Source organism: Streptomyces agglomeratus (assembly GCF_001746415.1).
Lineage (GTDB): Bacteria > Actinomycetota > Actinomycetes > Streptomycetales > Streptomycetaceae > Streptomyces > Streptomyces agglomeratus.
In genome coordinates this window covers 631495-689165 of record NZ_MEHJ01000001.1, presented here as the reverse complement: position 1 = coordinate 689165, position 57671 = coordinate 631495, and the positions used below count along the sequence as shown (strand labels likewise).

General features: G+C 70.8%; 45 protein-coding genes and 3 pseudogenes. 23 read left to right on the top strand and 25 right to left on the bottom strand.

The window, feature by feature from the left end; genetic code table 11:
* Positions 1-119 precede the first annotated feature (119 nt).
* On the top strand, positions 120-1181 hold the full coding sequence (locus AS594_RS02700; protein WP_069933509.1) for a PP2C family protein-serine/threonine phosphatase: 1062 nt from the start codon (positions 120-122) through the stop codon (positions 1179-1181).
* A gap of 241 nt (positions 1182-1422) precedes the next feature.
* Here the strand turns inward: AS594_RS02700 and AS594_RS02695 are convergent, their stop codons facing one another.
* Complete coding sequence (locus AS594_RS02695; protein WP_069933510.1) at positions 1423-2229, bottom strand: alpha/beta fold hydrolase; 807 nt, start codon at positions 2227-2229, stop codon at positions 1423-1425.
* Between the two features lie 32 nt (positions 2230-2261).
* Between AS594_RS02695 and AS594_RS44445 the strand changes: the two genes are divergently transcribed.
* Positions 2262-2495 (top strand): hypothetical protein, encoded by a 234-nt coding sequence (locus tag AS594_RS44445; protein ID WP_069925475.1) that lies wholly within the window; start codon positions 2262-2264, stop codon positions 2493-2495.
* 104 nt (positions 2496-2599) lie between these two features.
* Here AS594_RS44445 and AS594_RS02685 read toward each other — a convergent pair whose 3' ends face one another.
* The 6 genes from AS594_RS02685 to AS594_RS02660 all read right to left on the bottom strand — a co-directional run bounded on the left by AS594_RS02685 (position 2600) and on the right by AS594_RS02660 (position 15591).
* The gene (locus AS594_RS02685; protein WP_069933511.1) at positions 2600-5545 is read right to left on the bottom strand and encodes a condensation domain-containing protein; all 2946 of its coding nucleotides are present in this window, start codon (positions 5543-5545) and stop codon (positions 2600-2602) included.
* A complete protein-coding gene (locus tag AS594_RS02680; protein WP_069934001.1) occupies positions 5535-7418 on the bottom strand; it encodes a non-ribosomal peptide synthetase in 1884 nt (627 codons plus the stop codon). The genes AS594_RS02685 and AS594_RS02680 overlap by 11 nt, the downstream gene beginning before the upstream one ends.
* Position 7419: 1 nt before the next feature.
* Complete coding sequence (locus tag AS594_RS02675) at positions 7420-9354, bottom strand: non-ribosomal peptide synthetase (RefSeq protein WP_079148329.1); 1935 nt, start codon at positions 9352-9354, stop codon at positions 7420-7422.
* A gap of 2 nt (positions 9355-9356) precedes the next feature.
* Positions 9357-12641 carry a non-ribosomal peptide synthetase gene (locus tag AS594_RS02670; RefSeq protein ID WP_069933512.1) on the bottom strand — a complete coding sequence of 1095 codons (3285 nt, stop codon included), beginning with the start codon at positions 12639-12641 and terminating at the stop codon, positions 9357-9359.
* 225 nt (positions 12642-12866) lie between these two features.
* Positions 12867-14234: a condensation domain-containing protein gene (locus tag AS594_RS02665; protein ID WP_069933513.1), complete on the bottom strand. Its 1368-nt coding sequence runs from the start codon at positions 14232-14234 to the stop codon at positions 12867-12869.
* A gap of 46 nt (positions 14235-14280) precedes the next feature.
* On the bottom strand, positions 14281-15591 hold the full coding sequence (locus tag AS594_RS02660; RefSeq protein WP_079148494.1) for an MFS transporter: 1311 nt from the start codon (positions 15589-15591) through the stop codon (positions 14281-14283).
* 605 nt (positions 15592-16196) lie between these two features.
* Between AS594_RS02660 and AS594_RS02655 the strand changes: the two genes are divergently transcribed.
* The 5 genes from AS594_RS02655 (at position 16197) to AS594_RS43830 (ending at position 20785) form a co-directional block, all read left to right on the top strand.
* Complete coding sequence (locus AS594_RS02655) at positions 16197-16796, top strand: hypothetical protein (RefSeq protein WP_141746871.1); 600 nt, start codon at positions 16197-16199, stop codon at positions 16794-16796.
* A gap of 213 nt (positions 16797-17009) precedes the next feature.
* Positions 17010-18569: a hypothetical protein gene (locus AS594_RS45370; RefSeq protein ID WP_206281704.1), complete on the top strand. Its 1560-nt coding sequence runs from the start codon at positions 17010-17012 to the stop codon at positions 18567-18569.
* Between the two features lie 603 nt (positions 18570-19172).
* Positions 19173-19838 carry a hypothetical protein gene (locus tag AS594_RS02645; RefSeq protein ID WP_141746872.1) on the top strand — a complete coding sequence of 222 codons (666 nt, stop codon included), beginning with the start codon at positions 19173-19175 and terminating at the stop codon, positions 19836-19838.
* A gap of 106 nt (positions 19839-19944) precedes the next feature.
* A complete protein-coding gene (locus AS594_RS43835; protein WP_141747145.1) occupies positions 19945-20412 on the top strand; it encodes a hypothetical protein in 468 nt (155 codons plus the stop codon).
* A complete protein-coding gene (locus AS594_RS43830) occupies positions 20399-20785 on the top strand; it encodes a hypothetical protein (RefSeq protein WP_141754282.1) in 387 nt (128 codons plus the stop codon). The genes AS594_RS43835 and AS594_RS43830 overlap by 14 nt, the downstream gene beginning before the upstream one ends.
* Before the next feature lie 371 nt (positions 20786-21156).
* Here AS594_RS43830 and AS594_RS02640 read toward each other — a convergent pair whose 3' ends face one another.
* Positions 21157-21423 carry a hypothetical protein gene (locus AS594_RS02640; RefSeq protein WP_069925468.1) on the bottom strand — a complete coding sequence of 89 codons (267 nt, stop codon included), beginning with the start codon at positions 21421-21423 and terminating at the stop codon, positions 21157-21159.
* Between the two features lie 320 nt (positions 21424-21743).
* Positions 21744-22016, bottom strand: coding sequence for an SH3 domain-containing protein (locus AS594_RS02635; protein WP_069925467.1), 273 nt, complete (start codon positions 22014-22016; stop codon positions 21744-21746).
* 469 nt (positions 22017-22485) lie between these two features.
* Between AS594_RS02635 and AS594_RS02630 the strand changes: the two genes are divergently transcribed.
* Together AS594_RS02630 and AS594_RS02625 are read left to right on the top strand one after the other, a co-directional pair.
* Positions 22486-23640: a hypothetical protein gene (locus AS594_RS02630; RefSeq protein ID WP_069933515.1), complete on the top strand. Its 1155-nt coding sequence runs from the start codon at positions 22486-22488 to the stop codon at positions 23638-23640.
* A gap of 315 nt (positions 23641-23955) precedes the next feature.
* Positions 23956-24390 carry a VOC family protein gene (locus tag AS594_RS02625; RefSeq protein ID WP_069935931.1) on the top strand — a complete coding sequence of 145 codons (435 nt, stop codon included), beginning with the start codon at positions 23956-23958 and terminating at the stop codon, positions 24388-24390.
* Positions 24391-25008: 618 nt separating this feature from the next.
* On the opposite strand, the gene AS594_RS02620 is transcribed toward AS594_RS02625, so the two are convergent.
* The 3 genes from AS594_RS02620 to AS594_RS02610 form a co-directional block, all read right to left on the bottom strand.
* Positions 25009-25314: a cupin domain-containing protein gene (locus AS594_RS02620; protein WP_069925465.1), complete on the bottom strand. Its 306-nt coding sequence runs from the start codon at positions 25312-25314 to the stop codon at positions 25009-25011.
* Positions 25315-25549: 235 nt separating this feature from the next.
* Positions 25550-27091 carry an IS1634 family transposase gene (locus AS594_RS40775; protein ID WP_167367976.1) on the bottom strand — a complete coding sequence of 514 codons (1542 nt, stop codon included), beginning with the start codon at positions 27089-27091 and terminating at the stop codon, positions 25550-25552.
* A 211-nt stretch (positions 27092-27302) separates the two neighbouring features.
* A complete protein-coding gene (locus AS594_RS02610) occupies positions 27303-28349 on the bottom strand; it encodes a GlxA family transcriptional regulator (protein ID WP_069933516.1) in 1047 nt (348 codons plus the stop codon).
* Positions 28350-28523: 174 nt separating this feature from the next.
* On the opposite strand from AS594_RS02610, the gene AS594_RS02605 reads away from it, so the two are divergent.
* The 4 genes from AS594_RS02605 (at position 28524) to AS594_RS02590 (ending at position 33112) form a co-directional block, all read left to right on the top strand.
* Positions 28524-29354: a dienelactone hydrolase family protein gene (locus tag AS594_RS02605; RefSeq protein ID WP_069925462.1), complete on the top strand. Its 831-nt coding sequence runs from the start codon at positions 28524-28526 to the stop codon at positions 29352-29354.
* Between the two features lie 153 nt (positions 29355-29507).
* On the top strand, positions 29508-30116 hold the full coding sequence (locus AS594_RS02600) for a hypothetical protein (protein WP_079148495.1): 609 nt from the start codon (positions 29508-29510) through the stop codon (positions 30114-30116).
* 205 nt (positions 30117-30321) lie between these two features.
* Complete coding sequence (locus tag AS594_RS02595; protein ID WP_240508913.1) at positions 30322-31614, top strand: hypothetical protein; 1293 nt, start codon at positions 30322-30324, stop codon at positions 31612-31614.
* A 328-nt stretch (positions 31615-31942) separates the two neighbouring features.
* Positions 31943-33112 (top strand): PP2C family protein-serine/threonine phosphatase, encoded by a 1170-nt coding sequence (locus AS594_RS02590; RefSeq protein WP_069925460.1) that lies wholly within the window; start codon positions 31943-31945, stop codon positions 33110-33112.
* Between the two features lie 198 nt (positions 33113-33310).
* On the opposite strand, the gene AS594_RS02585 is transcribed toward AS594_RS02590, so the two are convergent.
* Positions 33311-33919: a CGNR zinc finger domain-containing protein gene (locus tag AS594_RS02585; protein WP_069925459.1), complete on the bottom strand. Its 609-nt coding sequence runs from the start codon at positions 33917-33919 to the stop codon at positions 33311-33313.
* A gap of 90 nt (positions 33920-34009) precedes the next feature.
* Here AS594_RS02585 and AS594_RS02580 point away from each other — a divergent pair, with 90 nt between their 5' ends.
* Positions 34010-34798: an MBL fold metallo-hydrolase gene (locus AS594_RS02580; protein WP_420877765.1), complete on the top strand. Its 789-nt coding sequence runs from the start codon at positions 34010-34012 to the stop codon at positions 34796-34798.
* Between the two features lie 272 nt (positions 34799-35070).
* Here the strand turns inward: AS594_RS02580 and AS594_RS02575 are convergent, their stop codons facing one another.
* Complete coding sequence (locus AS594_RS02575; RefSeq protein ID WP_167367975.1) at positions 35071-36015, bottom strand: pentapeptide repeat-containing protein; 945 nt, start codon at positions 36013-36015, stop codon at positions 35071-35073.
* 265 nt (positions 36016-36280) lie between these two features.
* Here AS594_RS02575 and AS594_RS02570 point away from each other — a divergent pair, with 265 nt between their 5' ends.
* The 4 genes from AS594_RS02570 to AS594_RS47505 all read left to right on the top strand — a co-directional run bounded on the left by AS594_RS02570 (position 36281) and on the right by AS594_RS47505 (position 40876).
* On the top strand, positions 36281-37447 hold the full coding sequence (locus AS594_RS02570) for a pentapeptide repeat-containing protein (protein WP_240508912.1): 1167 nt from the start codon (positions 36281-36283) through the stop codon (positions 37445-37447).
* Positions 37448-37818: 371 nt separating this feature from the next.
* Positions 37819-39084 (top strand): alpha/beta hydrolase family protein, encoded by a 1266-nt coding sequence (locus AS594_RS02565; RefSeq protein WP_069925456.1) that lies wholly within the window; start codon positions 37819-37821, stop codon positions 39082-39084.
* 414 nt (positions 39085-39498) lie between these two features.
* Positions 39499-40596, top strand: a complete 1098-nt coding sequence (locus AS594_RS02560; protein ID WP_240508911.1) for an FG-GAP-like repeat-containing protein — start codon at positions 39499-39501, stop codon at positions 40594-40596.
* A 52-nt stretch (positions 40597-40648) separates the two neighbouring features.
* A complete protein-coding gene (locus AS594_RS47505) occupies positions 40649-40876 on the top strand; it encodes a hypothetical protein (RefSeq protein WP_338120209.1) in 228 nt (75 codons plus the stop codon).
* Positions 40877-41034: 158 nt separating this feature from the next.
* Here the strand turns inward: AS594_RS47505 and AS594_RS02555 are convergent, their stop codons facing one another.
* The 9 genes and pseudogenes from AS594_RS02555 to tnpA form a co-directional block, all read right to left on the bottom strand.
* Entirely contained in the window at positions 41035-41382 is a 348-nt protein-coding gene (locus tag AS594_RS02555; protein ID WP_069925455.1) for a hypothetical protein, read from the bottom strand.
* A 319-nt stretch (positions 41383-41701) separates the two neighbouring features.
* Entirely contained in the window at positions 41702-44473 is a 2772-nt protein-coding gene (locus AS594_RS02550) for a fumarate reductase/succinate dehydrogenase flavoprotein subunit (RefSeq protein WP_069933520.1), read from the bottom strand.
* 32 nt (positions 44474-44505) lie between these two features.
* Positions 44506-45261 (bottom strand): ABC transporter ATP-binding protein, encoded by a 756-nt coding sequence (locus AS594_RS02545; RefSeq protein ID WP_069925453.1) that lies wholly within the window; start codon positions 45259-45261, stop codon positions 44506-44508.
* Positions 45258-46145, bottom strand: coding sequence for an ABC transporter permease (locus AS594_RS02540; protein WP_069925452.1), 888 nt, complete (start codon positions 46143-46145; stop codon positions 45258-45260). Before AS594_RS02540 ends, AS594_RS02545 begins: the two co-directional genes overlap by 4 nt.
* Positions 46142-47494 (bottom strand): ABC transporter substrate-binding protein, encoded by a 1353-nt coding sequence (locus tag AS594_RS02535; RefSeq protein ID WP_069933522.1) that lies wholly within the window; start codon positions 47492-47494, stop codon positions 46142-46144. Before AS594_RS02535 ends, AS594_RS02540 begins: the two co-directional genes overlap by 4 nt.
* A 14-nt stretch (positions 47495-47508) precedes the next feature.
* The gene (locus tag AS594_RS02530) at positions 47509-47736 is read right to left on the bottom strand and encodes a 4Fe-4S dicluster domain-containing protein (RefSeq protein WP_069925450.1); all 228 of its coding nucleotides are present in this window, start codon (positions 47734-47736) and stop codon (positions 47509-47511) included.
* Positions 47737-47804: 68 nt separating this feature from the next.
* Entirely contained in the window at positions 47805-48572 is a 768-nt protein-coding gene (locus AS594_RS02525; protein WP_069925449.1) for a GntR family transcriptional regulator, read from the bottom strand.
* Between the two features lie 227 nt (positions 48573-48799).
* Positions 48800-49603, bottom strand: coding sequence for a HEAT repeat domain-containing protein (locus AS594_RS02520; RefSeq protein ID WP_176742726.1), 804 nt, complete (start codon positions 49601-49603; stop codon positions 48800-48802).
* 246 nt (positions 49604-49849) lie between these two features.
* A pseudogene (tnpA, locus tag AS594_RS40770) lies at positions 49850-50056 on the bottom strand (IS200/IS605 family transposase); the annotation flags it as partial.
* An 81-nt stretch (positions 50057-50137) separates the two neighbouring features.
* On the opposite strand from tnpA, the pseudogene AS594_RS40765 reads away from it, so the two are divergent.
* Positions 50138-50656, top strand: a pseudogene (locus AS594_RS40765) (RNA-guided endonuclease InsQ/TnpB family protein); the annotation flags it as partial.
* A 182-nt stretch (positions 50657-50838) separates the two neighbouring features.
* Here AS594_RS40765 and AS594_RS02515 read toward each other — a convergent pair.
* The gene (locus AS594_RS02515; protein WP_069930212.1) at positions 50839-51411 is read right to left on the bottom strand and encodes a TetR/AcrR family transcriptional regulator; all 573 of its coding nucleotides are present in this window, start codon (positions 51409-51411) and stop codon (positions 50839-50841) included.
* Positions 51412-51579: 168 nt separating this feature from the next.
* Here AS594_RS02515 and AS594_RS02510 point away from each other — a divergent pair, with 168 nt between their 5' ends.
* From AS594_RS02510 to AS594_RS02495, 4 genes are all read left to right on the top strand, one after another.
* Complete coding sequence (locus AS594_RS02510) at positions 51580-52371, top strand: SDR family NAD(P)-dependent oxidoreductase (RefSeq protein WP_069925448.1); 792 nt, start codon at positions 51580-51582, stop codon at positions 52369-52371.
* A 149-nt stretch (positions 52372-52520) separates the two neighbouring features.
* Entirely contained in the window at positions 52521-54980 is a 2460-nt protein-coding gene (locus AS594_RS02505; RefSeq protein WP_141747143.1) for a CehA/McbA family metallohydrolase, read from the top strand.
* 469 nt (positions 54981-55449) lie between these two features.
* Positions 55450-55881 (top strand): cupin domain-containing protein, encoded by a 432-nt coding sequence (locus tag AS594_RS02500; RefSeq protein WP_069925446.1) that lies wholly within the window; start codon positions 55450-55452, stop codon positions 55879-55881.
* A gap of 218 nt (positions 55882-56099) precedes the next feature.
* Positions 56100-56900 (top strand): methyltransferase domain-containing protein, encoded by an 801-nt coding sequence (locus tag AS594_RS02495; protein ID WP_069925445.1) that lies wholly within the window; start codon positions 56100-56102, stop codon positions 56898-56900.
* A gap of 164 nt (positions 56901-57064) precedes the next feature.
* Here the strand turns inward: AS594_RS02495 and AS594_RS45915 are convergent.
* A pseudogene (locus tag AS594_RS45915) lies at positions 57065-57283 on the bottom strand (PPOX class F420-dependent oxidoreductase); the annotation flags it as partial.
* Between the last annotated feature and the right edge of the window lie 388 nt (positions 57284-57671).

The window sequence follows — 57671 nt, the reverse complement described above, 5'->3', positions numbered from 1 at the left end:
GATTCCGGCCAGGGGCGACCTACTCATTGCCGGGATGCGCGCCGGACAAAGCAGGTGTAGAGAGGAGAGGTGTTGCAGCGCCTCGTCGGTCTTCGCCGGTCGGCGCGAGGGGTCACGCCATGGCGGCCATCCCCATCGCGCTGATAGCGGCGATTGTCGTGATCGACGTTCTGGCGCCGCCCGACATCCACCTGGGCCCCTTGCTGGTCGCCGCCCCGGCGATCACCGCGTCGTTCGCCGGCCCCCGGATGACGGGACTGATCGCCGCCCTCGCGGTGGTGGCGCAGGCGGTGATCGCGGTGCTGCGTGATCCGGACGAGCTCTTCTCGGCGAATCATCAGGCGCAGATCGCCGCCCTGGTCCTGGTCGGATCGAGCCTTGTGATCTTCTGCGTGGTGCGGGAGCGCCGTGCCAGAGAACTCACGCAAGTGAGGTACGTGTCCGAGACGGCCCAGCGCGTCGTCCTGCGTCCACTGCCCAAGTGGATCGGGCCGCTGCGAGTCGCCTCGCTCTATCTCGCTGCCGAGGCCGAGGCGCAGATTGGCGGCGACCTGTACGCCGCCTCACGCACCCGCTCCGGCACCCGGCTGATCGTCGGCGACGTGCGAGGCAAAGGCATGACCGCCGTCGGTGACGCCGCCCTGCTGCTCGGCGCGTTCCGGGCCGCCGCCCACCGCCAGGCGAGTCTGCCCGAACTGGCGGCCTATCTCGATGGAAGCGTGTGCTGGAACCTGACCGAACCCGGGGAGACGGACCAGTCCGGAGAGACCTTCATCACCGCCACCATTGTGGACATCCCCGACCACGGCAGCATGATCGACATGATCGACTGCGGGCACCCACCGCCGATTGTTGTGCGGAACGGCCGTGCCACGCTGATCGACGCATACCAGGCCGCGCCTCCACTGGGCCTCGGCGAATTGGCGCACCCCCGCTACCACGTCGACACCTTCACGTTCGAGGCTGGAGACCTCCTCCTGCTCTACACGGACGGGGTCGTCGAGGCCCGCGACTCCACCGGCACCTTCTATCCACTGACTGAGCGCATCACCGGCTGGACCGAAAGCGACCCCGACGCATTTCTGCGTCGCCTCCGGCGCGATCTGCTCCAGTACGTCGGCGGACGGCTGGGAGACGATGCCGTCATGATTGCGATCGAGCGCCCCCGCACCCCCACGTGATGCAGACACGACCCGAAGTGCCCTCTCCCCAGCCGCAGGAACGGGCGAAGAGCAAGTGGTGACGGATCGCGGCGACTCGCAAGATCACCTCGCGCAGAGCGAACGCCGGATGTCATTGGACCGCCCTTCATCCCCGACACCGCACCCGCCACCCGCGCATCCCACAGTGTGGCTGAGCGTCTCCATTGGCTACTGTGCGTGCGGGGTAGCCGTGGAGGAATTCGTCAGAGGTGGAGTGCGGTCAGGCCGGACCGGTCCCCGCGGCCGTGGCCGCGGAGCGCCGGGTGGGAAACACCGTGGGGACTGGATCATTGGCGAGGAAGTCGAGGATGAGCCGGTTGACCTCCCCGGGCTTCTCCAGCGGCACCGCGTGCGACGTTCCCGGCACGACGGCCAGCTCGGATGCGGGGATCGCGCGGTACAGGGCAATCGTGTGCTCGAGTGTGACCAGGTCGTTGTCTCCGACGAGGACGAGCGTGGGCCGACCGATGCGAGCCAGGTCCTCGGTGGGAATAGTGGGCTCAGTGCGGTACATGTCGGCCAGCTTGCCCACGACGACCGGCAAGTGGGCGGCGCCGTCGGGCGACACGGCTTCGTACGCCTGACGGACCATGGCCAGGTCAGGGGCGTCGGGCGTCATCTGATCGAGCATCTCCGGCGCCACGACACTCTGCGGACCGGGGAGGAAGTTGGCCCCCATGGCCACCACCTTCCGGACCAGGTCGGGACGGGCGATGGCGACGAGCAGGGCGACGACCCCTCCGTCGCTCCATCCGACGAGGTGAGCGGGACCGTCGACGAGCGACTCCATGAAGGCGATGGTGTCGTCGGCCATGTCCTGGTACGAAAGCGGCCCTTCGACGTCGGGCGTGTGCCCATGCCCACGTCGTTCGGGAAGGAACACACGAAATCGCGCCGCGAAATCGGCTCGCTGAGCCCTCCATGTCTCATTCGTGCAGAAGCCGCCATGGAGAAGGACCAACGGGACGCCGGCACCATCGGTCTCGTACCACGTCCGGACGCCGGGGAGCTCCACATAGTCGCCCATCGCTCCAGGTCTTTCTGGGATGCAGCCGCTCAATGTCAGTCTCCTCCGCGAGCGAGGTGACCTGCAACGCGAGCGTCATGCCACGTGACCACGATCTTCCATCCGGGGCCGGCGCCACCTACGCGTCCTCGACAAGGTTCTGGACGACCCTCCCGCGCCCCAGCAGCCTCCACGACGAGCTGCTCGCACCGCTGGGTCCGGCCGAACGCGACCAGTTCGTTCAGTTGTTCACCCGCTTGCTGGACCACCACGCCCGGACCTCCTGACCGGGCGTAGTGGCATCCGGCATCAGCCGAGGCGGTCCTTGTCCGGCTCAGGCGGTTCCCGCTCACGGGCAACCGCAGACGGCCCACGCCCCGCGGCGCTCCCGTCAGGCGCCCAAGGCGCCGACCATCTCTCCCAGTACGGTGCGCCAGCTCTCGCCCGGCTGCTCTCGCAGGGACGGGCCCAGACGGTCGGCGCGGTATCGCCAGTGGTGGTCCAGATCGGGGTGCACATCGTCTGTTTCAAGGATCGCCCGGACAACATCGCCGCCGGCTCCGGGGGCGTCGCCGTGCAACAGTTCGATGAGGCCCGTCGTGAGGTCGTACCAGGAGACGTGGCCGCCAACGGCGTTCGCGACCCCGTGCACAGGCGTGTCCAGACACGACGTCACGGCACGCGCCAGTGCTGACGCGTGCACCCATGGCGCGCCGTACCAGGCGTGACCATGGGCGCCCGGCTTCGGCAGCGAGACCGGGCGGCGCTCCTGCACGGCCTGGTAGAGCACCCCAGTGGCCCCCCAGCGCAGTTGGTCGCGCAGCCGGTCGTGCGGGCCCCACACCAGAGGGGAGCGTACGGCGCTCGCGCCACCCCTACCCCCGGTGCCCGCCGCGTCCAGCAGCAGCCGCTCACAGTCCAGCTTGGCCCGGCCGTAGGGGCTCAGCGGCTCCTGCGCGGGGGACTCCTCCTCCACAAGGTCGTCGACGGGCTGCCCGTACGCGTCGACGCTGCTGACGAAGACGAACGGACCGCGCTGCCAGGCATCAACCATCGCCCTCATGGCCGCCACGTCCACCTCTGGGCGGGTGAAGGTACACGCCGCGTGGATCACCGCGTCGGCGCGCGCGACCGCCGCACCCAGGCCGTCCAGATCGGTGAGGTCGCCCTCGACGACATCCACCCCCTCCCCGGCCACCAGGTGTGCGGACTCCGGCCGGGCCAGAGCGAGCACGGGACGCCCGCGGGCGGCGAGTTCCCGCAGGACGTACGACCCGACTCCGCCGCTGCCGCCGGTGACCAGGACGGTCCCCTCGCGGGTGCCTCGGGGACGCGCCCGGCGGGTGGGCGCGGCCGCGGCAGCGGCGCGTTCCTCCGCGCGTCCGTCCAGCAGGGCGACGACAGCCCGGGGGGTGCGGGCCTGCATGACGTCCAGCCCAGTCACCGGGAGCCTCAGCGCGGCGCGCAGTCGTTCCGCGAGCCGGACCGCGCTCAAGGAGTGGCCGCCGAGGACGAAGAAGTCGTCGTCGGGCCCCGGCGACGGGCACCCGAGCACCGCGCCGAACGCCTCGGTCACCGCCTCGGCGTGCGGCCCCGCCAGTGCGGGGGCGGCCGGCAGACCCGGCAGCCGCGAGAGGTCGGGTGCCCCATGGGCCGTACGCGGCATGACGTCCAGGAGGGTGACGGTCACGGGCACGAGTTCGGGTGCCAGTGACGCCCGTACGTGGGAACGCAGTTGGGCGCGTGACGGCCCACCGATGTCACGCGGCACGGCGTACGCCAGCAGCGGCCCGCCGACGGGCTCGACGACGACGGCGTCGGCGACCTGGGGGTGTGCCCGCAGCAGCGCCTCCGCCGGATGCCCTACCGGGCCGGCGTCGCGGCCGTCCCGGGTGTCCCCGGCCGGCCGGCCGGCGTCGTGCGCCGGAGCCGTCGCGGGCAGCTGGGACAGCCGCAGCCCGGGGTCGGCGGCGACCGCGGTGAGGAGCGCGGCGAATCCGTCGGCCAGCGTGACGGCCGCCGACTCGTCCAGCGCGGTGCGGCTGTACTGGACGAGAGCGGCGGGGCTGTCGGTGTCGAGCAGCCCGAACGACAGGTCGAACTTCGCCTCGCCGACGCTGACGTCCACGTACTCGCCCTCCGTGCCGGGCAGCCGCAGCGCCGTGGGCTGCGCCACGACGTCGGCGGTCACCCGCACCAGGGCCGTTCCATCGGCGTCACGGGCCGCGGCGCCGAGGCGTTCCACCATGAGGTCGAACGGCACGTCGCGGTGGCGCTGGGCCTCCAGCAGCGTGTCCCGTACCCGCTCGACGAGGACGGTGAAGGACGGGTCCCCCGACGTGTCGACCCGGACCGGCAGGGTGTTGACGCACAGCCCGACCAACGCGCGCATGTCCGTACCCCTGCGGTGCGTGCTCGCGACGCCGATGAGCAGGTCGTCCTCGCCGGTGAGGCGGTGCAGGGCCGCGAAGGCCGCGGCGAGGGCCACGGTGAACAGGGTGGCCCGGTGGGACGCGCCGAGTTCCCGCAGGGCCCCCGGGACGTGCGGGCCGAGTGGCAGGGAGTGGGCGTGGGCGGGCCGGCCGGCCGCGTCGGCCGGCGGCCGCACGGGGCGGGGGAGAGGCGGCGGCGCGGCTCCTTGAAGGCGGCCGGTCCAGTGGCGCAGCCCTTCTTCGAAGTGTTCGGCCGCTTCGTACTCGCGACGGGCGAAGTCCGCGTGCCGGGGCGGCGCCGGGGACAGCTCAGGCTGCGTCCCGCGGCGGACGGCCGTGTAGAGCTGGGTGAGCTCGCGGGCGATGATCTCCAGTGAGGCGCCGTCGACAGCGATGTGGTGGAAGGTCAGCAGGACTGTATGGTCCTCCGCGCCGTGCCGGACGACCAGCAGTCGCGGCAGGGGCCCGGCGGACAGGTCGAACGGCCGGCGGGCCTCCTCGGTCAGCAGGCCCTCGGCACGGCCGGGGTCTGCCTCCACCATGCGAACCTCGATCGCGTCGGGCGCCGGAAGGGCTTCCTGGAAGGGCTCCCCGTCCCGCTGCCCGTACCGGGTGCGCAGGATCTCGTGGCGGCGTACGAGGGCGGTCAGCGCGGTGCGCAGGGCGTCGATGTCCAGGCGGCCGCGCAGCCGGGTGGCGAAGGGCACGCTGTACGAGGCGTCGGCGTGGCCGAGCCGGTCCATGAGCCACATGCGGCGCTGGGCGTGGGACAGCGGCGCGGGGCCCTGGCTCCGGTGGCCCGTCGGCCAGGGCGCGGTGGAACGGCCCGCGGCGCGTGCCCGCGCCCGGCGCAGCAGTTCCTCCTGGAGGTCCGGGGCCGTGGCCCGCGGGGTGTCACTGGTCATCGGTGTCCTCCTGGGCGCTCGGGCGCAGATCGCTGTGGGCGTCGAGCAGGGCCTGCTCGACCAGGGCGGCCTGGCCGGCCACCGTCGGGGCGGCGAAGAAGCCGGCGAGTGGCACGTCGACGCCCAGCTCCTCGCGCAGGTCGTCGGTGACGACGAGAGCCAGCAGGGAGTGACCGCCCAGGGCCAGGAAGTCGGCGTCCGGCTGGGTGACCTCGCGCCCCAGTGCGCGGCTCCATATGTCCGCGACCGCCTGCTGCAACGGCGTCAGCGGCGCGGCCGGGGTCGCGTCCCCGTCCCCGGTTCCGAGAGCGGCCAGAGCCCGGCGGTCGACCTTCCCGGAAGGGGTCAGCGGCAGCCGGCCGACGATCGTCACCTCGTCGGGGACCAGGTGCGCGGGCAGGGTCGCGGCGAGACGGTCACGCAGCACGCCGGACCGGGGCACGGGACCGGGGGCCGCCACGACGTAGGCGACGAGCCGGGCGTCGTCGGGGGTGGGCCGGAGCACCGTGACGGCGGCGTCGTCCACGTCGGGCTGCCGGCGCAGGGCGTGCTCTACTTCCCCCGGTTCGACGCGGAAGCCCCGCACCTTCACCTGGTCGTCGGTCCGGCCGTGGAAGTCCAGGTTGCCGTCCGGACGGACGGAGACGAGGTCGCCGGTGCGGTACAGACGGCCCAGCTCGGGGTGGTCGACGAAGCGTTCGGCGGTGAGCTCGGGGAGGCCGGTGTAGCCGTGTGCCAACCGGCTGCCCCCGATCCACAGCTCGCCCCGCCCGCCGTCGGGGACGGGCCGCCGCCCGGTGCCGTCCAGGACGTGCGCGGTCGCGCCCGCGATGGGCCGGCCGATCGGCACGTGGCCGTCGCAGTCCGCATCGGTGACCCGGTGCGCGGTGGCGAACGTGGTCGTCTCCGTGGGGCCGTAGCCATTGACCAGTTCCAGCCAGGGGAACGCGCGCAGAACCCGCCGGGCGTGCTCGGCGGACAGCGCTTCCCCGCCCACCACGACTGTGCGGAGCAGGGAGAACACCCGGGAGCGGCGGGCGGCGAGCCGGTGGAAGAGGGCGGTGGTGAAGAAGGCGACGGTCGCGCCGTGGCGTTCCACCTGCTGGGCCAGGTCCTCGAAAGAGGGCCGTTCGACGGTGCACACCACCACGGCGGCGCCGTTGGCGAGGGCTGCCCACACCTCGAACGTCGACGCGTCGAAGGTCATGGGGGAGTGGAAGAGCACCCGGTCCCGCGTGGTGAGGGTGACGTACGCCGGCTCGGACAACAGCTCGGCGACGGCCCGGTGCGGCACACAGACACCCTTGGGGCGTCCGGTCGAGCCGGAGGTGAACATGATGAACGCCGCCGCGCCGGGCCCCGGTTCGGGTGCGGCCGCCCGGGAGCCGGACAGCGGCTCCTCCGCGGGGAGCGCGAGGGACGGGCCGGTGAGGGCCACCGATTCGAGGAGCTTGCCGTCACCGACGGTCAGCGTCACGCCTGCGTCGGCGGCCATCGCCTCGGAACGCGGGCGGGGGTGCGCCGGATCGAGCGGTACGCAGGTGGCGCCCGCCCACCACAGGGCGAGCGTCGCGACGACGGTGCGCGCGGAGCGCGGCATGAGCAGCGCCACGCGGTCACCCGGCCGGACACCGTGCTCGTGCAGATGGGCGGCGAGAGCCCGGGCCCAGGAGACGAGGCCGGCGTAGGTGAGGGTGGTGTCTCCATCGGCCACGGCCAGGGCGTGCGGGGTGCGTTCGGCGTGCCACGCCACGAGGGCGGGCAGCCCGGCAGCGAACGGCGGCCGGGGACTGTCGGGGGCGGCCTGGGTGCGTTCGGTCGGCACAGGTTCTTCCTTCGAGGCGGTGTCGGTGCGGGTGGTGAGGGCGGTCATCTCAGGCACCCGCTCCCTGTGCCGCCTCGCGGCGGCGGTCGACGAGGGCGGCGACGGCCCGCAGGTCCGGCTGGCGCAGGAGTTCCGGCGCACGCAGACGTACGCCGCCTTCCCGTTCGATGACGGTCAGCAGCCGGGCCGCGACAATCGAAGTGCCGCCCACCTCCGTGAAGTTGTCGGACAGTACGGTCGTGGGCCGCGCGAGAAGGTCGCGTACGGCGGCGAGCACGAGCCGCTCGCCGGGGGTCGCGGAGGCCGGTGCACCGGCATCCGGTGCGCCGGCCGCGCCCGGGGCGGTCGCTTCCTGTGTCAGTTCTGCCCGGTCGACCTTGCCGTTGGCGTCCAGCGGGAAGGAGTCGACGAGCCGTACGGCCGACGGCACGGCCTGTTCGGGCAGCCACGCCCGCACCGCTGTCAGCAGCGCTTCGCCGGAGGCCGCGGCACCGGGTACGAGTCGTACGTACGCCACCAGGCGCGTCCGGCCGTCGGGGGTGCGCGGCGCGGTGACGACGGCGCCGCGGACGGCCGGGTCCCGCTCCAGTGCGGCCTCGACCTCGGCGGGCTCGATCCGTACGCCACTGATCTTCACCTGGTCGTCGAGACGGCCGAGGAACTCCAGCGGCCCGTCCTGCCGCATCCGTACCCGGTCGCCGGTGCGGTACAGCCGGCCCACTCCTGGAAGTACGACGCCGGGCGCGGGGTCGGTGAAGCGGGAAGCGGTCAGCTCCGGGTCCAGGTACCCGAGCGCCAGGGCGCTGCCGCCGATACGGAGTTCGCCCTCCTCGCCCCGTGCCACGGGCCGGCCGTCGGCGCCGGTGACGACCACGGTCACCCCCGGCAGGGGGACTCCGATCGGCGGAGCGCCGGGGCCCTCCGCGTCGGCGTCCGCAGCGCGCATGGCGTGGGTGGTGGTGACGACGGTGGCTTCCGCGGGGCCGTAGGCGTTGTGGACGGTCGCGGTCACGTCGGCGCCCGGACGGCGGCGCATGCGGTCGCCGCCGACGACGAGATGGCGCAGAACCAGGTCCTGCGGCCAGGGCTGCTCCAGCATCGGCTCGACCGTGGGAGTGGCGGCGACCGCCACGGATATGGCGGCCTCGCGCCACCACGAGGTGAGCAGTCCGGTGTCCCAGCGGACGTCGTCCGGCGCGGGCACGAGGGCAGCGCCCGAGGTCAGCCCGGCCCACAGCTCCAGCAAGTGCGGGTCGAAAGCGACGCCGATGAGCAGGGACTGTCGGTCACCGGGCGCGAGTCCCGTTTCCGCGCGGTACCAGTCGAGCACCGTGCCGAGGGCCGGCTCGGCGACGACGACCGCCTTGGGCCGGCCCGTGGAGCCGGACGTCAGCACGGCGTAGAACGCTTCGCGAGGTGCGCGCAGAGCGCCGGGGGGCGGTGGGGCGAAGGCCGCCACCACGGCGTCGGCCGCGTTGGCGCCTTCGCCCGGCAGTGGCAGGCGGATGTGCTCGGCGGCCCGGTGCCGGGGAGGGAGCACAGCGGCGTCACCGATCAGGCAGACGACGTCCAGGTCCTCCGTGACGGCGCCGAGGCGGCGCTCACCGGGGCGCGGCCCCAGCGGCAGGTACACCGCGCCGATCCTGGCGATCGCCACGGCCGTCACGACGAGCGCGGCGGAGCGGTCCAGGCAGACACCGACCAGGTCGCCCGCCCCCACCCGGTCGCGCAGGACGGTCACGACCTGGTCGGCGGCGGCATCGAGCTGCCGGTACGTGCAGGTGTGATCGCCGTCGATCACGGCGGGTGCGGCCGGGGTGCGGCGTACCCAGGTCTCGAACAGGGCGAGCACCCCGGCCGTCCCGTCACCGGGGGTCGCGGCGCCCTGGACGACACTCAGCGGAGCGCCGTCCGGAAGGCCGTCCGGAACCCTTCGGGCGGGACCGGTGGTCGGCGTGTCGGACGGGAAGGTTGTCGGCTGCATGGTCACGACTCCGTCGAAGTGGCGGTGGCGGTGGCATTGGCGGTGGCGGCGAGTGCTCCGGCCTGGTCGGCGAGAACGGGGTTACGGAAGAAGAGCCGCATCGGCGGACGGTGTCCGAGCCGGGGCTCCAGCCAGGCCGCCAACTGCGCGGCGAGCAGGGAGTGGCCGCCGGCCCCGAAGAAGTCGGTGGTCCCGTCGAAGCGGTCGTGCCCCAGGACTTCACGCCAGCCGTCGGCCAGCAGCACGGTCATCGGGTCGGCCGGCGTCCCAACTGTGCGGTCCTCGCCGCTTCGCGCCACCCTGTCGCCCGAGCCGGGCAGACGCGCGCAGCCGCCCGCGTCCTCATGGCCCGACGGGTGCGCGGCGCCTGCCGGGCCGGGCTCCGCCGCCCTGCGTGCGAGTGCCGTGCGGTCCGGCTTACCGCCCGCCAGCGTGGGCATCGCGTCGAGGCGCACCCAACGCCCCGGTACGAGGGCGGCCGGCAACCGTCGGCCGAGCTCCGCGTGCAACGCCCGTTCGTCCCACGCCCCGCCCTCGTCGGGACACTCCAGGAACCCGACCAGCCGGGGTCCGCCCGTGGCGTCGGTGTTCAGGACGACGGCACAGGAACGGCCGCCGAGCGCGGCCGAGGCGGCCGCCTCGACCTCCTCCAGCTCGATCCGGTAACCGCGCAGCTTGACCTGGTTGTCCCGGCGGCCGAGGAAGTACAGCAGCCCGTCCAGGCCCCGGTAGCCCACGTCGCCGGTCAGGTAGACCCGTTCACCGCCGAGCGCGTCAAGGTGCACGAACCGCGCGGCCGTGGCCTCCGGGTTGCCGACGTAACCCTCGGCAAGCCCCGCCCCGGCGATCGCGAGCTCACCCACCGCGCCGTCCGGCAGGGGGCGGCGGTGCTCGTCGAGGATGTGGACTCGCTCACCGGGCAGTTCGGTCCCGAGCGGGACCTCCGCCCCGTCGGCCAGGTCGCCGGCGGTGATGCGGTGGACGGTGGAGCTGATGGCGGCTTCGGTGACGCCGTAGGCGTTGAGCACCACGGCGCCGGTGTCCACCAGGAAGGCGCGCAGCACGTCGGCCGGGAGGCGCTCACCACCGAGCACCACCAGCCGCGGCGCCCACCGGCCGTCCCGGAGGGCGGGCCGCAACTCCTCCCGGGTGGCGAGGAAGTAGCTGGTCGGGAGGTTGACCACGGTGACACGGGCTTCGGTCAGCAGCTCGGTCAGTTCGCTGCCGGTGAGGACCTCGCGCTCGGGTACGACGAGGCACGCCCCCGCGTACAGGGAGGGCAGCACCTCTTCCAGGGCCACGTCGAACGACGGCTGGGCGAACAGCAGCACCCGGTCGCCGTGACGCAAGCCGAACCGGTCGGCCACCCCGGTCAGATGGTTCGCCAGTGCCGTGCGGCCGACGGCGACGGGCTTGGGCGTGCCGGTCGATCCGGAGGTGTGGATGATGTACGCGGCGCCCGGGACCGCGTGGGCGGCGTGCGCCTTCGGCAGCTCCGGTGCGTCCACCGTGGCGGTCGGCATACCGTCGGGGACCGCCACGGGGTGCTCGGCCGAGGTGAGGACGAGGGCCGGTTCCAGACGGCGCAGCAGCAGGTCAAGCCGGGCCGGCGGATCCGATGGCGACAGCGGGCAGTGGACCGCCCCGGTGCGGAGGCAGGCGAGCAGTGTGACGACCGCGTCGGCGCCGCGCGGCAGGACGGCCGCCACGGGCTGACCGGCGGTCACCCCGGCCGCGAGCAGTCGCTCGGCGAGGGCGGTGACCCTGGCCTCCAGATCGCCGTACGTGAGGCGCCGGGCGCCGATGAGCATCGCCGGGAGGGACGCGTCGTGCGCGGTGAGCGAGTCGAGCGGGCCGGCCCCGGGGGCGTGGGTGAGAAGGGCCGGTTCGGCGGCGGGCGCGCCGGGGGTCTGCCCGGCGACGGGCTCGGGGGACCGCTGTGCGACTGGCCCGGGGAGCGCCAGGTCGGCCAGGGTGGTGCCCGGGGCGTCGAGGTAGGCCCGCAGGAGGTCCAGGAACCGGCCGGCGAGCAGCCGCACCACTTCCTCGCCGAACATGTCGGCGTCGTAGTCCCAGACCAGGGTCATGCCGGCGGCGCCGTGCCGCGGGCCGACGCCGCGACGGTCGTCGGGCAGCAACACGACGTCCAGATCGAACCTGGTGGTACCGGTGTTGAACCCCTCGAACAGGGTGATGTCCAGACCGGGTACGTCGATCTCGGGCAGCGCGGCGTCATGAGCGCTGAACATCACGTCGAACAGCGGGTTGTCGGCCCCCGACGTGTGCAGCCCGAGGGCGCGGGTCAGCTCCTGGACCGGCACGTCCTGATGCGGCAGCGCGCGGATGAGGACGTCGGTCACCTCGTCCATCGTCTCCTCGGCCGGGGCGGCCGGGTCCAGCCGCAGCGGCAGAGGGATGGTGTTGACGAACATGCCGACGGTCTCCTCGTGCCCGCGGGGCCGGTTGCCGACCGCGGTGCCGACGACCAGCTGCGAGCGGCCGCCGTGGCGGCGCAGCAGTTCGGCGAAGAGGCCGAGGAGGGTGGAGAACGGCGTCAGGCCGCGCAGGCGTGCGTGTTCGCGCAGGCGTTCCGCCAGATCCGCGCCGACCGTCTGCCGCATCTGGCCGCCGTGGTGGCGGCGCCGGGCACCGGGCCGGGACAGGCCCGGCAGTGGCATGTCGTAGGACAGCCCGGCCAGTTCGGCGGTCCAGAAGTCCAGGCCGGAACGCCGCGCCCCGTCGTCCCCGCCGCGCGCCTGCGCGTCGACGTGGTCGGCGTAGGAGGACGCCGGCGGCAGTACGGCCGGCTCGCCCAGGACGTGACCCCGGTAGACGGTGAACACGTCGTTGAGCAGGATCGCGAACGAGTGGCCGTCGTGGATCAGGTGGTGCTCGACGTGGACGAGCCGGTGGTGCTGGTCCGCGAGCCGCACCAGTGTCCAGCGCAGCAACGGTGCTTCGTACGTGTCGAGCGGGGTCTCCGCCTCCGTACGCAGCAGCTCCTGGAAAGCGGCCTCGGGGTGCGGCTCCGTGGTGAGGTCGACCGTGCGCAGCCGGGGCGCGCAGCCCTCGGCCACCTGCTGGCCGGGCATCGCGCCGCTGACGGCGACCAGTTCCAGGCGGAGGCCCGCGTGCCGGTCGAGCGTGGCCGCGAGGCCGTGGCCGAGGGCGTCGATGTCCAGCGGGCCCCACAGGTCGAGCGCCGCGGTGAAGTTGTAGGCACGGCTGCCGGGTTGCACTTGTTCGTGCAGCCAGACGATCTCCTGCGAGGAGGAGAGCGGAAGCATGATGATCCCTGGGGTTGTCGGGTCGGGTGATGGTGTGCCGGGCACGGTCGTGCCCGGGCGTGGTGCGGTCCGGCCGCGGATCGCGCGGACGGGCCGGGCCGATGGGTTGGTGGGGACGGGCCGGTCGTTGGGGTGGTGCGGACGAGCCGGGCCGATGGGTGGCACGGACGGGCAAGGCCGATGGGTGGCACGGACGGTCCGGGCCGTTGGGGTGGTGCGGGACGGTCAGGCGGAGGGGCACCGGTCGGCAGCCGGCGCCGTCCGGGCCGCGGCCCCGAGTGCGCCGGCGAGCGCGTCGAAGGCGTCCCGGGCGGTGTGGTCGTCCAGCACGGCGCGGTCCCACCCCATGCGCACGTGCAGTTCGCGTCCCTGGGTGACGGAGACCGCGAAGGGTCCGCGCACGGGTCTGCCGTCGACGTACACCTCCAGGCCCTCGACACCGGCCAGGCGGAGCACGGGCCGCAGCCTGCTGTCGTCGACGGTCAAAAGCCCGTCGAGTCGGCCGGACCAGCCGGACCCGGCCTCCCGGGCCGCGTGCGCGACGGCGTCGAAGGGGACGTCGGCCCGGTCCAGGTCGTCCCACCAGGCATCGGCGGTAACCTCCGCGCCCAAAGGGGCGGGCCCGGTGGCGGCCGGGAAGACCACCGTGTTGAGGAAGCAGCCCAGCACCCGCTCCGCGCCGGGCGGACGGCCGCCCCACGGGTAGCCGAGCGGCACCACGTGACCGGGTCCGTACAGGACGCGCGCGGCCGCGCGGCAGGCGTCGAGCAGTTCCGGGAAGGGCACGCCGGCGGCGGGGGAGGGCAGGATCGCGGAAGCCGAACCGCTCGGCAGCGTTCCGGCCACCGGGGCACCCGGCCGCGGCGCGGGGGCCCGGTCGCGGACGGCTCGCAGCCGGGCGCCCCAGTACGCCAGTGCCTCGGGTGAGGCAGCCCGTTCCTCGGCATCGAGCTGGAGCAGCACGGCGTCGCGGTAGGCGGCCAGTTCGGCGGCTGTGTCGGCGGGCGCGGGTAACTCCGCCCGGTGCCCCTCCGCGTAAGCGGCGCCCAGTTCCCCGACGATCCGGGCCAGTGACCCGCCGTCGCACGCGGTGTGGTCGAGGACGATCGCGAGCACCTCCCGGGCGTCGCCGCGACCGTGCGGGGCGGACTCCCCGTACCGGGCGGGCCCGCGCTCCGACGCGTCATCGGTGAGGAACAGCCGCAGGGGCGGCCCGTCGGGGGCCCAGGCTCCCAGGGCGCGGCGCAGGGCCGCGCCGGCGTCCTCGTCGGGCGCTCGGGGTACGCGCACGACCGGCACCTCCGGCTGCTCCAGGCACAGCACAGGGGTGCCGCGCACCACGCCGGGCCGGCCACGGAGCACCGGGTGCAGTGCCGCCAGGCGATTCGCCGCAGCGGCGAGGCGTACGACGTCCACCGTGCCGCGCGGGAAGGCGAAGAACATCGGCACGAGGTCCGGCCGCCCGGTGGGGTCGAGGGACCGCACCAGGATGAAGCGGCGCTGGGCTCCGGTGACGGGCAGCGGGGCAGAGGCTCCGGCCCCGGTGACGAGATTCCGGTAGCGAGCCAGGTACTGGCTCGTGATGCTGAGCACGGGGTCCTTCCTGTCGGGTGTCTACGGCGGCGGACGCGGGCCGGGGTCAGGCGAGAGGGGTGGCCGGAGCCCGTTCGTCAGTGCCCGCGGCGGTGGACTCGGGGTGCACGGGCACATTGGGCAGGTCCCGCATCCCGCGCAGTGGGGAGAGCAGCAGCGGCAGAGGTACGGCGAGGAAACCGGCCGCGCAGCACACCAGCGCGGTGCGGGCGCCGAAGCCGTCGGCGAGCGCCCCGCCGGCCAGTGCCCCGAGCGGGAGCGTGCCCCACATCAGGAAGCGCAAGGTGGCGTTCATGCGGCCGAGCAGGCCGGGCGGACACAGGGACTGGCGGAAGCTCACCTGGGCGACGTTGTAGACCACGGCACCGAAGAAGACGATGCCCGAGCCGAGCGCGAACACCACTGCTCCTCCCGCCTGCTCGGACAGCGGCCACAGCAGGGCGAACGGGCCTGTCACCAGTGCGGAGAGCCAGATGATCCGGGCGTGGCCCAGTTGTGCGGCCAGGGTGCCCGCGACCAGTGCGCCCAAGAGCCCGCCGACGGCCGCGGCCGACAGGACGAGGCCGACCGCCCCCGGTTGCAGGCCCAGGTCACGGACGAGGAAAACCGTCTGAGTGGCCAGCAACAGCGCGGTGAAGAAGTTGCCGAGGGCTGTGGCGGCGGCGATCACCCGCAGCAGCGGCTGACCCAGAACGAAGCGCAGCCCTTCCGCGATGTCCGCGCGCAGCGACGCGCCGGGGACAGCCTCGGGGCGGGGCTCCGGCCGCTTGATGCGCCAGAGGAAGAGCGCGGAGAGGACGTAACCGATGGCGTCGGCGACCACGGCGAGATGGGCACCGAGGAGCTGCACCAGACCGCCACCGAGCCCGGGGCCGGTCACCTGCGCGGACGAGCGTACGGTCTCCAGCGCCCCGTTCCCCTTGACCAGTTGGTCCCGGGGCAGCAACTGGGGCAGAAAGCTCTGGTGGGCCACGTCGAAGAAGACGGTGGCGACGCCGGTGACCAGAGCGACAACGTACAGCTGCACCATCGTCAGGACACCGGCCACGCCCGCTGCCGGGACGCTTGCCATGGCCACGGCTCGTACGACATCGGCCCGGATCATCAGCGGCAACTTCCGCATGCGGTCGACCCATGCTCCGGCCGGCAGGCCGATGACCAGGAACGCGGCGGTCTCTGCAGCCGTGAGCAGCCCCACCTGGAAGGCGGTCGCTTCCAGTTCGAGCACGGCCACAAGGGGCAGGGCGACCAGGGTGACGTGGGCGCCGAACTGTCCGGCCGCCGCTCCGGCGAGCAGCAGGCGGAAGTCGCGCATACGCAGGGGGCCGCTGTTCACGGCTCGGGATGTGGCGGGCATGTGAAGGACCTTCACCGGACATCCGCTCATGAGTCAAAAGCAGATGAGCGCTTTCGGTCATTTCCTTCGGTGTTCCGGCATCGGATCAGGAAATTTTTCGACAGGTTCGGCTGGCCGGCGCATGAATCGCGGGTGTTGTGCTGCAAGCCGGGGCAGGGATCCAGGCGCCGGTCACTGAACGGGACCGGCCGATCACGTGTGCGAACACTCACCTTGTGTTCTGTCCGAAAGTGCCATCCGAGGCCATCTGTGGTCGGAACTACTCCTTCCGCCCGCTATGGCCCCCGTTGCGTCAGCGCCTCGCCATGGGCATGGACCCCCGATGTGTCGTCGACGGTGTCCGGCCACGAACGGGTAGGGACTGATTAAGGAACCGGCTTCGGGTCGTTGAAATCTCACGCAGTTGAACAACCTCATGTGTTGCTCAATAACGTTGCGGTGACCAGATCACGACGGACATACTCGGATCCAAGGTCGCCCACCGCGAACTGCCCCCTGACCAGGGGCGATTGTTGGGTGACCGCCAGCGGCAGACGCCGTCAGGGGAATCTCCACACCTTCCTGACCGATCTGTCGACTTTCGTTACGGGTGGAGCGGCCTTCGCATGCCTGCGCCCGGGCGACGAAAAATAAATGGGGGAATTTCCGTGAGGAATAATCAGGGACGGACCGCTGCACGCGCTGTCGTGCTCGGGGCCGTTGCCTCGGCGGTGTTCGCGGCGAGTGTGTTGCCGGCGGCAGCCATCGAGAACAGCAAGTCGAACACCCGCCGGGTGAGTATCGGCACGCTGAAGGTGGGCTTCAAGGACACCTGGCGTGGCGCGGGGCAGAGGACGTGGACGCTTGACTCGTCCAAGATCTCCGCCTCGTGGAAGAGGAACGCCGCCGGGCCGGTGTCCAATTACACCATCAAGCTCAGCGACGGTATCTGCTTCAACAAGTACGGCATAGGCAGCGTGAGCGTCGGTGGCGGCGGCTTGTCGCCGGGCGGCATCGGCGGCGAGGACGACTGCGGCGGCGGGGTCTACGCAGGCGACAGAAACTCCAGCGTGGTCGCGGACCATGGGAGGGTCATCGGCCGAGGCAACCCCTACGGGCGATGGATCTGGGTGTCCCACACGGTCACCGCCAGCATGAAGTACGGCAACACTCACTACGACGTGAGTGCCTTCCGGCGCTCCAGCCCAGTAGGCGGGACTGTCTGACGCATGTCGTCTTCGACCACCGGGGGGCGGAGGTCCGCCTCCGCCCCCCGGCGCCGCATCTACGTCGCTTTGCTGGCCACAGCCCTCGGCCTGGTGGGCTGTCAGGCACCACCCTCTTCAGAGGACGAAGGTCTGCGCATCGGGCCCCGTGTGCGGGCTCCCGCAGCGGTGGAGGCCCGGCTGGCAGCGACTTTCACCGACAGCCCGTCCGGCATGACCACTGTTCCGCTGACCGGCGAAGACCCGCACCGGACAGCGGCAGCGTTGGCGGTACTTCGCGACACCGGCGAGTCCGCCGCGGACGCCCACCTCGCCGAGCACGCCGGCTGGTGGTCGGACCGGGTTCTCACCACGCACGAAGGCGACGCCGCCCTGCGCATCCAGCACCTGCGGACCGGTGTGCGGGCGTTCCCCGGTCAGCTTCCGCCGGGCCGCGTCCACACCGCGGCGACCACTGCTGTGCGAGCCCTGTTCCGGCGCCCCCAGCCCCTTCCGGAGGTGGAGGCCGTAGCGCGGATGGCCGAAGAGGTGCACCGAGGCGACTCCGGCAACGCACAGTTGGGACAGACGGCCGAGCAGGTGCGGAACCTGGTGAAGCAGCATCTGGACACGCGGACCCAGCCATGCCGGGCGACGAGTACAAGTGATGCGCTGTCGGACTACGTCGCTGCACGCACATTGTCGGCGCAGGGATACGCGTGCACTGTGAGTGCCAAGACGGGCGACGTCGTCAGAGGGGAAATCTCAAGGCTGGCAGGAAGCGACGAAGCATGGTCCGTGCCGGAATCCGTCCTCCTCCTGCAAGTATCGATCGCGGCACAATCGGACAAGCGTCAGAACAGCGCCGACATCCGGGCTGTGAGGCAGCGAGCCCAGGACGCGCTGCGGGACGCACTTGCCGGCGACGGTCCGTACTACCGGAACATATCGGCTTCCGTGACCGAGTTGTCCGCCGCGTCCACGACTCTCGCGTCACTGCCTGGCCGGTCATCCATCGATGTGGCGGACGCGACTGTCCGCGCGATGCAGAACATTGCCCTGCTCCGTGGCCGGATCCCGGATCAACCGGACCAGAACTCGGCCATCGACGGTTACCTCGCGACCGTCGCGCAGGCGCAACTGACCGGAGCGTCCGCCGCCCTCGGTGACGTCCGGAAACCAGCGTCCAAGGCGCCACTGCGAGAGCAGGTGCGCTTCTATCTGCAGGCGTCCCTCAGAGCCGGCGAACCGCTGGGGCCGCAGGATGTGCGGAGCAGCGCAGAGGCTGCCTTGAAGCGGACGAAGGACCCCCTCGACCGGATCACGGTGACGACATCTGCGACGCTGGCACTGCTGCGGACAGACCAGCCATGTGCAGTACTTGACCACGACCTGCCCCAGCTCAAAGACGCGTTGGCGCGGGCCACAGGGCGGTATGCGCAAGGCAGCGACGCAGTGAAGGCCTGGATGACACTGCTGTGGACCACCACCACGGAATGTGAAGGATTCCAGAAGGAAACAGCCCTGGAATCCCAAGCTTTCCTGGAGCAGTTGGCAGGGGAGAAGACGGCTAGCAATCCCACGGCACGGGCTGTGAAAGCATGGAGCATCGCAGAGCTGTCGTGTTCCAAGAACACAAAGGCGGAAGCAACCCGTGGTGTCGCGCTGGACACGTTCGCCGCGGACAGCGACCCCGGTGAGGGCCTCGGTCTAGGTACGTACGCGGCCCTGCGCGCCGAGGAGACAGCGACCGTTCCGTGCTCCGAAGGCCTCAAAGAAAAGCTGAAGGGGTAGAACCGTGAGTTCTCGGCACGAGGGGTGCGCAAATATGTCGGTCCGAACCTGGGAACGGTTCCTCGGAGGCAGCTGCCTCTTTGCCGCCTTCCTTACGGTGATCCACGGATTCGGGACATCGCAGGCCGACGGATCGGTCGGAACGGCTGCGCTTTCCGCTGCGCTGGCTGCGGTTGGAGCGTACCTGATTTGGGGACGGCGTAAACGCCGCTGACCGCGGAGCCCTCCTCGCGTGCAGGGTTGGTTCGCGGGCAGGGCCAGGCAGACGGCATCGGCTTCGGCGTGCCGCGAGGGCGATGCGCCCCGCCCATGACGCGCGGTACGGGTCCGGCCCGGGGGTGGGCCGGACACCTCGTCAATGACCCAGCCCCCAGCCGCTCGGGCAGCCGGAGCGGGGCCGGTGGTGCGGCGGTGCGGGCCGGCTGGACACCGCCGCTTACAAGACGGCGCTGACGACCGACGGTGGGCGAGGTGCCGACCCAGTGGCGAGCGCGGCACCTCCACTACGCGGGCGTCCGGTTCGTTCGAGTCGCACACCATGTCGCGCGTCCAATGAAGCAGGGGGCGCGCGACTCTCCTTTCAGTTTGAATTATGGGGGACATATGAAGATTTTCAGTTCCGCTTTTCCGCGGAAGTACGGGGTGGCTGTGGTCGCTGTCGGCTTGTGTCTTTCGACGGCCTCGTGCGGTGAGGGAGGAAATACCCGCGATTCCCAGCCCGAGCGCATCGTGGAGGGGCGGGAGGTTCATCACTTCGACGATGTGGAGAAGATGGCTGCTACATCCGACCTTGTCGTCAAGGCGCAGGTGACGGACGTCCAGCCAGGGCGATGGGTGGGATCGAAGGAAGATGGCGGCCGCGAGCAAGTGCGCGAGGTGACCTTGCACGTAGAAGAAGTCCTGCACAGTGCGAGAGCCACAAAGCCGCAAACGGTGCTCGTCGACGAGTGGGGTTGGGACGAGGAAGGGCGTGGGTACCAGCTTGAGGGGGTGACCTGGACAGCAAAAGGTGATGAGGGCATATATTTCTTGACGCAGTCCGAGGAGCGTGGCCATTGGAGGCTGGTGAATTCCCAGGGGCGCGCACTCGTCGACGGTCAACAACTCGATTCCGCTGCCAACGAAGGCGATCAGCTCGGCGAGCGGATCGAGTCGCTGACGCCGCAGCAACTGGAAAAGCAGGTGCAGAAAGCCGCAAGAGCCGTGGAAGCGGGTGACTTGAAGGGTGTCGAGGAGCCGGCCGCCCTTGCGGACGATGCCAAGGAATGAAGCGGGTGCGACCGCGTTATTGCCTGTCTCCCACAGAAAGAAGTCTTCCATGCATGGCTCTCCCAGCAGGCCGGCCACTGTCGTCTTCGCTTCGATGGCGTTGGTCATGATCTTGTCCACGCCTGGTTACGCTGACCACGACGACAGTGGAATAGATCCTGACAACCGGAATCAAGCAGTTAAGGGATTCTCATTGACCGGTAATGGGACTCTGGCGATGAACCATGGAAAGGCTCAGCTGGAGAAGACTGTAATTACCACCTCGTGGGGCGGTGGCGACATTGAAGTCTACGATGGTGAATACGAACGTAACGGCTGGCACGGGAAGACGGACTGCACCGACTGGAACGCCTTTCGAACGTCCTGTGACATCATTCGAGTGCGCTTGAATCAAAGCTATTCCAAGACGGCGAGTCAGTGGAAAAGTCTGGGCTGCCATGAGTTCGGCCACACTGGGGACATCGGTCACCGTAACTCTTCCAACGACACGGACGGCAATTCGTGTATGCGTTCGGACAAGTGGTATCTGAACTACGACTCACATGACATAAGCGCCATTAATGAGTCTGTCTGACGTCATGAATAATCGATTCGTGCTTGCCGCGTCCTGTGCTGTTTCCGCAATATCCGCCACGGCTGTTTTCTACGTGTTCGATTCTTCGGATCCGCAGTTCGAGAGCGCCGAAGTGCAGAGGAAATTTTGCACCACGGCCACCGCCATGGACTTGCAAAACAGTCGAACCCTCACCCCTGCGGGCCGCCAGGAAGTGATCAGCGAACTTGCGCGTGACGCACCTGAGGAGCTTCGTCCTTCGTTCGACACAGTGCTGGACTGGTATGCGCATCCCCACCCGGCGGACGAGGAACGGTTCGATCAGGCGGCTCGCCGCGTGGGAGAGCTCGTCGAGCGCTCTTGTCCGGTGAATGTCGGCGGCATACGAACCTGACACCGTCATCGTCGGCGACACCTGTACGACGTCACGAGTAGCGGCCCGGTGCCACCATGTAGCGGACATTGCGCGGGCTGTCCCGACGGCGTGCCTCCCGCTGTGTCCCGCGCGCCGGCGTGAGTGCGTTCAACGGGGCAACCAGCCGGCTACAGCTGCCCTCGGAGCAGGGCTGTCGAGTGAGCCGGGCACCGCCCGCCCGACAGTCGGCGGGCCCGACGACTGCACCACTGACCGTACGCCAGACATGCCTTGACTGAGGGAGGATCACCGGCACGGGGTCGCGGCGACATCACCGCCGCGGCCCCGTGCCGCAGCACTTGCCGCCTGGCCTGCGCTGACATGGCAACGCCGGCGACAGGGCCCGTTGCTCATGTCATCTCGTCGCGGATCGCGTTGCGGTGTTCCTCGTAGACGAGCCGCGCATCGTTACTCGGCAGTGCTTCGGTGGCAAGGCCGCAGGCACAGGTCACGACGGTGAGGCCGCACGTGGTGCGCAGCGTGTGCCCCTCAGGGCTGGTCCAGGCGCCACCGGCCGGGTTCTCGTAGCGGAGGTTGTGGCGGTACTGGAACCCGGGGGCAGGGCTCGGCGTACAGCCCGTGCCGGTCTGGTCGATGCTGAAGCTGTGCTTGCTCATGGCTCCAGTGTGGCTGTAGGCGAGCGATCGGCAGGGATGTCCCGTTGTTGCCTCTGCGGCGTACTGTCAGGATCCTGACGGCCGAGGACGGCACGCCCGGCCTCGGCCACGGCCAGCCCGCCACCACCCGCACCCGCCGGTCGCACAGCACCACAACCGGTGCCTGTCGAGTGCGTGCTTGCCCGGTCGTCGCCGTACACCTCCTGCGCCGGCGTGAAGGTGACGGCGCGTGGGCGCTTGTCGCCAGCGATGACACCTGCGACAGCCGAAGGAGTCCTGCGCTCGGTGTTCTCATGAGGCTCGAAGCCCCCTCGGATGTGTCAGCCCACTGGGTGGGCAGGCTCCACATCCTTGGACAGGGGAACCTGTCCGGTGTTCTCGACGTGCCGCGCCGCAACCCAGACGGGCTTGTCCCGCAGCAGGTACCAGATTCCGTTGCCGTCGATGACCTGGGCACGGACCTTGCTCCGCAGACCGATCTTGGTGCCGTGTTCGAGTGTTCCGGTGACCACAGAATCAGTGCTGGGGTACTTGCGCAGATTGACGCCGATGCTGCTGACGACAGTGCCGAATGGCTGCTGCGGACTGGCCATCTCTCCTCCAGGTCGTTGTCGGTGCGGCTGTGATGACCACACCCGGTGATCGGGCGTGGTGACCGCACAGTAGATCGTCGGAACGAGGAAATGTTGGAGGCTGTCATATGCCGTGGTCGGGTCGCCCGGGGCCTCGTGTGTGATCACCGCTGGTGCCCGAACCACTCACCCCGGCTGTGGGCACGGCTGGCGTCGTGCGCCTGGCGCGGGCGAAGAGGTGAGGCCCGTCGCGTGATCCAACGGCTGCGCCCGCCCGTCCCGGCCGGGAGGCCGGTTCAGCCGCGGAGGAGTTCCGCGAGGGTTGTCATGCGGACGCTCGTCGGCGGTCCGCGGGGTTGCTGGGAGACCGGGCGACTGGTCACCGGCATCAGTGGGAAGGTGCTGATCCAGCAGCTTCGGGAGCTCTCAGTTCCAAACCAGGGCCTTGGCTTCATACTGGTCGGGCCCCTGATCACCACAGAACGGTTCCATGGCCAAGTACAGCAGCTCTTCACCCCTCGTCCCCGACACCGCGTGGCTGGGACGTGGGCGCCACCTCGGGCCCGAGCCCGAGCAGGACGTCCGGCGCAACTTGACCGCCCTCAAGGCGGCCGGGGTGCTCGACGACTTCCTGGACCTCGACCCTGTCGAGGCGGCCCGTTCCACCGTCCTGCACCCGCGTGACGAGTCCGCCGACCCCGGCCCGTCGGCCCGTCGCCTCTTCGAGGCCCGTTGGCGCGTGGCCGACGACGTCACGGTGCGTGCGCAGTTGACCATGTACGACTCCGAGGACTGCCGCAAGGAGGGCGGGGGCGTCACCTGGGTCCTCGCCGCCGAGGCAGAGCGGACGTGGGACGACCGGTGGCCCTCGCCGGCCACCATGTTCTGGCCCGACAGCGACCGGGTCGCCTGGGACGACGACACGGTGCCGGGCGTGCGCCTGCGGGCGGCGAACTACCTGCCGAAGGACGACGACGAGCTGCGGCACCGGCTGCGGGACTGCTCCCGGAAGAGCTGGTACATCCATGTCGTGGTGCACGAGGCGATGACGCCGGACGCGCGGGGGCAGCGGCCGGTCTCCACGTTCCTGCCGCCGAGCCTGCGGCACCGCGTGGTCGAGCACCGGGCCACGCCGGAGCAGGCGCAGATCGCCGACTTCGCGTTGAAACGGGAGTCGAACGTGCGGCTGCCGCGCGGCGGCGCCGTCGTCCTGCCCGCGGAGCCGCGGAGTCCGGATTACGACGCGGAGCTTTTCACAGTGCGCAACGTCTTCCTGGACGGCTCCGAACCGACGGAACTCCTGGACATCATCCGGAAGTACGCCGTGCTGCCGCGGCCGCTGCCCGACGACGCCGAGCGAGCTCTGACGCGGCTGCGCCAGGGCTGGCACCTGCTGACCCCGGACGAGGAACTGGTCCACGCCCGGAGTATGGCCGTCAAGTACGCCGAGGCGCTCGATGCCATGACGAAGTCCTGTGACCTCTACCGGGTGGCGGCCGAGGCGGCGCACGCCGCGCTCGCCGAGGTGCGCGGCGGCGACGGTGCGCTGCCCCGTCCGCCCGCGCCCGGGCCCGTCAAGGCGGGCAGCTCACCGTTGACCGCCCTCACGAAGGCATTCGGCCGCTTCCGGGACCCGAACACGTAGAGCGCGACGATGTCGTTCCTCCGCCCCGGCTTCAGGGCGTGGCGTGACGCCGTCTGCCGCACTCGGGGAGACGACGAGACTTCGGTCAGCCTGTTTCCGAAGGTGATCATTGGTTCGGGTTGCGTGGGCATGACTCTGTCCGGCGTGGGAGAGATGGGGGCGTTCGACGGCTGCGTCGTGCTTGTGGAGGTGGCCGGGGTGACCGATCCCGGGGTTGGCGAGCGGTTTGTCCGAGGCCGGTGCGAGGATGGCCGTGTGTTCCGGGAGGCGAACCGGAGCGAGGACGTGGGCAGGTTTCGAGCGGTCGGAGGCGGCATGGCCAAGGAATTCCAGGTGACTTACGACTGCGCCGATCCGGGCGCGCAGGCGGCGTTCTGGGCTCAGGCGCTGGGCTATCGCATTCAGTCGCCGCCCGAGGGCTTCCCCCACTGGACGGCCGCGCTGACTGCGTGGGGCGTACCGCCTGAGCACCACAACGACCGGTCGGCCATCACGGACCCGGAAGGCAAAGGGCCGCGGGTGTACTTCCAGAAGGTCCCGGAGGGGAAGACGGCGAAGAACCGCTTGCACCTGGACTTGCGAGCAGCACCCGGCCTGACCGGCGACGAGCGGATGGTCGCGCTGGAGGAGGAGGCCACCAGGCTGGAGGGGCTGGGAGCGAAGCGGCTGTACCGGCTCGAACCCAATGGCCTGGACGAGGGGATCATCGTGATGGCCGACCCGGAGGGAAACGAGTTCTGCCTGGATTGAGGGCAGTATGCGGGCTTCAAGGAGGCTTCCGCTTGCTGGTCGGTGCAGCACTGTGGTGATCGTGGCCTCGGGAGCGTCGCCGCCCAGCACCCGCTGGTTATGGGGATCGGACGCTCGGGATGCCCGTTTCGCGCCGCCGGCCCGCACGGGGTGGGCGGCGAAATTCGCCTGGTGGATCGCGCGGATCGGGGTACACGGCCCGGCATGGCACCGAAGACCGATCACCTCATGTCCTTGCGGGCCGCGCGGCAGCTGCGCCGGGTCCGCACTTTCTACGTGGCAGGTGTCCTGTTGTGGGCGGCCGCGGCGGCCTGGATGGGATGGACGCTTCCAGGGAGTCGGCAGATGTGGGTTTCCGTACTTCTCCTGGCAGTTTTCGTGGGATTGCTGTGCACGGCCTCCCTGTGGCTGCGGCGGCTCCAGGCGGCAACACATGACAGGCTGGCGCATCACGCTGCACCGCGAGGCGTAGTCGCTTCCCGTCAGGCCTGAACCCCCATCGCCAGGAGCTCGGCGATGCCTGGGCGGCCGGAGCCGGTGTCCTGCGCGCGAACTTCACCTCCCGACTCGCCCATCCGCAGTTGGATTGGGCGCTCACCACAGCGGCCTGACGAACCATCATTCTTCCGGCAGGTCCACGATCACCAGCGTGCCCCTGCTTCCGGGACGGACGGTGTGTGCGGTTCCCGCCGCCACCATGAACAACTCGCCCGGCCGCACCGACACCAGGGTGTCATCCACCATGAGTTCCAGTTGGCCATCGAGCACGAGGAGAGCCTCGGCGGCATCGTGGCTCTCCTCCCGCACCGGCATTTCGTCCATGCGCAGTACCTTCACGCAAGCCGCCCCCACCTGGCCCAGTTGGTGGGAGCGCCATGCCTCCGGCAGACCGGCCGCAGTCTCCAGCAGATTGACCACACTCATGGCGCACGCCTCCTGACGGCCCCGGCCGGTCATGCCGAACGAGCCCGCGCATCAAGATCAATGGATGCCTCGGAAACTACCCGACCAGAAAAACCAAGTGATCGACCGTTTGGCAAAGACTGCCGCCGGGCTTGATACCGAGTGCCTACCGCCTCGTCCGCCCCGGACGCCCAGCCGTTCACCCGGCCAAGGCTCCGAGACGGGCCACTAGACCCGTACTTCGCGGGTGACCGTTTCAGGTCTGTGGCCAGCGGGTTTGCGTGATGTCGGTGTCGAGTAGGTCGAGGAGGTGGAGTTGGACGCCACGGTTGATCTGGACGGTTGGCGGGTCGGTGACGTTGCCGATCCGCAGGGTGAGTTCGCCGAGCTGGTAGAGGATCATCCGGCCGGTGGGGCGGACGCGGCGGTTGTCCGGGTAGAGGCCGGGCATGGTCTCGTCGGGGCCGAGCGCGCGTCTAACCTGCCGCTCAATCAGGCAGAAGACGAGCAGGGCCAGGCAGATGACCTGGATCAGCGCGGCGACGCGCCGGTTGTGCTGCACGAAGACCGGTGCCACCGCGAGGGGGCCCTTGAAGTCGTGGTAACGCCGTTCGACGGTGCCCTGGCCCTTGTAATGGATCAGGACGTGGGCCGGGCCGGCTTTCTCGGCCGGGACGCTGGTGATCAGCGCCCACCAGCCGTCGACGGCTGTTTCGGCTCCCAGTACGTCCTGGTCGAAGTGCCAGGTGAGGCTGGGGGTGCCGTGCTCGTCGGCGGTGATGTGCCAGCGCAGGCAGGAGGTGACGCGGCGCTTGGTCGCGATGACGCCGATCCGGGCAACGATCTTCTCTCTGGTCTTGTAGTGCCGTCCGCCCGCCGCGGCGGTGAGCCTGTCGAGGTCTTCGGCGGCTTTGGCCAGTCGTTTGGCCCGGGCAGCCTGCTGGCCGGCCGCGACGGCGGTGGAGTGGACCAGGATCCGGCGCACGGTCAGCGGCGGATCGCTTTTGCGGCGGCCGGTCAGCGTGTGGGTGTCCTCCAGGACCCGGTAGGTCTCCCGTTCCGCCTCGGGTTTCCTCTCGTCCCGCTCAGGCACCCGGTCGACGGGCTCGCCCCGCTGAGGATCCAGGACCGCGTAGACCTCGTCCTTGATCTGCGCGGCTGGGACGGGCGCGACGAACTCCACCCCGGCCTCAAGCAGGGCGGTGATGTTGGAGTAGGACACCAGCTTGGAGTCGGCGACCATCAAGAACTCGCGGGTGCCGGCCATCGCTTTGAGGTCGTTCATCGCGCCGACGACCTGACGGACCTCGGCGGCGGCGCCGTCGAAGACCCGGGAGTGCACGGGGATCCCGCCGTCGGCCGTCACCGCGAGCCCGGTCTGGATCTGCTTCAGGTCCAGCCGCCGGTCCTTGGGATGCCCGTTGCAGGCGATCAGCGGGTACTGCTCGTCCTGGTCCTGGGCGGGGAAGGCGCCGTGGACGGACATGCTGGTCATGTCCCAGTGCAGCCGCGAGACGTCGATCCCGAACTCGGTGATCGCCCGCGCGCCGACGGTGCCGGCGACGACTTCCAGCTTCGGGGCGATCGCGTCCAGCGCACGGGCCAGGCGATCGTCGTTGAGGAGGTCTGGTGTGATGCCGAAGACCTCCTCCACCGCCCAGGTGCGGGCCCAGTCCCCGACGCGCACCAGCGGTGCGGGCGAGGTCAGCCGGTTGGCCACCAGCGCCTCGATGACCTGCCCGTGCGTCAGATGCGCGCTCGCGCCGCCTGGACACACCTCGTCGACGATCCCGGCCACGTCCAGCCGGCGCAGAAACTCGGCAGCGACAGGCGAGCGCCCAGACGCTTTTCCACCACGGACGTCACCACCACTTCAAGGCGCTGACGCTCAGATCGTGGCCGCGGGGACCGGGAAGTCATCGACACATCCGGACCAACGCCATGCGACCGGCCCGGGACACTCCCGGACCGGTCACACCATACGAATCAACGACCCGCGAAGTACGGGACTAGACGCCGCTGTCCGGGGCGGATGTCCGGGCCGAACGGTGGAAGGCGGCCCGGTAGGCGCTCGGGCGGTGGCCGGTGTGGCGGGCGAAGAGGGCGGCGAAGGTACCGGGGTCCTGGTAGCCGACGGCCGTGGCGACGGAGGCGACGGTGCTGTCGGTGGTCTCCAGCAGATGGCGGGCGCGGCGGACCCGGGAAGCCTGTAGATGGGCCAGCGGGCTGCGTCCGGTCTCGTCGGCGAAGCGGCGCAGCAGCGTGCGGGTGCTGACCCGGAAGGCGTCCGCGAGTGCGGCCAGGTCGTACCGCTCGGCGAGGTTCTGGTCGAGCCGCCGCATGACGCGCTGGGAGAACTCCCGGCCGGGCTGCGGGAGGAGCCGGGTGTCGACGTACGGGGTCTGGGAGATCCGGGCGTCGTCGACGAGTGCCAACCGTGCGGTGGTACGGGCCACCCGGGCGCCGTTGTGCCGGCGTATCAGGTCCAGCGCGAAGTCGTACATGGCGCTGAAGGCGGCCGTGGTCGTCACACCCGCGTCGGTGACGACCAGGTGATCGGGCCGCACGTCGGCGTTCGGGCAGCGTCTGGCCAGTTCGCCGGCGTACAGCCAGGAGGTGGTGGCCCGGCGCCGGTCGAGGAGTCCGGCCTCGGCGAGCAGGAACGCGCCGACGCAGAGGGAGACGACGGCGGTGCCGACGGCGGCCTGCGCGCGGATCGCCGCGATCTCGGGGGCGAGCCGGGCGAGCCGCGCGTCGAGGTCCGTGTCCGGGCGCAGTTCGAAGCCGGGGACCACGAGGACATCCACCTCGCGCAGGGGACGCACGTCCAGGCTCGCACCGCCCGAGGCGGTGACCCGGCGGCGCGGCGAGACGACCGACACCCGGTAGCCGGGCGCGTCCGGTCCGGCGACATGGCCGGCCATCGTCAACAGATCCGGGACGCCGAACACTTCGGACGCGAAGCAGTCCGGGTATGCCAGGACTCCCACCCGCAGCGCACCCGGTCCGGCGCCCGGACACGCACCTTCTGCTGCCTGCCGCGTCGCCTCCGTCATTGCTCCCGTACCCCCTTGGTGTCCCGGCCGCGGCCCGCCGGGGGCGAGGGCGGCGGGCGAGGACGGGGCCTTTGCCGCGTACCGATCGCCCCTCTCGCTGGTGGCGAGATTACCCCTGGCCTTGGCGATCCCGCCCCTCACCCGGCGGCCGGCTCCGGGAGCAGGCTGGCCCCCATGAGCGACGACGATCCGATCACTGACTTCACCCGCCGGAGCGTGGCCGTGGAGGGGGTGGAGAAGACGGTGTACGTGGCCGGGGCCGGGCCCGCGGTCGTGGTGCTGCCGGAGATGCCGGGCATCAGTCCCGACGTCCTGCGGCTCGCGCGCTGGGTGCGGGACGCGGGCTTCACCGTCCATGTGCCCTCGCTGTTCGGGACGGACGGCGCCTTCCCCACGGTCGAGGGCGGCCGGGAAGTCGTCCGCCGCGCCTGTGTCAGCGCCGAGTTCCGCGCCTTCGCCGGGGGCGGTACCAGCCCGGTGACGGTCTGGCTGCGCGGCCTGGCGCGCCAGGCCCACACCGCGTGCGGTGGGCCGGGGGTGGGGGCGATCGGCCTTTGTTTCACCGGCAACTTCGCGCTCACCATGGCCCTGGAGCCCGCGGTGATCGCCCCGGTGGTCAACCACCCGTCGCTGCCGCTCGACGACCCCGGCGGACTCGAACTCGACGCGGCGGACGCGCGCGCGGTGCGCGACCGGCTCCACCGCGACGGACTCACCGTCCTCGCCTACCGCTTCGCGGGCGACCGCTGGTGCACGGGGCAGCGCTTCGCCGCCTACAGATCGCTGCTCGGCGACGCCTTCGACGGGCGCGTACTCCCGGACAGCGCCGCCCATCCGGCCCCGCCGCCTTTCTTCGCCGATTTGGTCGGCACCCCGCACAGCGTCGTCACCGCCCATCTCGTCGACGAGGCCGGCCACCCCACGGTCCGGGCCCGCGACGAGATCCTCGCCTTCCTCACCAACCGCCTGCACCCGCACGCGAACCAACCGCTGCCCGCCACCTGACGGGGCCCTGGCCGCCGGACAAGTCCCCTCACTGTGCGCGAAGCCCGGGAGCACCTCATGCACGTCACGCAAGACGGGTCGTACAGCTACTCAGCTGGGCATTGAGTACGCCTGCTCATGATCGTCTGGCTGCTGTTTCCTAACGTGACCTGCATGGACACCGAGATCACCACCCCCGACACTCCGACCACAGGCAGCACACGGTGGTTCAACGGCTGCGCGATCGCGGTACTGGTCCTCGCGGTCCTGGTCGTCGCCGGGGCGTGGGCGCTGGCCGAGTTCGAGAAGGGCCTGGACGGGTACGGGCAGCTGGAACAAGCCGGTGCTTCCGGGAGTGTGGCCGACCCCCTCGGCCCCGGATCGACCGCCCGGTACGAGGACGGCCTGAGGGTCACCGTCAGCCCGGCGCGCCGTGAAGCCGACGGCACGTACAGCCTTACCGTCACCTACGAGAACGACACCGACGAAGAGCAGCACCTCGGTGGGGAATCGTTCGAGGGCAGTGTCTCGGGCATAGGCTCCGCGCCGCTCGTCGTCCGTCCCGGCACGTCCCTCGACGACTACGGCACCGACTACAGCCTGTCTTGGCTCAACCGGGAGAAGTCCGCGGCCACGCTCATGCCGCCCCTCGCCGAGGACGACAAGCGTACGGTCCCGGTCCGGATCAAGCCGACTCGGGCGGGGATCCCGGTCACCGTCGAGGTCGACCCGCCCAACGCCGGCTACCGGGAAACGGCTTACTTCCAGCTCAAGCTGAGCTGACCATGCCGCCGAAGGCGAACTCTGTGCAGTACCGGCTGGCCACGTCCCGGCTGGGTTTCCCCTGGGACCGCAGCCGCACTGTGACGTTTGAGCACGTGGCTGCGCTGGATGTTCTGGGCCGCCTGTGTGACGGCTGTGCCCAAGCCATGGCGGCTATGAGAAGAGGATGAGGGTGGCTCTGCGAACAGCACGACACCGGCGTTCGGTGAAGCGTCGGGTCCTTGCCGGGGTTTCTGTCGCCACGGCGGCCGGGATCGCGGTCACCGCGACGGTGACCATGAACGCCCAGGCCGCGTGGACTTCGGCGTGGAACGTGTCGCCTTCCGGCTGGACGGCCGACGACTCGCCCAGGGTCTCGGTCGACCGGCAGGGCGACGCCCTGCTGACCTGGCGGGCCTGCGACCTGTCGACGACGTACTGCCACTACCGGATCCAGACCAGGGTGAAAAGCGCGAGCGGCACGACGGGAGCCATCCGCACCCTCTCGCCGGAGGGCGCCTCGGTGACGTGGCCGGAGGCCGACTCCGACGACACCGGTGACTCGGCGGTGGTCTGGGAGCAGGACGGGCACGTCGTCGGCCGGCGGGTCGCGGCCTCCGGCAGCCTCGTCGGTACGGTGCAGCGGCTTTCCACGTCGGGGCCCGCGACCGGCCCCGTGGTCGCCGTGACGCCGGGCGGTACCGCGATGGCGGCATGGACGGAGATCCGCGACGGCAGTTGGTACGCGGTCGCCCGCCGCCTCAAGGTCGACGGAACGCTCGGCGGGCCCATAACCCTCGGCTCGGGCTCGGCCGAGAAGCCGGCCATAGGTGTCGACCGCAACGGCCAGTTCGTCGTCGCCTGGGTGCGCGGTTCGGAGGTCGTGGCCAAGCGGATCAAGGACACCGTCTCCGCGACGAAGGTGCTCACCTCACCGATCGCGTCGTACGGCGGTTTCGGCATGGTGCGTGTCGGCGTCGACCGGGACGGCGACGCGGTCGTCAGCTACCGCTCCGGCGGCGGTACCCGCCCGCAGGTCTGGACCTCGCGCTGGAGCCGCACCGGAACACTGGCCTCCCCCCTGCGGATCTCGGCCTCCACTGACAACGTGGGTTTCCACCACACCCTCGGGACCGACCTCGACGGCGACTCGGTGGTCGCGTGGACCCGCTACAACAGCAGCAAAAAGCTCGAGTTGGTCGGCCGCCGGCTGTCCGCCGGCGGCACCCGCAGCACCACTACCACGCTCGGTCTCGGCGACCGGCCCGACCTCGCCCTCGATGACGACGGCGACGGCATGCTGGTCTTCCACACGGTCGTCCCCACTGCGACGATCCCGTACAGCTACACGAAGAGCAGCGCCCGCCTGATCAGCCGTTCCGGCACCTTCGGCACCACGAAGACGCTGACGTCGGACGGCCGGGTGGCCCAGGTCGATGCCCGCCCGACCGCCAGGTTCACGGTGATCTGGCAGCAGGCCTCCCACCCGTACACGATCAAGTCCGTCACCGGCCCCTGACCAGTACCGGCCCCTGACTGGTACCGGCCCCATGACCGTCACCGGCCCCTTGACCGGTACCGGACCCACAGATGGCCCCAGGGTCGGGAAAGGCCCCCGACCGTGGGAAACCCCAGGTAGGGGGCCTGTTCGGTCCGCGCCGCAGTGGTTCGCGGTCGACGCGCCGGCAGGGAGCAGGCCGTGATGCCGAGTCGGCCGGGGCCGGCATTACGGGTATCCCAGGTGGTATTGGGCGACATGCCCCAAGCGACCCGAACGCCTCTGAAAGTCGGCTGTGATGCATTGCCGTATAGGCGGGAAGGAGAGTCCCCAACTTAGGGAGGCTGATGTGGCGCGTGATCGGATCGGACTGGCGGAGGTGTTGGCGGCGGCGGAGGATGCCGCGCCGGTGGGCTCCCTCGATGTCGTGGCGCGCAATCTGCGTGACCGGTTCGGCGCGCGATACGTGTCGTTCCTGTTCGTCGACGTCGTCGGTCGACGCCTGCTGCGCGTCAGCGAGAAGGCGGCTGCGCAACAGGGCCGCCACGCGGATCAGGTCCCTCTCGCCGGCAGCATCTACGACGAGGTCCTGCGCACCCAGAAGCTGGTGCAGGCGCCGGAGGGCGAACAGGGGCAGCGGGTCCTCGCCCCTGTCACGAACCGCGGCGACACCATCGGCGTCCTGGAACTGTTCCTGACCCAGGCACCACAGGACGTGCTGGATCAGGTCGAGGAGGCCGCGCACGCGCTGGCGTACATCATCGTCACCGACCGCCGGTTCACAGACCTGTACCACTGGGGCAACCGCACCACCTCGGTCAGCCTGGCGGCGGAGATCCAGCGCCAGCTCCTGCCCTCGGCCCCGTCCTGCGAAGCCGCCGAGTTCGCCCTCGCCGGTGCACTGGTCCCGGCCTCCGACATCGCCGGTGACACCTACGACTACACCCTCGACCACGACACTTTGCACCTGTCCGTCACCGACGCCATGGGCCACGACGTCGAGGCCTCGCTCATTGCCACCCTCCTGGTCAACGCCTCCCGAGGGGCCCGCCGCGCAGGCGCGGAGCTTGCCGAGCAGGCCCGGCAGGCCCACCAGGCCCTCCTCGACCACGGCCGACGGACCTTCGCCACCGGCCAGCTGCTGCGCATCGCCCTGGACGGGTCCAGCGCGCAGCTCGTCAACGCCGGCCACCCCTGGCCGCTACGGCTGCGCAACGGCACATGCGAAGAGCTGCGCCTGGCCGCGGACCTGCCTTTCGGCGTCGCTGGGCAGGGCTCGTACCAGGTGCAGGACATCGAACTGCGGCCCGGTGACCGCCTCGTGCTCTACACCGACGGCATGCAAGAACGCCAGGCGAAGACAGCCGACCTGCCCGGCCTCATCCGGGATACCGCCACCGAACACCCGCGCGAGGTCGTGCGCACCCTGGTCGCCGCGGTCACCGACGCCTGCAACGGCCACGTGAGAGACGACGCCACCGTCCTGTGCCTGGACTGGCACGGTCCCGTTCTCCATTGAGGAGGCTGCCGCGCGACCGCCTGAGCCGTGGGAACCACCAAAGGTGTGTCCCATGAACCGTCGCGGGTGGAGTGCTCGGTTTCCTGGAGCGCGTCCCGCTACGGCGACTCGACCAGACCCGCCCGCGCGGCAAGAGCGACTTCGCCTGGTGTAGCGCCGATGCGGGCGGGCGGTCGGGTCGCGCAGGGGCGAGGCGCGTCACTCCGAGGTGTCGTTGCGCCGGGCATAGGCGCGGGCCGCGCGGGCGCGGTCGCCGCAGCGGGTGGAGCACCAATGGCGCCTGCCGTGGGTGCGCAGGAGGAACCGGTCGCAGGGCGCGGAGCCGCAGGCGGCGAGGAGGTCGGCGTCCGGGCCCGTGAGCAGGTCGGCCGCGTCGGCTGCGATCGTCGCCAGTGCGTGGTTGACGGCCTGATCGGTGGGGTGGGCCTGGACGCGGCGCAGCCCCTGCGCGCCGTCCCAGGCCAGCAGGGGAGCGCTGGGTACGGCAGTGAGCGCCTGGTTGACCGCTCGCAAGGATTCTTCGGGCGGGGCGACGCCCTCCACACGGGCGGCGAACAGGGCCCGCACGTGGCCGCGCAGTGTGCGCATCCGCTGCGCGCAGACCTCGTACAGCTGCACGTCCGGGGTGGTCAGGTCATGGGTGGCGAGCCAGCGCATGGCGGAGTCGGGGGCGGCGAGCATGTCGTAACTCTGGCCGGCGGGCAGGGTCGCGGCAGTGTCGGCGAAGTCCAGGCAGTGGTGCCGGTCGGCGCCGGGAGCGGGGGGCAGGGCGGCGTGTGGGTGGTTCGCCACCGCGGGCTTTTCCATTCCCTCATGGTATCGCTTGCGTTTTTTCGTGATGCCCGGCTAGCCTGACCTCACGGAAAATGACAGTTCCAACCGTGAGGAATGATGGGCATGTCTCGGCACGACGCCAACGAGTTCCCGGTCCGCGCTCTCGGCGGCCCGACCGCCTTCTTCGAGTACGGCGGCCTGCGCTTCCTGACCGACCCGACCTTCGACGGTCCTGGCGACTACCCTTCGCCGGGAGCGACGCTGACCAAGACCGCGCCCGGCACTGTCACTCCCGCCGATCTCGGTCCCATCGACGTGGTCCTGCTCTCGCACGATGAGCACGCCGACAACCTCGACAACTCCGGCCGCGCCCTGCTCGCCGACGTCCCGCTCACCCTCACCACGCCCGGGGGCGGTAAGCGCCTGGGGGAGAAGGCCACGGGGCTGGCTGACTGGGAGCACATCGAGCTGAACCGGCCCGATGGCGGCACGATCACCGTGACCGGCGTTCCCGCCATCCACGGCCCAGGGCAACGCGAGGAGATCGAGCCGATAACCGGTCAGGTCGTCGGGTTCGTCCTGACCGCGGACGGCCTGCCCACCGTCTACGTCAGCGGCGACAACGCCTCACTCGATGCGGTCAAAGAGATCGCGGAGCGCTTCGCTCCGGTGGACACAGCCATCCTCTTCGCCGGAGCCCCTCGCTTCCCCGTCCTCTTCGACGGCGCACCGCTCGTCCTGGACAGCGCGCAGGCCGCCCAGGCGACCCAGATTCTCGGCGTCCGCCGTGTCGTGCCCGTCCACCACGACAGCTGGGCCCACTTCACCGAGGGCCGCGACGAGCTCCACGCAGCCTTCACCGCTGCCGGCCTGGCCGATCGGCTGGACCGGGACTGGGTCGCGCACGCCTGAGCCGACCCAACGGGGGCGTACCGGTTCTGAGGGGCGGTGCTTCACCGCGCGCACGCCCTGACGTCTTGTACGAGAGCCGTCCGCATCCAGCCCGCACCTCCCCGACGGGCCGCCGCTGCCTGTTCGAGCGCAGTGGCGCCCGCTGCGGGCACTTGAGCCCACCGGCCAGGCAATCACAGGGCTGCTCTTCGACCGTTACGGCCCCTCCGCCGCGTTCCCCCGCGTTCGCCCTGCCGGCGGCCGGGGTCCTCTCCGCCGCCAGGCGGAAACCCTCAGTCGTACTGCGCGATCCGCTCCTGAACCCGTCCACTCGCTTCCAGGTCCGGACGTAGCACCGTGGTGCGCGCGGGCCGGGCTGCCACGACCTGCTCCACAGTCAATTCCTTGGTCTTACTGAGGTCTGCTCCCCACAGGTTCGTGCCCGTCAGGAAAGCTCCCGACAGATTGGCGTCGGGCAGGCGGGTATTGGCCAGGTCCGCGTGCTCCAGATGAGCATGAGACAGGTTCGTACCCCACAGCCCGGCCCGGTTCAGAAGCGCGTGCTCCAAGTGCGTGTCGTAGAGTTCTGCGAAGTCCAGGCGCGCGCCCCTCAAGTCCGCGCCTTCCAGGCGGGCACCGCTCAGATTGATGTTCTTGGGCTCACGGCGCCCCTCCGGACGTTTGCCGAGTACGGTCAAGGCGGCTTGTACGTCTTCGGTCGGCTTCACCCGTGCCGCAGGGTGTGAGCGCCGTCGGCGTGCTCGCTCGACGAGGCGGGCGACGGCAGACACCAGCGGAGGGTCAGGTGTTGAGGCAGCCGACTGGTCCCGTGCGTGTTCCCGCACGAAAGCGGCCAGCACCTGCACGACGGCGTAGTGGTCCCTGACCGAGTCGTGCATGATCCGCTCCAGGGCGTAGATGCCCCCCAGGCGAACCTCGATCACGGCGGAGCCCAGTTGCTCGACAGCCTTGGTGAAGCGGTCGGTGATGTGGCCCTCTCGGGTCAGCCTCAATGTGTGGTGCGTGTAGAACAGGCCCGCAACTGCCAGCGCACCGGCACCCGTTGCCACCAGCGCCGTACGCATTCCCGAAACGATGGTCGCCTGCTCGGACGTAACCGTCGCAGGGCGAAACCCATCGAGCCACCACGGGACCAGCCACACCGCCACTACGAACAGCACAAGCGCGACCAGGGCCGCAAACGTCACCAAGACTTGTCGCAATCGCTGCCGCTTCATGCCGAGCAGCACATCGCGTGGTTCGGTAACCCAGCACTACGACACCCTCGTCGGCTGCTTCTGATGGCTGAGAATCACTCGGACGCATGTTGAGGGCAGGCCCTGCCCGTCGGCGTCGGCCCGCAAGTCTTGATCTCTTTCGGCGGTTCCCGCCCACAGATGCTGCGGTCGGCAGCAGTGATCATATTGTCCAGCTGCTCCAGCTGCTCCAGCGCTCCAAGCCGCTCTTGATCGTTCCTTGGGCGGCGCCTAGGCTCCCATGCCCATGGAGACGGGGGAGCCGGACCGCGGACGCAGGCCGCGGCGCGGTCGGCTGGTCAGGCATCGTGCGATCGTCGGCCTGCTGGCCGGGACAGCTGTGCCGGCGGTTCTGGGCACGGTGCTCGTCGTCCTGCCGGGCATGGTGGTCGACCACGATCTCGCCGGGGCGAGCGTCGCTGCGCAGGACCGGCTGAAAGCGGTGAACGACGTCCGTACGACACTTCTGCAGACGGTCGGCGGCATGGTCGTGGCGTTCGGCGCGTACGCCACCTGGCGGCAACTACGAGTCAGCCAGGACAGCTTGCGCGCCACCCAGGAGGGGCACGTCACGGACCGGTTCAGCACAGCCGTCGATCAGCTCGGCAGCGACAAACTGGAAACACGCATCGGCGGGCTCCACGCGCTGTGGCGAATCGCGGAGCACTCCGCCCGCGACCGCGAGGCCGTCATCTCGATCCAGGCCGCATACCTGCGTACTCACCTGCCCTGGCCGCCCGCCGGACCGCAAGCTCCAGCGGCGGCCGTGCCCATCAACGACGTCGTGCCGCTGGAGGTCCGCGCTGCCGACGCCCAGGTGGCACTGACCGGGCTCGGCGTCCTGCTGCAACAACCCCGGGAGCAGTCCTGGGTCAACCTCGGCGTCACAGACCTGCGCCGGGCCGACTGCGACGGGTTGTGGCTGCACGAGGTCAACCTCGACCAATCCTGTATGGAAGCGGCGGGCCTCTACCGCGCCAATCTGACGCAGGCATCACTCGTCTCGGCCAACCTGCGGCACGCCGACCTCAAAACGGCCATCCTGCGCCGAACCCGCTGCGTGCTGGCCGATCTGCGGGGCGCCCGGTTGGTCGAAACTGACTTGCGCGATGCGGACTTCACCGAAGCCGACTTGCGCGAAGCGAATCTGCGCAAGGCCGACGCAGGCGGCGCTGTCTTTCGCCGAGCTGACTTGCGCCTGGCCGATTTGCGCGGCTCCGACCTGCGCACGGCCGATCTTCTCCACGCACGTCTGACCGGCGCGCTGGCCAGCGAGCACACTCGCTGGCCGACCGGTTTTGACTACGCTACCGCCGGCGTCGTGGTCACCGAGGACCCCGGCCCCGAACCCCCGCCACTGCTCCAGCCTTCAGGGATAACCACGCAGCATCCGCCCCTACGGTCCATACCGTGACCGAAGGGCTGGACCGGTGTCGGAGTGCTCGCGGTTCTGTGTAGTCCTTCTCTGCCGGTGGTGTGCGCAGCTGTGTGAGCCCAGGCGTCAACTGTGTCGGTCCCGTCAGGGAACGTGGCTGGGCGGCTGCCGAGTATCTTGCCGAGGTCGCTGACATGCCCGGCGGCCGGGTCCGGTTCGCGACGGCGGGCCGGAACGTCCTTCAGGCCGGCTTGGTCTTCCTCCGCCAGGGCGGTTGGGTGACCTGCCGGGCCGGCCGCCCGCCACGTAGGAACGGCCGGCCGCGTATACGACTTTCGGCTGAGAGACGAGCGCCCGATTGCGCCTCTGGTCCGACGCGCCCCGAGGACCGGCCGGTCTAGCGTCGGGTCATGGTCACACGTACTCGTACGGCCACGGCCGTCGCGCTTCTCTGCGCCCTCGCCTTACCCGTCTCCACAGCGGCCACCGCATCGGCCTCCGCCGTCGCACCTCGGTTGTCCGCTCCTTCCAGTCCCTCCGTGCCTGCTCCGGCGGCTCCCCGGTCATCGGTGGCTTCTTCGGTCCCGGCCGCCTTCGTATCCGCCGCCCGCGCCGAACTTCCCGCTCCGACGGGGCCGTACGCGGTCGGCAGCTCGGTCCTCCACCTCGTCGACCGTTCGCGCCCCGACCCCTGGGTGCGCGAGGCCGGCGCGCGGGAGCTGATGGTGACGCTGCACTACCCGGCTGCCCGGCACTCCGGCCCGCCGGGTCCCAGACCCGCGCCCGCGCCGTACGCCACGACCGAGGAGGCGCGGCTGCTGCTGCGTGGCCTCAACCTCGAACAGGCCGTGCCGGCGGCGCGGTTGGCTGAGATGCGTACGCACAGCCGACGCGACGCCCGCCCCGCACGTGGCCGACACCCTCTCGTTCTCCTCTCGCCCGGCTTCGGCGTCTCCCGCTACACACTCACCCACCTCGCCGAGGACCTCGCCGGCCGCGGGTACGTGGTCGCGTCCGTCGACCACGCCTACGAGTCCCTCGGTACGGCGATGCCGGGCGGGCGCGTGCTGACCTGCGAGGCCTGTACGGCGGTCGAGGAGGGCGGCGTGGACGAGAGCCTCGTCGCCGCGACGCGCGCCGACGACATGTCGTTCGTCATCGACCGCCTGACGGGCTGCCATGCCGTCACCAAGTACGCGGCGATGATCGACAAGCGGCGGATCGGCATGGCCGGTCACTCCATCGGCGGCGCCGCCGCGGCTACCGCGATGGTGGCGGATCGCAGGATCGGGGCGGGCATCAACATGGACGGCGGCTTCCAGGAGGAACTGCCGTCCGGGGGCCTCGGGGGCCGCCCGTTCATGATGCTCGGGACGGACGACGCAGTACACCGGCCCGGTGGGTCCGACACGAGCTGGAACACCGTGTGGCCGGCGCTCGACGGGTGGAAGCGCTGGCTGACCGTGGCCGGCTCGGAGCACTTCACCTTCTCCGACAGCCCCGTCATCTCACGGCACTTCGGTCTGCCACAACCACCCCTCCCTGCCGACAGGGCCGTCGCCATCACCCGCACCTACGTCGCCGCCTTCCTCGACGTCCATTTGCGGGGCATGGACCGGCCCGTACTGGACGGACCGACCGCGGCTCAGCCGGAGGTGCGGTTCCACCGGCCATAAGGCAGCGGTCTCCTCGGCGTGGACTTCGGCGGCCATCCGCCAGTGGTGGTCGCCCCGTGGCGGTCCAATGGTCCCGCGCGGCGCTGTGTCGCGTTGTGACCGGCCGCGACGACCGTGGCCGCACGGCTGCCAAGGTCGCGTGCCGACACGCCGCGGTGCTGGCGTACGCGGGGACAGCCGCGATCCGGCCGATGGCTCAGGTGATGCCTCGTCGTTGGGCGGTCCGCTGCCCAGAATTGTTGAGATGGCTCACCGGCTCCGTACAACCCTCAGGCCCCTCCGGTGGTCTTCCGTACGCCGCACGCCCAGCCACCCCTAGGCAGAGCCCCGCCATATGGGGCCAACGCGGCGGTTCCCATCGAGAACGGGCGCCCCGGCGCGCCCCACCACAAGCAAGCAGCAGGAGTCTCCCGCATGCATCAACGCGGCCGTCTCGCCCTGGCGATCGGCACCGTGGCCACCCTGACCACCGGTCTGCTCGCCATCAACCCGGCCCCGGCCGCCGCCGCGGCGGCCAAGCACTACGACGACTTCAATGGCGACGGATACCGGGACATCGCGTACCGCAACACCTACACCGGCATCTCCGGACCGGACGGCTGGTCCGGCGGCGCCGTCACGATCACCTACGGGAGCGCCCGCGGCCTGAACACCTCGCGCACCCAGGTGATCCACCAGGACAGCCCGGGTGTCCCCGGCGCGGGCGAGGAAGACGACATGTTCGGCGAAAGCCTGGCCGGCGCCGACCTGAACAAGGACGGCTACGCGGACCTCGTCGTCGGCAACCCCATGGAGCACGTGGGCGATGTCCAGTACCAGGGCTCGGTGACTGTCGTCTGGGGCTCCGCGTCCGGCCTGGCCGGCGGCACCGCCATCACACCCAAGAGCAACGCCAAGGGCCACTTCGGCAGGGACCTGGCGACGGGCGACTTCACGGGGGACGGCTCCCCGGACGTGGCAGTCATCGGCGGCGGTGACGCCTGGCTGTACCGGGGCGGTTTCACCAAGTCCGGCACCACGGGCAGCGTCAGCGAGATCGACAAGGCGGGTGTGGGCTGGTCCTCGTCCGGCCTGGCCGCCGGCAAGGTCGACGGCGACGGCAAGGCGGACCTGGTGGTCCTCGGAGTGCAGGCGTCCGGCACCGACTACAACGTCCGCGCCTGGTTCCTCAAGGGCACCTTCACCGGCCTGTCCTCGGGCGCCTCCAAGACCCTCGCCGCCGGACAGGACGAAGACGGCCTGAACGCCGCCGTCGCAGACTTCGACAAGGACGGTTACGGCGACATCGCCGTCGGCGAGCCCGATGAGAGCAACGGCAAGGGCGCGGTCAACCTCTGGTACGGCGCATCCTCCGGCCCCAGCAGCACCCGCTCGGCGAAGCTCACACAGGACACCGCCGGAGTCTCGGGCACGCCCGAGAACTACGACGACTTCGCCTACGACGTCTCGGCCGCCGACTCCAACGGCGACGGCTACGCGATCTCGCGGTCGGCGTCCCCAACGAGGACGTGAACGGCCGGAGGACCAGGGCGGCGTCCACCTCTTCCGCGGTGGCTCCGGCGGTCTGTCCGGGTCCCGCTCCTCCTGGATCCCGCAGTCCGTCACCGGCAGCTCCGCGGCGTACGAGTCCTTCGGTCACGGCCTGCGCCTGCGCGACTTCAACGCCGACGGCAAGGCGGACCTCGCCGTTGCCGCGGCCTCCAGCGGTCGCGTCCTGCCCGGCTCGTCCACCGGACCGACGGTCACCGGCTCGTACGAACTGCCCGAATCGGGCGGCGCCTTCCTCGACTGACCTCAGCCCTGCCCTGCGGCCACCGGTACAACGCCAGTGGCCGTGGGCCTCAAAAACCAGGCCCTCGGGACCGAGTCCCGAGGGCCTGCGCACTGCACCGCGCGGTCCGCGGAGCGCGGGTGCGGCATCGGCTGCCGGTGTGTCGGGCAGCGGTGGGTTCAGCAGCGCCTGGTGGGCTCGTCACCGTAGGGGAAGGAGACGTTTCCGCTGAACACCCAGGAAGTCCAGTCGGGGGACCAGAACCACTTCGTGCCGCGGTCGGGGTTGTAGTAGTAACAGGTCGCGTGAGCCCAACCCTGGTTCGGTTGCTTGTATCCGTCGCACTCCGAGTAAGGGCCCCCGCGGAAGGTGGCACCCGCCTTGTAGTGCATGTGCGAGATGCCCTCACGCCCTGGGATGTCCCAATTGCAGTTGACGGCTGCTGTTCCGGAGGCCGCAGCAGGTGCCGCGGAAGCGGCGGTGGCCATTCCGGCGGTGGGGCCGGCCACCGCTGACGCGGTGAGCATCACGGCCGCTAACAAGGTACGACGGGTTTTCATGTCTCTCCTTCGTGCGGGCTTCGCGGTCTGTTCGTCATCGAAGACACGGAAGGCCACGTGGCGAGGGTTTGGTCAGCCGGGCACCGCAGAGCCTGGTGGCCGGCGACAGCCGGAGCAACGGCGATCGCGTGTCCCGGACAGCCGCCGGCTGTCCGGGCTGGTCACACCCTTGTCCGGGACCTGTCCGGGCGACGCGCCCGGCACCCTCGGCGGGCCCGGCGCGGCAGGTCTTCGTACGGCATGGGAAGCGTCGAACTCCGCTTGGAGAGCCGCCGGTCGACTACGTTCACGAGGCCGCGCGGGACGCGTAGGCGCGGACATCGGCGTCCGGGTCGGAGGCGGCCGTGGCGAGGGCCGCCCGAGCCCCGGGTTCGGTGCGGTGGGGGAGGAGCGAGAGGACGGCGGCTTTGCGGACATCCGCGTTCGGGTCGGCGAGGGCACCGGAGAGGGCAGGGACCGCCAGGGCGGGCGGCGCCGCACGGAGCGCGGTCGCAGCACCCGCCCGGACCTGCCAGGCCAGGTCCTCGAGCGCCGCGGCGGCCCGCGCGGCGTACGGGGGCGGGCAGCCGGTGGCGGCCAGTGCGGCGAGCGCGGCGGCGCGGACGAGCGGGTCCGCGTCGGCCAGCAGCGGGTCGAGCGGCGCGGGTGCCGGGGAGTGCACGGCCGCGAGGCCGCGGGCCACGGCGACCCGGACCTCGCGGGCCGGGTCGGCGGCGGCGACCGCCAGTTCCGCGACCGCGTCCACCGAGACCAGGGCCCGTACGGCGGTGATGCGTACGTCGATGTCCGTGTCGGCGAGCGCGGCGGCGTACACCCCGGCGTCGCCCAGTCGCAGGGCGCGCAGCACGTCGAGCGCGGCGGCCCGCACGGCCGGGTCGGGGACGTCCAGCGCCTCCCGCAGCCCCGCCCCCAACCGCGCCTCGGCGGGCAGTACTTCGACCAGCTCGCGCAGCGCGGCCGCGGCGGCGGCCCGGACCTGCGGCGCGGCGTCCCGCAGGCGCTCGGCGAGCGCGGGCCCGGCGCCGGCCGGCACCGTCTCACCGAGGGCGGCCACGGCGGCCGCCCGCACCGCCGGGTCGGCGTCGTCCAGGTAGGGGCGCAGCGCGTCCAGGTCGGGGGACTCCTCGGCGAGGGAGAGCAGGCGCAGGAGGGCGGGGCTGGGCGCGGAGACATCGAGGGCCTCGACCGTGGCCGGCGCTGCCACGTCCCGCGCGGCCGAGGGCGCGGCCGGAGGCGTGGCCGGGCGGGCGGCCGGGGCGGCGTCCCGCGGCCCCGCCGTGGCCACCGGCACCAGCGCGACCTCGCCCAGCCACCTCTCCGGTCCGGGTGCCGGAGCGAACTCCGGCACCGGGACCACGTACGGCTCGACCGGCCGCGCCGTGAACTCCATCGCCCCCGAAGCGGACTTGCGCAGGTCGAGATGGTGCAGCCAGCCCGCGTCGTCCCGCCCCGGGTGGTCCAGCCGCTCGTGGTACAGGCCCCACCGCGACTCGGTCCGGGCCAGTGAGGCGCGGGCGGCCATCTCCGCGCAGTCCCGGATGAAGGTGACCTCCGCGCACCGCATCAGTTCGTGCGGCGTGCGCGCGCCCATCCCGTCGATCTCCCCCGACATCCTGGTGAACGCCTCCACCGCCAGGGACAGCTTCGCGCCGGTCTTCGGCGGTGCCACGTAGTCGTTGACGAACCGCCGCAGTTTGTACTCCACCTGCGGCTGCGGCGGCCCGCCGGGGTTGCGCAGCGGCCGGTAGACGAGGTCGTGGGCGGCGGCCAGCTGGTCCTGGGGCAGCTCGCCCTCGTACGCCCGGTGGCGTGCGGCGTCCTCGCCGGCCAGATCGCCGTAGACGAACGCGCCGATCATGTAGTTGTGCGGTACGCAGGCCAGGTCGCCGGCCGCGTACAGCCGGGGCACGGTGGTGCGGGCGTGCGCGTCCACCCGTACACCGGAGGCGGAGTGCCCGCCGCAGAGCCCGATCTCCGAGATGTGCATCTCGATGTCGTGGGTGCGGTAGTCATGGCCGCGGCCCTCGTGGAACGTGCCGCGGGTGGGCCGCTCGGTCGTGTGCAGGATCGATTCGACGGAGGCGATGGTCTCGTCCGGCAGATGACTGAGCTTGAGGTACACCGGACCCCGGTCGGAGGCGAGTTCGGCCGAGAACTCGGCCATCATCTGTCCCGACCAGTAGTCCGACTCTACGAACCGCTCGCCGTGCCGGTTGACCTGGTACCCGCCGAACGGGTTCGCGACGTACGCGCACGCCGGCCCGTTGTAGTCCTTGATCAGCGGGTTGATCTGGAAGCACTCGATCCCGGTCAGCGCGGCCCCCGCGTGGTACGCCATCGCGTACCCGTCGCCCGCGTTCGTGGGGTTCTCATACGTCCCGTACAGATAGCCGGAGGCGGGCAGACCGAGCCGGCCGCATGCCCCGGTGGCCAGGATAACCGCGCCCGCCCGGACGGTGACGAACCGCCCGGTGCGGGTGTCGAACCCGGCGGCGCCGATGGCCCGGCCGTCGTCCGGGTGGGTCAGCACCCTGACCGGCATGACCCGGTTCTCGATGCGGATCCGCTCCCGCATCTCGCGACGCCGCAGCTGCCGGTAGAGGACCTTCTTGACGTCCTTGCCCTCCGGCATGGGCAGCACGTACGAACCGGACCGGTGCACCTGGCGCACCGCGTACTCGCCGTGCTCGTCCTTCTCGAACTTCACCCCGTACGACTCCAGGCGCTGCACCATCGCGAAGCCGCGGGTCGCGGTCTGCCGGACGGTGGACTGGTCGACGACGCCGTCGTTGGCGCGGGTGATCTCGGCGACGTAGTCGTCGGGTTCGGCCCGGCCCGGGATGATCGCGTTGTTGACGCCGTCCATGCCCATGGCGAGGGCGCCGGAGTGCCGGACGTGCGCCTTCTCCAGCAACAGCACCCGCGCGCCGCGTCCGGCGGCGGTCAGCGCGGCCATGGTGCCGGCGGTGCCGCCGCCGATGACCAGGACGTCGCAGGACAGTTCGGTCGCGTCGGCGAGGGCGGGGATGGCCGGCGGGGTGTCCACCAGGGTGTCCACGGAGGTGCCTTTCGGGTGGCTTGGCTTGGCTTTCAGAGGGATTCGAGGATGCGGCGGTGCAGTTCGGTGGTGCCGGGCGCGTGCCGGGCGTCGCGCGCACGCGGGTGCGGTACGTCCAGCACCTGTCCGGAGCCGAGCAGCAGGACCCGGTCGCCGAGGTGCACAGCCTCGTCCACGTCGTGGGTGACGAAGACGACGGTGGCGCCGGTGTCCCGCAGGATGTCGACCAGCAGGTCCTGCATCTCGGCGCGCGTGTGCGCGTCGAGCGCGCCGAAGGGTTCGTCCATCAGGACCGCGCGGGGCCGGCCGGCCAGGGCGCGGGCCAGCTGGACGCGCTGCCGCTGCCCGCCGGACAACTGGTGCGGCAGCTTGTCGGCGTGCCCTGCCAGACCGACCCGGTCCAGCCAGTCGGCCGCTGCCCGCCGCCGCTCGGCCCGGGGGACCCGGCGGATCGCCAGCGGCAGTTCCACGTTGGCGCGGACGGTACGCCAGGGCAGCAGGGCGTCGTGCTGGAAGACGAGCGCGCGGTCGGCGGCGGGCTGTCCGATCCGCTCACCGTCCTGGGTGACCTGCCCGTCGAGAGGGGGCAGCAGCCCGGCGACGGTGCGCAGCAGGGTGGACTTGCCACAGCCGGAGGGCCCCACCACGGCAAGCAGTTCCCCCGGCGCGATCCGCAGCGCCACCGTGCCGGGGACGGCAGCGCCGTCCCCGTGGCCGAGGCGTACGTCGTGCAGGACGAGTTCGGCGCCCGGCGGCGCGGGTAGGGCGAGCAGGGTCGTGGTGCTCATGGGACCGGCTCCTTCCGGGGAACAGCGGTGCGGATGGTGGCGGCGGGTTCGGCGGCGTCCGCCCGGGTGCGGGCGGCCCTGCGGAACGCCGGACGCGGTGCGCCGGCGGCTCCCCGCGCGGCCGGGCGGGGCAGCCAGGAGGTGGCGCGACGGCCCAGCAGTTCCACCGCGGTCGACGTGAGCCACCCGAGGGCGCCGATGGTGGCCATGCCGACGAACACCCCCGGATAGTCGACGATCGTGTAGTCCTGCCAGGTGCGGTAGCCCACCCCGTACTCGCCGGAGATCATCTCCGCGGAGATCACGCAGATCCACGAAACGCCGATGCCCACCGACAGGCCGCCGAAGATGCCCGGCAGCGCTCCCGGCAGCACCACCGAGAACAGCACCCGGAGCCGGCCGCCGCCCATGGTGAGTACGGCCTCTTCCCACACCGGGGTGAGCGCCCGGACCGCGTGCCGGGTCGACACCACCACCGGGAAGAAGGCGGCCGTGAAAGTGATGAACACGATGCCCTGCTCGTTGGTGGGCAGCAGCAGGATGGCGACCGGAACCAGCGCGATGGCCGGCACCGGCCGCACCACCTCCACCAGTGGGCCCAGCAGGTCGGCGGCCCACCGCGACCGGGCGACGGCCGTTCCGACCGCCACCCCCGCCAACGCGGCCAGCACAAAACCCACCACGATCCGGCGCAGGCTGTGGCCCAAGTCCTGCCAGTACGGGGCGGTGCCGACCCGGTCGGCGAAGGCGGAGGCCACCTCGCCGACCGTGGGGAACTGCTCGAACCGCAGCCACAGGTTGACGTCCAGCGAGGTCAGCAGCTGCCACACCCCGAGGGCCGCGGCCAGCGAGGCCAGGCGGAGCAGCCGGCGGCCCACGCTCATGACGCCAGCCTCACGGCGTCCGCGTAACGGATGACCCGCGCCCCCGCGTGAGCGTCCACGTACCTCTTCGCACTCGCCGGGGTGACGAAGGCGCGCAGCTCGCTGCCGTCCGCTACCCACACCGCCTTGTCGGCGAACCACAGGGTGCCGGTCAGCGCGTCCGGCACGTACGCGGCCCGGACGTCGGCGCCATTCGCGGCTTTCAACAGCTCCTTGGGGCTGTCGAAGGAGCGGGTGGTGCTCGCGCCCTTCAGCCACAGTTCGGGCTTGGCGGTGCCCGCCTTCGGGTAGGCCGCGGACCGTACGGCCCGCCTCAGCGGCGCCGGGTCGACGAAGGCGTCTACGTCGACGTCGCCCACCAGACCGGCCGCCTTCAGCACCGGTACGTCCTCCTTCAGCGCGGCGATCAGCTCCGGGCGGAGCTCGGGATCGAAGGTGGCTATGCCCTGGGCGCCGTTGTAGAGGTAGACCACCTCGGCCGGCAGCCCGGTCACCTTCGCCACCGACTCGGCCGCGGTGACCGGATGGGCGCGCAGGTGGTCGGTGGCCCGCCGCTGCGCCCTGAGGAAGTCGTCGAGAATCCCGGTCCGTTGCTTGGCGAACTTCTCCCGGACCGTGACACCGTGGAAGGTCGGCAGGTTCAGTTCGGCCCCGTCGTACAGAGCGGTGGCCTTGCCCTCGAAGGCCTGCTTGCCGGGCCAGGCGACGAACTGGGAGAGCGCGTCGACACTGCCCGCGGTCAGGGCCGAAGCGCCCACACTGGGCTGCTGGTTGAGCTTCTGGATGCCCTTGTCCGGGTCGATGCCGGCCTGCCGGAGGGCCCGGACCAGGGTGCCGTCGGCGGCTGAGCCGACGCTGGTGGACACCTTCTTGCCGCGAAGGCCGGCCAGTGAGCGCAGAGGCGAACCGGGCGCGCTGACGACGGTGTTCAGGCCGCCGCGCAGGTTGTAGCCGGTGACCGAGACCAACCGGGTCGGCTGCCCCAGCTGCTTGCCGCGGGCCGCGTTGATCAGCAGTGGGAAGTCTCCCATCGAACCGATGTCGATCTTCCCGGCCGTCATCTGGGCGGTGATCGGGGCGCCGGTCGCGTAGTCCTGCCACTCGACCTTGTAGGTGGTGCCGTCCTTCTTCCCGCGGGCCGCGAGTTCCTCCTCGAAGTAGCCGAGGGAACGCAGCAGGGTGCCGGCGGTGACGGTGTTGATGGTCTTGGACTGGTAGCCGACGGTCACGGTGACCGTCTTCGCTTCGGCGTTGCCGTCGGCGTCGGCCGAACCGCCGCAGGCGGTGGCCAGGGGGAGCAGCAGGGCGACCGGCAGCAGCGGGAGGAGGGGGTTTCTTTCGCGGGGCATGGGAGTTCGACCTTTCACCGGAGCAAGTAGGGCATGTTGACGGTGACCGCGCCGGTGGGGCAGCGGGCCGCGCACGGGCCGCAGTACCAGCACTCGTCCACGTGCATGTACGCCTTGCCGTTGTCCTCGCGGATCGCGAGCGAGTCGAGAGGACACATGTCGACGCAGAGCGTGCAGCCGTCGATGCACTGAGACTCGTCGATGGTCACGGGCACGTCGGCGCGCTGCGGAACGAGAGGCATGGTGGTCTCCTAAGGGGCCCCGGCAGGGCCGGGAACAACAGGGAACGGAAGGGCGGGAAGCTCAGGGATCAGACGGAGCGGTGCAACAGGCCGCTCATGGTGATGCGGTCGCCGCGGAACCGGATGAACTCCAGGTCCACCGGCCGCCCGTCGGACAGACAGGTCAGTCGTTCCAGCATCAGTACGGCGGCCCCGCGGGGGGCCTGGAGCACCGCGGCGGAGTGCGCGTCGGCGTTGACGGCCTCCAGGGTGATCTCGGCATGGCCCAGCGGAGCGCCGGTCAGCGACTCCAGGAGCCGGAACACGTCCGTGTTCTCCAGGTCGCAGCCCAGCAGTTCACCGCCCACGTCCATGGGCAGATAGGACAGGTCCAGGGAGAGCGGAAGTCCGTTCAGGCGGCGCAGCCTCTCGATACACAGCACGTCGGTGTGCTCGGGCAGGCCCAGCCGATGGGCCACCGGGCCTGGCGCGGTGACCGGCCCGACCGTGCGGACCTCGTTGGTGACCCGGCCGTGTTCGTGCAGGGTCTCGGCCAGGCCCTGGAGGCGGTCGAGCCCGTGCGGGTACTTCACGCAGACCACCACGGTGCCGACGCCGGGTTGCCGGTCGACGAGTCGCTCGCCGCGCAGCAGGTCCAGAGCCTGCCGGACGGTGTTGCGGCTGGCCCGGTAGTCGGCGGCAATGGCGTCCTCCAAGGGCAGGACACCGCTGGGGAAGCCGCCCGCCAGGATCTGGTGCCGCAGCAGGTCGGCGAGCTGCCGGGCCCGGTCCGCACGCAGCCGCCGACGGCGCGCGGCGGCGACGGGGAGGGCGGCGGGGGTGGGTTCGGCTGGCATGGCAGGGAACGTACAAGGAGAAGCACTCCGATGGTGTTGCCGCAGTATTGCGCCACCTGACGGCCCGTACACATCCGTCTGACCTGCGGTTTCAGCGGCAGAGCAACGAGATCCGCCACCCGGCCGACCACAACGTGGACGCGATCCGCCATCCGGCCGACCACAGCGTGGACTCCCTGTGCCCACGATGCGGCCGGTCACCCCGCCGTGCCGCCTTCGGCCGGCGATCACGGTGACTCGCGGACCGCCTCCACCGCCTCCCGGACGTCCGCGTGCGGGTCCTCGGCGAGACCGTCCAGCAACTCGGCGACCCCAGGGGTGGACCAGCGGACGACCGCCCACACGAGCTCCTCCCGCACACTGGGGTCGGGATGGGCAGCAAGCCCGGTCAGCTGGGAGAGCGGGCCCCGTCGACGCGTTCCGAACCAGTGCAGCACCTCCCGCAGCACGGCAGGGTCGCCGGGCTCACCGGCTGCTGCCACCCGGGCGAGCAGCACCCTGGCCGGTGGCGGCGGACCGTCCAGCGGGTGCGGCATCCGCTCGCGCAGGCGCCGCGCCCCGTACCCTCCGCGGATCCGGCACCCGAAGCAGGTGCAGGGGCGGACGCCGTGCGCGTCCGGCTGGTAACGCCAGCCCACCCCCTGTGGCGCGGTGCGGATGCGGTGCACTTCGCGCGGCCCGATCGCCCGGGGCACGAACACCTCCCACCCCCGCGGATCGTCCAGAGCGGCGATCCGCCGCACCGCCTCGGCAGCGGGAACGGTGGCCTGGGCATCGCGCGTCCGGTCCGTGTAGCGTCCGACCAGTACGAGCTGGTCGTCGTCCAGTCGCACGTGGACGGCCACAATCCCTCCCCTGCTGCCGAAACGGGCCAGTTCACGTAGCCACTGGTGGGTGAGGGTGTACGACGGCAGTACGGGAAAGCAGTACACCCCACGCAGGCCGCCCTGCCCGGAGCCGGCTGCGCGGATCCCGGACCGTCGGATGCGCGGCGCGTTCGCCGCCGAGGTCACGTGTACGAACATCGCCATAACCGGATGCTAGGTGACCGGTTCCACGACATCCTCCGGGCATGAGGGGCGCGACCCAACGCCGCTGTGCGCCGACAGAGTTGACTCCCTCCTGACCGCACCGCATGATTGCCGGTCCGCAGTAACTAACGCACCGGCGTCTGCCTCTGATCTTGCCAAGTGCTTCACCCTTCAGGGTGGGGGTGAAGCGCATTGTTGACCCGGAGGTGCGGAGCGCCGGAGTTCCCTGCGCCTTCGGCATGTCGGTCAGATGGGCCGCTTCTGGTTCTCGATGTACTGCTTGACCACGGTCAGTGGCGCCCCGCCGCATGAGCCGGCGAAGTGGGAGCCGGACCAGAAGTGTCCGCCCCACAGGTACCGGCGGACGTGGCTGTCGCACTCCTGACGGAGTCTGCGGGAGCTGACCCCCTTGAGGGAGTTGAGCAGTTTGGAGAGCTGGGCTTTGGGCGGGTAGTCACCAGGAGGAGAAGACGTGACTGCCGGTGCGTATACCGGGGTTGGGGTTCCATGTGGTGACATAAACCGAAGGGTAATGTGGTCATCGTGCAGCTTCGGTATTCGTTTCGGGTGTACCCGAGTGCCGGTCAGCGTCTGGCGTTGGGGCGGGCGTTCGGGTGTGTTCGGGTTGTCTTCAATGACGCGCTTCGTGTCCGTGAGGCCGCTCGTTGCGCGGGGCTGCCGTTTGTTGCGTTCGGTGAGCTGTCCAGGCAGCTGACCGTTGCGAAGAAGACTCCCGAGCGGGCTTGGCTCGCCGAGGTGTCGTCGGTTGTGTTGCAGCAGTCTCTTCGGGATCTGGACATCGCGTACCGGAATTTCTTCGACGGTCTGAAGGGCAAGCGCCCGCGCATGGGTGCACCTGGTTTCAAGTCTCGCAAGGACACCCGCCAGGCTATCCGTTTCACTGCGAACGCCGGATGGAAGGTGACGGCCGGTGGGAAGCTGCGGCTTCCCAAGGTCGGTGATCTGGCCGTGAAGTGGTCTAGGTCCTTGCCCTCGTCTCCCTCCACGGTGACCGTGATCAAGGACAGCGCGGGCCGGTACTTCGCATCGTTCGTGGTCGAGACCGAACCCGGGACACTGCCGGATACCGGCAGCGCGGTCGGCATCGACCGGAGCGCGGGTAAGACCGGGACCCGTCACGGCACAGCGCGAAGAAACAGGAACCCACCCGAAGCCCCAACCGGTGACCACCGGCAGGCAGACGGGAAACTCCGCCCCTTAAGGCGGAGAGGATGTCAAGGGGTCTCCGCCTCGCTGAACCGCGTCAGGATGAGCAGGGTGTCGACGAGTTCCTCGGCTGGGGCGCCGGTGGCCAGGCGGCGCAGCTGCTGCCCGAAGACCAGGGCGACGGCCGCGCCGGCCAGGCGTTCGGGGTCCGGCACGCCGAGCTGGGTCAGGATCCGGGTGGCCAGCAGGTCGTAGGCGGCGAAGCACTCGGCCGCGGCGGCACGCAGCCGTTCGTCGCGGCCGGCCTGGACGTACAGCTCGAAGGGCGCGATGTGGCGACTGTCGAAGGCGTTGCCGCCCGCCACCTGTGCCACCGCCTCGGCCGCCTGTCCGATGTCGAAGCGCTCGTCGGTGCACGCGTCGGCCAGCTCCGTGAAGTGCCGGGTCTCCTCGGCCACGAAGTGCAGCAGGCTCTCGCGCAGCAGCTCGTGCTGGGTGGCGAAGTGGTACGTGACGGAACCGAGGGAGAGGCCGGCCTCCTTGGCGATCCGCCGATTGGTGACGGCGGCGATGCCGTCCTGCCCGATGATCCGCAAGACGGCGTCGACGATGCTCTGGCGGGTGTCGGAAGCGCGGGGCATGTCGGCATTCTGCCCCATCGGCCGACGCGGCCGCCCGGCCGGGGCCGGGTCATTCACTGTCTGTGCCGGGGGAGTTGGGGCGGCAGAGGTGTGGACATGGAGCGGAGCGATCCCTACTGTTCGTTCGAACGAACAGCAAAGGGTCGCCGTCGCCGCTCGGGAGTCGTCGTGGACATATCCGGATCGCGTGTTCTGCTCACCGGGGCCACCGGAGGCATCGGCTCCGCTCTGGCCGCCCGCCTGACGGCCCAGGGGGCCCGCCTCACCGTCAGCGGGCGGCGCGAGGACGTCCTCAAGGCCACCGCGGAAGCCTGCGGCGCGCGCACCGTGGTCGCCGACCTGGCTTTCCGGTCCGACGTCGTCCGCCTCGCCGAGACCTGCGCCGAGGCGGACATCCTCGTCGCGAACGCCGCCCTGCCGGCCAGCGGCGACCTCGTGGACTACACCGAGGAGCAGCTCGACCGCGCCCTCGACGTCAACCTGCGCGCACCCGTCCTGCTGTCCCGGCTGCTCACGGAGCACATGGTGGCCCGCGGACGCGGCCACATCGTGATGGTCGGCTCCATTTCCGGCAAGGCGGCGACCAAGTCGACGTCCCTGTACAACGCGACCAAGTTCGGGCTGCGCGGATTCGCCCTCGCCCTGCGGCAAGAGCTCAGGGGCACGGGGGTGGGGGTGTCCCTGGTACAGCCCGGCTTCGTCCGCGACGCGGGGATGTTCGCGGACACCGGTGCCGCCACGCCGAACGGCATCCGGACCGTTACGCCCGGCCAGGTCGCCGACGGTGTGGTACGAGCCGTCCGCCGCGACCGGTGCGAGGTGAACGTGGCGCCGGTGGAGCTGCGGCTCCTGAGCGCCATCGCCGGGCAGTTCCCCGGGTTCGCCGAGCGGATCCAGGCCCGGGCGGACGTCGACGGTTCCGTACGACAGATCGTCGAAGCCCAGCGCGCACGCCGTTAGACACCGGCGGCCCCGTGCCCTTCACCGGGAGCACCCGCTCGTCCCTCTTCACCCCGCGTCGTCCTCGTACGGATCCGCCCGCACCCAGCACGCCCCTGCACGCCCCGCACGCCTTCCCTGTCACCCACCCCGTGAACGGAGAACCCGCCGTGCCGAGTGAACAGCTCCCGAACGCCGAGTCCGACCCCGGCCCGGCTGTCGAGCGCAGATCCCTGCTCCGATTAGGCGCCCTCATGGCCGCGGCCGGAACCGCCGCGCTGGTCCCCGCGCCCGTCACGCATGCCGCCACAAGGGGCCAGGGCACCGACACGGTGACCACCACCTACCGTGGCCGCGCCCCGCAGGGCAACGACCAGTGGGCGTACGTCGCCTTCGACGTCCCCACCGGAGTGCAACGGATCTCCGTGTCCACCTCCCACGACGCCTCCGCCGGCATCCTGGACCTCGGCATCTTCGGCCCGTCCGGCTTCCGCGGCTGGTCGGGCGGCGAACGGTCCGGCTTCACCCTCTCCGCGGCCGACGCCACTCCCGGCTACGTACCCGCTCCGGTCGAGCCCGGCGGCTGGTCCGTCATCCTGGGGCCGATGGTCGGCGCCACCGGCGGCATGGCCTGGCAGGTCGACGTCACCCTGCACTTCGGAGACCCGCTGCCCCGGACCCCGTACGACATCCTGCCGACCGCGGTGGCGGGGCGCGGACCCGGTTGGTACCGGGGCGACCTGCACCTGCACAGCGTGCACTCCGACGGCAAGCGCACGGTGGACGAGATCGTCGCGGCCGCCCGCCAGGAGGGGCTGCACTTCATCGCGACGTCCGACCACAACACCAGTTCCACCGGGGTGACGTGGCACGGCAACATCCCGGCCGACCTGCTGGTCATCAACGCCGAGGAGGTCACCACCCGCCACGGCCACTGGCTGGCCGTCGGCCTGCCTCAGGGCGAGTGGGTGGACTGGCGCTACGGCCCCGCCGACAAGGGTGTGTTCGACGGCCACGCCCGACGCGTGCACAGCCTGGGCGGACTCACGATCGCCGCCCATCCGCTCACCCCGGCAGCGGGATCCTTCTGGGAGTTCGGTCTCGACCGCGTGGACGCGCTGGAGGTGTGGAACGGACCGTGGACCCTCGACGACGCGGCCAACATCGCCGCCTGGCACGTCATGCTCTGCCTCGGCAAGCGGGTCGCCGCCGTCGGCAACAGCGACGCCCACAGCCCTTCGGACGCCGTCGGACGGCCCCACAACGTGGTGCGCGCCGCCAACCTGTCGACGCCCGCCGTGCTGGACGCACTGCGCAAGGGCCGCTCGTACGCCGTCGAATCCGCGGCCGTGACCGTGGACTTCACCGCCCGCGCCGGCGGGGCGGTCGCGGGACCAGGGGAGGAACTGCCCCTCTCGTTCTTCGACGCCGTCGACATGACCCTGAACGTGACGGGCGCCCCCGACAGCGTCGCCACGCTCTACACCGAGTGGGGCATCATGGCCGCCACGTGTATCGACGGCAGCGGCAAGGGGCAGCTGCGCTGGCGCGGCTGGGGCAAGGCGTCCCTGTTCGCCCGGGCCGAGGTGCGCCGGTTGAAACCCGCCTCCACCACATTGGACCAACTGGTGGCCATCACCAACCCGGTGTGGTTCTACTCCGCGAAACTGCCCCCGTACGACGTCGAGCGGCGGGCGCTCTTCCACACCGAGCGCCGCCCGGACGGCTCGTGGAGCAGCATGCGTCCGCTGCCGGGTGCCGCGTCCGGCGCCGCCTCGTTCACGGGGGTCCAGAGCGCCGCGGCCGGCATGGCGGACGGCTCCGTCGTGGTGCTCGGCATCGCGCCCGACAACGCCCTGTGGCTGACCGTCGTACGAGGCGCGGTCACGCTCCAGCCCTGGAAGCGTGTGGCCGGACCGGACGGCCGGTCCGACTTCACCGTCCGGGAGGCGGACATCGCGGCCTTCCCCGACGGCACCTGCCAGATCGTGGTCACCGCGATGGACGGGACTACCTTCCACCAGCAGCGTCGCGCCGACGGCACCCTGCCGGGGTTCCGGGCCCTGCCCGGCCTCACCGCGAAGAGCCGCTGGGGTGCGACGAAGGTGTCGATCACGGCCATGCCCGACGGCTCCGCCCAGCTGCTCAGTTTCGGCACCGACGGTGCCATGTACCACTGCGCCCGCGGGCGGGACGGTACGTGGACGCCCTGGGGACGCCTGGCCGGTTACAACGGTGCCCCGACGTTCTCCGGCCCCGCACTGGCAATCACCGGCATGCCCGACGGATCCTCCCAGGTCCTCGCAATCGGGCTCGATGGGATCGTGTACCACCAGCAGCGGCGGCCCGACGGCTCCTGGACCGGATTCCGGCCCCCGCGCGGCGTCACCAGCGCCACCATGGGGGCCAGCGCCGTCGGCATCGCGGGAACGGCCGACGGCTCCGCCCAGGTCGTGGCGGTCGGACTCGACGGACGGGTCTGGCACAACGTCAGGAGACCGGACGGCTCCTGGACGCCGTTCTCACAGATCCCCGGCCCGAACGGCAGCGACGCCTTCGCCGCGGGGCAGGTCCGCATCACAGCGCTGCGTGACGGCAGCACGCACGTGACGGCCATCAGCGCGGGTTAGGTCTCGTCCGGGCGGTTTCGCTGCTGGATGACGTTCACTGCGTACGCGCGTCTCGGTTCGGAACGCAGGGATCGGAATGTCGAACCGCGGCAGCCTGAACACGGCGCGGGCGACGAGGTCGGCGCCACCCCGCAGGACAGCGCGGCGCCATGCGTTGGGGCAGCGGCGGCGTGACGCGTTGGGACAAAAGGGGGCGGTCCGTGTCCTACCGGATGAATGCGGGCGTGTGATCGCCGGCCGTGGGGTACTCGTGGCGCATGGCACACCGGGGTCGCGGTTCACCAGCACAGGCAATGCGCGGAGCCCGGCGTCTACGAAGAGACCGAGGGTCTCTTCACGGCGGCGGAAGCCGCAGGCGTCTCCAGGAGAGACAGGTCTGGCGGTTCAGGGCAGGCGAGTGGCCCGTGGCGCGTGGCTGGACCTGGCGCGAACTGATCGAACGCTGCCAACGGGCTGTTGTACTGCGCACATGACGGATAACAGACAGTGCACGGTGGTGCGGACCGGTCAGTACGAGGGTGTTCAGGGCGGCACGTTCGGCGCGGGGATCAGCGCCCAGTCGGCGGGCGCGGAGCGGCTTTGTCTGCACCGTTTGGTGATGCCCGCTGGCACCAGGGGGCGTCCTCACCTGCACGAGGGGCACGAGTCGGCCATCTTCATCCAGTGCGGCCAGGTCGAGGTCTGGCACGGGCAGGACCTGGCCGAGCACGTGGTCCTGCGCGCGGGCGACTACATCCACATCCCCGCCAATACGCCCCACATGCCGGTGAACACTGGCGCCGAGGACATGGTGTGCCTGGTCGCGCGGACCGATCCCGACGAACAGGAGGGCGTCCGGATCCTTGAGCTACCGGCATGGCTTGAGTCCCGGGTCGGACCACTTGCGGTCGGGGCCGGCTGAACCGGCAGCAGCAGAACCCAGGAGGGGAGACAGCGACGACCGACGTGGCCGTCGCCCAGGAGTGGCCGACCTCCTGGACGTATGTCCTGCGCGTGGAAGGACTCGCGATCAAAGGGCTCCGGCAGCGCTGCACGCGAGCGCAGCCGGTCGCTGCCCCTGGAATCGGCCGGCTCGTGGGCGGGGCCCGGTTCGAGGATGATGGATCAGTGGACCCAGGGGTGACTGAGCCAGCCGGACCGGCGAGCCGATGCCAGACGTGCGGAGTCCCTGGTGGGGCGTACGCGCTGTCGGCGGAGTTCTACGACATCCTGCACGCCGCGAGCTACCGGACACACGCGGCCGTACTGGCTGGCCCGGCTGCCGCCGCCAGAGTCGGAATCCTTGAGCTGGGCGCCGGCACCGGTCTGGTCACGGAGACCCTTGCCGGCGCGTCGTCGGTGCCGGTGCACGCAGTGGAACCCGCGACCGCGATGCGGTCGGTCCTGCTCTCCCGGCTGGCGGCCGCCGACGGGTTGGCCGGCCGGGTGACGGTCCATGCCTGTGCGGCGCAGGACCTTGATCTCGCGGGGCAGGTGGATCTCGTTGTCTGTCTCCGAGTGATCGCCTGTTTGCCACCGGCCGAGCGCCGTACGGTGTGGCGGACGCTGGCCGGTCTGCTGGTTCCGGAGGGCCTGCTGTTCTTCGACCGGCCGCCGGCACGGCTCCCGGCCGCGCCCCGGCATCATGTGCTGGGGGAGGCACGCGTCGGAGCCGACACCTATGTCGGCCACCTCACCGAGTGGCCCGAGGACGATCGCATCCGATACGTCTACACCTACCTGGTGCGCCGTGAAGACCGGGTCGTGCGCCGGGCCCAGGAGGCCTTCCACCTGTGGCCGATGACCCGACCGACCCTGGACGAGGAGCTGGCGGCCGCGGGCTTCCACGTGGAGGACGGGCTCGTACAGGACATGCTCAAGGTCAGACGACTGCCCGTACGACGGGTCTTCACCGGGTCCGGAGGACATCGCGTGCGGTGAGCGTGACCGGGGTGGTGCCGTCCAGGCCCCAGGCGACGATGCGGCACGGATGCACCCGGATGATGTCCGCCGAGCAGCCGTCGTACAACGGGCCATGACCAGGGGACCGGCTGGGCCCGGCCCCGGATCTCGACTCCGCGCTCCAGGTACGGATCGGTCGAGACGACGTCGTCCACGATGAAGGAGACCTGGCGGCGAGTCCGGACGTTGCGGAACTTCTGGGTGGCCGCCATGTCCCAGCTGCCGATGTCGATGGTGCCCGTCGTGAGGTTCAACTCGAACAGCACCGGGCGGACCTGTGGGCCACCGTCCGGGCCGAGTGTGGCCAACCGGCCCAGCGGCTGGTTCAGCAGGTATTCGCGTTCGGGATCTGTGAACGGCATCGGCTCGCTCGCTTACTCATCGGGATTCGGACGCCGGCGTAGTACGGGCGGCGGTCGATGAACCTGGGGCGCCGACGTCGGACATCAGCACGGCGAAGGCATCCAGGCACGCGCTGTTCAGTCCGCCCGGTTCCTCGGTCGGCAGTTGAGCGGTGTGCGGCGCGCAGGATCTTTGGCTCCCCTTCCGATCGGCAGCCGCCCACCTGACGCTGATGCGAGAAGTTCGCGCAGATGACCCCATCGGCCCCCTGCACAGCCAGGCCCGGCCTCCTGCCTATGTGCCCACAGCCCGGGAGCCTGCGCAACTCGCCGGGCTCTTCGTCACCGTAAGTGCAGGTGGGACAGCGGTCCGCGTGCGGATCGTCCGACGCTGTGGCTCCATGGACGG

Bases quoted from the DNA above. Each gene is read 5' to 3' on its own strand.
- AS594_RS02700 (WP_069933509.1), top strand. From the start codon at position 120: ATGGCGGCCATCCCCATCGCGCTGATAGCGGCGATTGTCGTGATCGAC.
- AS594_RS02695 (WP_069933510.1), bottom strand. From the start codon at position 2,229: ATGGGCGACTATGTGGAGCTCCCCGGCGTCCGGACGTGGTACGAGACC.
- AS594_RS44445 (WP_069925475.1), top strand. From the start codon at position 2,262: ATGTCAGTCTCCTCCGCGAGCGAGGTGACCTGCAACGCGAGCGTCATG.
- AS594_RS02685 (WP_069933511.1), bottom strand. From the start codon at position 5,545: ATGACCAGTGACACCCCGCGGGCCACGGCCCCGGACCTCCAGGAGGAA.
- AS594_RS02680 (WP_069934001.1), bottom strand. From the start codon at position 7,418: ATGACCGCCCTCACCACCCGCACCGACACCGCCTCGAAGGAAGAACCT.
- AS594_RS02675 (WP_079148329.1), bottom strand. From the start codon at position 9,354: ATGCAGCCGACAACCTTCCCGTCCGACACGCCGACCACCGGTCCCGCC.
- AS594_RS02670 (WP_069933512.1), bottom strand. From the start codon at position 12,641: ATGCTTCCGCTCTCCTCCTCGCAGGAGATCGTCTGGCTGCACGAACAA.
- AS594_RS02660 (WP_079148494.1), bottom strand. From the start codon at position 15,591: ATGCCCGCCACATCCCGAGCCGTGAACAGCGGCCCCCTGCGTATGCGC.
- AS594_RS02655 (WP_141746871.1), top strand. From the start codon at position 16,197: ATGCCTGCGCCCGGGCGACGAAAAATAAATGGGGGAATTTCCGTGAGG.
- AS594_RS45370 (WP_206281704.1), top strand. From the start codon at position 17,010: ATGACCACTGTTCCGCTGACCGGCGAAGACCCGCACCGGACAGCGGCA.
- AS594_RS02645 (WP_141746872.1), top strand. From the start codon at position 19,173: ATGAAGATTTTCAGTTCCGCTTTTCCGCGGAAGTACGGGGTGGCTGTG.
- AS594_RS43835 (WP_141747145.1), top strand. From the start codon at position 19,945: ATGATCTTGTCCACGCCTGGTTACGCTGACCACGACGACAGTGGAATA.
- AS594_RS43830 (WP_141754282.1), top strand. From the start codon at position 20,399: ATGAGTCTGTCTGACGTCATGAATAATCGATTCGTGCTTGCCGCGTCC.
- AS594_RS02640 (WP_069925468.1), bottom strand. From the start codon at position 21,423: ATGAGCAAGCACAGCTTCAGCATCGACCAGACCGGCACGGGCTGTACG.
- AS594_RS02635 (WP_069925467.1), bottom strand. From the start codon at position 22,016: ATGGCCAGTCCGCAGCAGCCATTCGGCACTGTCGTCAGCAGCATCGGC.
- AS594_RS02630 (WP_069933515.1), top strand. From the start codon at position 22,486: ATGGCCAAGTACAGCAGCTCTTCACCCCTCGTCCCCGACACCGCGTGG.
- AS594_RS02625 (WP_069935931.1), top strand. From the start codon at position 23,956: ATGGCCAAGGAATTCCAGGTGACTTACGACTGCGCCGATCCGGGCGCG.
- AS594_RS02620 (WP_069925465.1), bottom strand. From the start codon at position 25,314: ATGAGTGTGGTCAATCTGCTGGAGACTGCGGCCGGTCTGCCGGAGGCA.
- AS594_RS02610 (WP_069933516.1), bottom strand. From the start codon at position 28,349: ATGACGGAGGCGACGCGGCAGGCAGCAGAAGGTGCGTGTCCGGGCGCC.
- AS594_RS02605 (WP_069925462.1), top strand. From the start codon at position 28,524: ATGAGCGACGACGATCCGATCACTGACTTCACCCGCCGGAGCGTGGCC.
- AS594_RS02600 (WP_079148495.1), top strand. From the start codon at position 29,508: ATGGACACCGAGATCACCACCCCCGACACTCCGACCACAGGCAGCACA.
- AS594_RS02585 (WP_069925459.1), bottom strand. From the start codon at position 33,919: ATGGAAAAGCCCGCGGTGGCGAACCACCCACACGCCGCCCTGCCCCCC.
- AS594_RS02580 (WP_420877765.1), top strand. From the start codon at position 34,010: ATGTCTCGGCACGACGCCAACGAGTTCCCGGTCCGCGCTCTCGGCGGC.
- AS594_RS02575 (WP_167367975.1), bottom strand. From the start codon at position 36,015: ATGAAGCGGCAGCGATTGCGACAAGTCTTGGTGACGTTTGCGGCCCTG.
- AS594_RS02570 (WP_240508912.1), top strand. From the start codon at position 36,281: ATGGAGACGGGGGAGCCGGACCGCGGACGCAGGCCGCGGCGCGGTCGG.
- AS594_RS02565 (WP_069925456.1), top strand. From the start codon at position 37,819: ATGGTCACACGTACTCGTACGGCCACGGCCGTCGCGCTTCTCTGCGCC.
- AS594_RS02560 (WP_240508911.1), top strand. From the start codon at position 39,499: ATGCATCAACGCGGCCGTCTCGCCCTGGCGATCGGCACCGTGGCCACC.
- AS594_RS02555 (WP_069925455.1), bottom strand. From the start codon at position 41,382: ATGCTCACCGCGTCAGCGGTGGCCGGCCCCACCGCCGGAATGGCCACC.
- AS594_RS02545 (WP_069925453.1), bottom strand. From the start codon at position 45,261: ATGAGCACCACGACCCTGCTCGCCCTACCCGCGCCGCCGGGCGCCGAA.
- AS594_RS02540 (WP_069925452.1), bottom strand. From the start codon at position 46,145: ATGAGCGTGGGCCGCCGGCTGCTCCGCCTGGCCTCGCTGGCCGCGGCC.
- AS594_RS02535 (WP_069933522.1), bottom strand. From the start codon at position 47,494: ATGCCCCGCGAAAGAAACCCCCTCCTCCCGCTGCTGCCGGTCGCCCTG.
- AS594_RS02530 (WP_069925450.1), bottom strand. From the start codon at position 47,736: ATGCCTCTCGTTCCGCAGCGCGCCGACGTGCCCGTGACCATCGACGAG.
- AS594_RS02525 (WP_069925449.1), bottom strand. From the start codon at position 48,572: ATGCCAGCCGAACCCACCCCCGCCGCCCTCCCCGTCGCCGCCGCGCGC.
- AS594_RS02520 (WP_176742726.1), bottom strand. From the start codon at position 49,603: ATGGCGATGTTCGTACACGTGACCTCGGCGGCGAACGCGCCGCGCATC.
- AS594_RS02515 (WP_069930212.1), bottom strand. From the start codon at position 51,411: ATGCCCCGCGCTTCCGACACCCGCCAGAGCATCGTCGACGCCGTCTTG.
- AS594_RS02500 (WP_069925446.1), top strand. From the start codon at position 55,450: ATGACGGATAACAGACAGTGCACGGTGGTGCGGACCGGTCAGTACGAG.